Origin of the sequence: Aeromicrobium sp. 50.2.37 (assembly GCF_024655735.1) — a bacterium.
Lineage (GTDB): Bacteria > Actinomycetota > Actinomycetes > Propionibacteriales > Nocardioidaceae > Aeromicrobium.
On the sequence record NZ_JANLGG010000026.1, the window covers coordinates 1 to 44,520 of the forward strand.

At 73.5% G+C, this 44,520-nt stretch carries 44 protein-coding genes and 3 riboswitches; of the genes, 23 read left to right on the forward strand and 21 right to left on the reverse strand.

Annotated features, from left to right (window positions below):
- The 5 genes from NUV38_RS13625 to NUV38_RS13645 all read right to left on the reverse strand — a co-directional run.
- On the reverse strand, positions 1-457 hold a 457-nt coding region (locus NUV38_RS13625; protein ID WP_257729642.1), incomplete at its 3' end, for a hypothetical protein.
- Entirely contained in the window at positions 454-1,413 is a 960-nt protein-coding gene (locus NUV38_RS13630) for an NADPH:quinone oxidoreductase family protein (protein ID WP_257729643.1), read from the reverse strand. The genes NUV38_RS13630 and NUV38_RS13625, both read right to left, overlap by 4 nt.
- 80 nt (positions 1,414-1,493) lie before the next feature.
- On the reverse strand, positions 1,494-2,738 hold the full coding sequence (locus NUV38_RS13635) for an NADH:flavin oxidoreductase/NADH oxidase family protein (protein ID WP_257729644.1): 1,245 nt from the start codon (positions 2,736-2,738) through the stop codon (positions 1,494-1,496).
- Positions 2,735-4,060, reverse strand: a complete 1,326-nt coding sequence (locus NUV38_RS13640; RefSeq protein ID WP_257729645.1) for a cytochrome P450 — start codon at positions 4,058-4,060, stop codon at positions 2,735-2,737. The genes NUV38_RS13635 and NUV38_RS13640 overlap by 4 nt, the downstream gene beginning before the upstream one ends.
- 1 nt (position 4,061) lies before the next feature.
- On the reverse strand, positions 4,062-5,528 hold the full coding sequence (locus NUV38_RS13645; RefSeq protein ID WP_257729646.1) for an NAD(P)/FAD-dependent oxidoreductase: 1,467 nt from the start codon (positions 5,526-5,528) through the stop codon (positions 4,062-4,064).
- A gap of 67 nt (positions 5,529-5,595) precedes the next feature.
- Between NUV38_RS13645 and NUV38_RS13650 the strand changes: the two genes are divergently transcribed.
- A complete protein-coding gene (locus NUV38_RS13650) occupies positions 5,596-6,210 on the forward strand; it encodes a TetR/AcrR family transcriptional regulator (protein WP_055961153.1) in 615 nt (204 codons plus the stop codon).
- 426 nt (positions 6,211-6,636) lie between these two features.
- On the opposite strand, the gene NUV38_RS13655 is transcribed toward NUV38_RS13650, so the two are convergent.
- Complete coding sequence (locus NUV38_RS13655; protein WP_257729647.1) at positions 6,637-7,128, reverse strand: inorganic diphosphatase; 492 nt, start codon at positions 7,126-7,128, stop codon at positions 6,637-6,639.
- 97 nt (positions 7,129-7,225) lie between these two features.
- Here NUV38_RS13655 and dacB point away from each other — a divergent pair, with 97 nt between their 5' ends.
- The 6 genes from dacB (at position 7,226) to NUV38_RS13685 (ending at position 13,103) form a co-directional block, all read left to right on the forward strand.
- Positions 7,226-8,659 carry a D-alanyl-D-alanine carboxypeptidase/D-alanyl-D-alanine-endopeptidase gene (gene dacB, locus NUV38_RS13660; protein ID WP_257729648.1) on the forward strand — a complete coding sequence of 478 codons (1,434 nt, stop codon included), beginning with the start codon at positions 7,226-7,228 and terminating at the stop codon, positions 8,657-8,659.
- Positions 8,660-8,793: 134 nt separating this feature from the next.
- On the forward strand, positions 8,794-9,945 hold the full coding sequence (locus NUV38_RS13665; RefSeq protein WP_257729649.1) for a peptidoglycan-binding protein: 1,152 nt from the start codon (positions 8,794-8,796) through the stop codon (positions 9,943-9,945).
- Positions 9,946-10,012: 67 nt separating this feature from the next.
- The gene (locus NUV38_RS13670; protein WP_257729650.1) at positions 10,013-10,687 is read left to right on the forward strand and encodes a hypothetical protein; all 675 of its coding nucleotides are present in this window, start codon (positions 10,013-10,015) and stop codon (positions 10,685-10,687) included.
- A gap of 79 nt (positions 10,688-10,766) precedes the next feature.
- Positions 10,767-10,940, forward strand: a complete 174-nt coding sequence (locus tag NUV38_RS13675; RefSeq protein ID WP_257729651.1) for a hypothetical protein — start codon at positions 10,767-10,769, stop codon at positions 10,938-10,940.
- Between the two features lie 3 nt (positions 10,941-10,943).
- Positions 10,944-12,167 carry a cupin domain-containing protein gene (locus NUV38_RS13680; RefSeq protein WP_257729652.1) on the forward strand — a complete coding sequence of 408 codons (1,224 nt, stop codon included), beginning with the start codon at positions 10,944-10,946 and terminating at the stop codon, positions 12,165-12,167.
- A 27-nt stretch (positions 12,168-12,194) separates the two neighbouring features.
- Complete coding sequence (locus NUV38_RS13685) at positions 12,195-13,103, forward strand: sucrase ferredoxin (RefSeq protein WP_257729653.1); 909 nt, start codon at positions 12,195-12,197, stop codon at positions 13,101-13,103.
- Positions 13,104-13,119: 16 nt separating this feature from the next.
- Here NUV38_RS13685 and NUV38_RS13690 read toward each other — a convergent pair whose 3' ends face one another.
- Positions 13,120-13,998 carry an SDR family oxidoreductase gene (locus NUV38_RS13690; protein ID WP_257729654.1) on the reverse strand — a complete coding sequence of 293 codons (879 nt, stop codon included), beginning with the start codon at positions 13,996-13,998 and terminating at the stop codon, positions 13,120-13,122.
- Between the two features lie 603 nt (positions 13,999-14,601).
- On the opposite strand from NUV38_RS13690, the gene NUV38_RS13695 reads away from it, so the two are divergent.
- The gene (locus tag NUV38_RS13695; RefSeq protein ID WP_257729655.1) at positions 14,602-15,417 is read left to right on the forward strand and encodes an exonuclease domain-containing protein; all 816 of its coding nucleotides are present in this window, start codon (positions 14,602-14,604) and stop codon (positions 15,415-15,417) included.
- Between the two features lie 7 nt (positions 15,418-15,424).
- Here the strand turns inward: NUV38_RS13695 and NUV38_RS13700 are convergent, their stop codons facing one another.
- Genes NUV38_RS13700 through NUV38_RS13715 form a run of 4 tightly spaced genes read right to left on the reverse strand, consistent with a single transcriptional unit; the run spans position 15,425 to position 18,790 of the window.
- Entirely contained in the window at positions 15,425-16,276 is an 852-nt protein-coding gene (locus NUV38_RS13700; RefSeq protein ID WP_257729656.1) for an alpha/beta fold hydrolase, read from the reverse strand.
- Between the two features lie 32 nt (positions 16,277-16,308).
- On the reverse strand, positions 16,309-17,058 hold the full coding sequence (locus NUV38_RS13705; RefSeq protein ID WP_257729657.1) for a 1-acyl-sn-glycerol-3-phosphate acyltransferase: 750 nt from the start codon (positions 17,056-17,058) through the stop codon (positions 16,309-16,311).
- Between the two features lie 52 nt (positions 17,059-17,110).
- Positions 17,111-17,824 (reverse strand): lysoplasmalogenase, encoded by a 714-nt coding sequence (locus NUV38_RS13710; protein ID WP_257729658.1) that lies wholly within the window; start codon positions 17,822-17,824, stop codon positions 17,111-17,113.
- A gap of 9 nt (positions 17,825-17,833) precedes the next feature.
- Complete coding sequence (locus tag NUV38_RS13715) at positions 17,834-18,790, reverse strand: GGDEF domain-containing protein (protein ID WP_257729659.1); 957 nt, start codon at positions 18,788-18,790, stop codon at positions 17,834-17,836.
- Positions 18,791-18,916: 126 nt separating this feature from the next.
- Here NUV38_RS13715 and NUV38_RS13720 point away from each other — a divergent pair, with 126 nt between their 5' ends.
- From NUV38_RS13720 to NUV38_RS13730, 3 genes are read left to right on the forward strand one after another with little or no spacing between them, the layout of a single operon-like run.
- On the forward strand, positions 18,917-20,056 hold the full coding sequence (locus NUV38_RS13720; RefSeq protein WP_257729660.1) for an acyl-CoA dehydrogenase family protein: 1,140 nt from the start codon (positions 18,917-18,919) through the stop codon (positions 20,054-20,056).
- Between the two features lie 13 nt (positions 20,057-20,069).
- Positions 20,070-20,831 (forward strand): SDR family NAD(P)-dependent oxidoreductase, encoded by a 762-nt coding sequence (locus tag NUV38_RS13725; protein WP_257729661.1) that lies wholly within the window; start codon positions 20,070-20,072, stop codon positions 20,829-20,831.
- 8 nt (positions 20,832-20,839) lie between these two features.
- The gene (locus tag NUV38_RS13730; RefSeq protein ID WP_257729662.1) at positions 20,840-21,610 is read left to right on the forward strand and encodes an enoyl-CoA hydratase/isomerase family protein; all 771 of its coding nucleotides are present in this window, start codon (positions 20,840-20,842) and stop codon (positions 21,608-21,610) included.
- On the opposite strand, the gene NUV38_RS13735 is transcribed toward NUV38_RS13730, so the two are convergent.
- Positions 21,582-22,244, reverse strand: coding sequence for a TetR/AcrR family transcriptional regulator (locus NUV38_RS13735; protein ID WP_257729663.1), 663 nt, complete (start codon positions 22,242-22,244; stop codon positions 21,582-21,584). The genes NUV38_RS13730 and NUV38_RS13735 overlap by 29 nt on opposite strands.
- 76 nt (positions 22,245-22,320) lie before the next feature.
- Between NUV38_RS13735 and NUV38_RS13740 the strand changes: the two genes are divergently transcribed.
- Positions 22,321-22,959: a hypothetical protein gene (locus NUV38_RS13740; protein WP_257729664.1), complete on the forward strand. Its 639-nt coding sequence runs from the start codon at positions 22,321-22,323 to the stop codon at positions 22,957-22,959.
- Here the strand turns inward: NUV38_RS13740 and NUV38_RS13745 are convergent.
- On the reverse strand, positions 22,949-23,536 hold the full coding sequence (locus NUV38_RS13745) for a TetR/AcrR family transcriptional regulator (protein WP_257729665.1): 588 nt from the start codon (positions 23,534-23,536) through the stop codon (positions 22,949-22,951). The genes NUV38_RS13740 and NUV38_RS13745 overlap by 11 nt on opposite strands.
- Positions 23,537-23,600: 64 nt before the next feature.
- Entirely contained in the window at positions 23,601-24,440 is an 840-nt protein-coding gene (locus NUV38_RS13750) for an NAD(P)H-binding protein (protein ID WP_257729666.1), read from the reverse strand.
- A gap of 81 nt (positions 24,441-24,521) precedes the next feature.
- Here NUV38_RS13750 and NUV38_RS13755 point away from each other — a divergent pair, with 81 nt between their 5' ends.
- Entirely contained in the window at positions 24,522-24,953 is a 432-nt protein-coding gene (locus tag NUV38_RS13755; protein WP_257729667.1) for an Rrf2 family transcriptional regulator, read from the forward strand.
- On the opposite strand, the gene NUV38_RS13760 is transcribed toward NUV38_RS13755, so the two are convergent.
- The gene (locus NUV38_RS13760) at positions 24,950-25,660 is read right to left on the reverse strand and encodes a TetR/AcrR family transcriptional regulator (RefSeq protein WP_257729668.1); all 711 of its coding nucleotides are present in this window, start codon (positions 25,658-25,660) and stop codon (positions 24,950-24,952) included. The two genes, NUV38_RS13755 and NUV38_RS13760, sit on opposite strands and share 4 nt — an antisense overlap.
- A 101-nt stretch (positions 25,661-25,761) precedes the next feature.
- Here NUV38_RS13760 and NUV38_RS13765 point away from each other — a divergent pair, with 101 nt between their 5' ends.
- A complete protein-coding gene (locus tag NUV38_RS13765; RefSeq protein ID WP_257729669.1) occupies positions 25,762-27,225 on the forward strand; it encodes an MFS transporter in 1,464 nt (487 codons plus the stop codon).
- A gap of 46 nt (positions 27,226-27,271) precedes the next feature.
- Here NUV38_RS13765 and cobF read toward each other — a convergent pair whose 3' ends face one another.
- The 4 genes from cobF to NUV38_RS13785 form a co-directional block, all read right to left on the reverse strand.
- Positions 27,272-27,994, reverse strand: coding sequence for a precorrin-6A synthase (deacetylating) (gene cobF, locus NUV38_RS13770; RefSeq protein ID WP_257729670.1), 723 nt, complete (start codon positions 27,992-27,994; stop codon positions 27,272-27,274).
- 56 nt (positions 27,995-28,050) lie between these two features.
- Entirely contained in the window at positions 28,051-31,674 is a 3,624-nt protein-coding gene (locus NUV38_RS13775) for a cobaltochelatase subunit CobN (protein ID WP_257729671.1), read from the reverse strand.
- Positions 31,675-31,724: 50 nt separating this feature from the next.
- A riboswitch (cobalamin riboswitch) is annotated at positions 31,725-31,793 on the reverse strand.
- A 27-nt stretch (positions 31,794-31,820) separates the two neighbouring features.
- Positions 31,821-32,459 (reverse strand): (2Fe-2S)-binding protein, encoded by a 639-nt coding sequence (locus NUV38_RS13780; RefSeq protein WP_257729672.1) that lies wholly within the window; start codon positions 32,457-32,459, stop codon positions 31,821-31,823.
- Between the two features lie 16 nt (positions 32,460-32,475).
- Positions 32,476-33,006: an SRPBCC family protein gene (locus tag NUV38_RS13785; RefSeq protein ID WP_257729673.1), complete on the reverse strand. Its 531-nt coding sequence runs from the start codon at positions 33,004-33,006 to the stop codon at positions 32,476-32,478.
- Positions 33,007-33,052: 46 nt separating this feature from the next.
- Here NUV38_RS13785 and NUV38_RS13790 point away from each other — a divergent pair, with 46 nt between their 5' ends.
- From NUV38_RS13790 to NUV38_RS13825, 8 genes are all read left to right on the forward strand, one after another.
- Positions 33,053-33,550 (forward strand): hypothetical protein, encoded by a 498-nt coding sequence (locus NUV38_RS13790; protein ID WP_257729674.1) that lies wholly within the window; start codon positions 33,053-33,055, stop codon positions 33,548-33,550.
- A gap of 33 nt (positions 33,551-33,583) precedes the next feature.
- Positions 33,584-34,633 carry a nicotinate-nucleotide--dimethylbenzimidazole phosphoribosyltransferase gene (gene cobT, locus NUV38_RS13795; protein WP_257729675.1) on the forward strand — a complete coding sequence of 350 codons (1,050 nt, stop codon included), beginning with the start codon at positions 33,584-33,586 and terminating at the stop codon, positions 34,631-34,633.
- A 165-nt stretch (positions 34,634-34,798) separates the two neighbouring features.
- A riboswitch (cobalamin riboswitch) is annotated at positions 34,799-34,864 on the forward strand.
- Between the two features lie 74 nt (positions 34,865-34,938).
- Positions 34,939-35,976, forward strand: a complete 1,038-nt coding sequence (locus NUV38_RS13800; RefSeq protein WP_257729676.1) for an ABC transporter substrate-binding protein — start codon at positions 34,939-34,941, stop codon at positions 35,974-35,976.
- On the forward strand, positions 35,973-37,058 hold the full coding sequence (locus NUV38_RS13805) for an iron ABC transporter permease (protein WP_257729677.1): 1,086 nt from the start codon (positions 35,973-35,975) through the stop codon (positions 37,056-37,058). The genes NUV38_RS13800 and NUV38_RS13805 overlap by 4 nt, the downstream gene beginning before the upstream one ends.
- Before the next feature lie 10 nt (positions 37,059-37,068).
- The gene (locus tag NUV38_RS13810) at positions 37,069-37,836 is read left to right on the forward strand and encodes an ABC transporter ATP-binding protein (protein WP_257729678.1); all 768 of its coding nucleotides are present in this window, start codon (positions 37,069-37,071) and stop codon (positions 37,834-37,836) included.
- A 235-nt stretch (positions 37,837-38,071) separates the two neighbouring features.
- Positions 38,072-38,959 (forward strand): nitrite reductase, encoded by an 888-nt coding sequence (locus NUV38_RS13815; protein ID WP_257729679.1) that lies wholly within the window; start codon positions 38,072-38,074, stop codon positions 38,957-38,959.
- Complete coding sequence (locus tag NUV38_RS13820) at positions 38,956-39,612, forward strand: precorrin-8X methylmutase (RefSeq protein ID WP_257729680.1); 657 nt, start codon at positions 38,956-38,958, stop codon at positions 39,610-39,612. Before NUV38_RS13815 ends, NUV38_RS13820 begins: the two co-directional genes overlap by 4 nt.
- A 2-nt stretch (positions 39,613-39,614) precedes the next feature.
- Entirely contained in the window at positions 39,615-41,120 is a 1,506-nt protein-coding gene (locus NUV38_RS13825; RefSeq protein ID WP_257729681.1) for a precorrin-2 C(20)-methyltransferase, read from the forward strand.
- Positions 41,121-41,200: 80 nt separating this feature from the next.
- Here NUV38_RS13825 and NUV38_RS13830 read toward each other — a convergent pair whose 3' ends face one another.
- Together NUV38_RS13830 and cbiE are read right to left on the reverse strand one after the other, a co-directional pair.
- Positions 41,201-41,953: a cobalt-precorrin-4/precorrin-4 C(11)-methyltransferase gene (locus NUV38_RS13830; RefSeq protein ID WP_257729682.1), complete on the reverse strand. Its 753-nt coding sequence runs from the start codon at positions 41,951-41,953 to the stop codon at positions 41,201-41,203.
- The gene (gene cbiE / locus NUV38_RS13835; protein ID WP_257729683.1) at positions 41,950-43,173 is read right to left on the reverse strand and encodes a precorrin-6y C5,15-methyltransferase (decarboxylating) subunit CbiE; all 1,224 of its coding nucleotides are present in this window, start codon (positions 43,171-43,173) and stop codon (positions 41,950-41,952) included. Before cbiE ends, NUV38_RS13830 begins: the two co-directional genes overlap by 4 nt.
- Before the next feature lie 61 nt (positions 43,174-43,234).
- Positions 43,235-43,367, forward strand: a riboswitch (cobalamin riboswitch).
- Positions 43,368-43,388: 21 nt separating this feature from the next.
- Between cbiE and NUV38_RS13840 the strand changes: the two genes are divergently transcribed.
- Positions 43,389-44,520: ATP-binding protein (locus tag NUV38_RS13840; RefSeq protein ID WP_257729684.1), on the forward strand; the 1,132-nt coding region annotated here is incomplete at its 3' end.

Sequence of the window (44,520 nt, forward strand, 5' to 3'; positions counted from 1 at the left end):
CGGGGCCGTTCGCCGCCCACGGCCCGGCACCCCCGCCGGGGCCGTCCGCCGCCCTGTACCTCGCCCGCAGGCCGACGTGCTGTGCGGGCCGTACGTCGCCGCGGCCGTTGCGCCAGCCGTAGGCGGGGGTGTCGTAGTAGGAGACGACCCGACGCCGGCCGTCGGCCTCGAGCCGCCAGAGCTCGGTGCTCGACGGCGTGCGCGTCTCGGTGAGCACGCCGTCGCGCACCTCGACCCCCGGCAGCTCCGGGAGCACGAGGAAGTCGACGAACCGACCCGCGCCCGGGGCGGGCTCGGGGTGGCCGAACGCGGCCCGCGCCGCGTCGGCGTCGGCGTAGGTGGCCTCCTCGATCGGCACCACCGGTCCGCCGACGACGTCGAGCCCCTCGAGCATGATCCCGGTGGTCTGCGCCGGGGTGAGCAGCGCGAACCAGCGGCGTCGGTCGGAGGGCGTCACGGGGTGAGCAGCACCTTGCCGGTGGCGCGTCGCTCGTCGATGGTGGCGAGCGCCTGCGTGGCCTCGTCGAGGCCGAACGTGGCGCCGATCGGCGGCGTGAGCGCACCGGACTCCAGGTGCGGGGCGATGGCCGCCCACTCCTGGGCGACGTGCCCGGGGCGGGCGAGCGCGTAGGCACCCCAGCCGACGCCCACGACGCTGAGGTTGTTGAGCAGCAGCCGGTTGACCTTCACCTCGGGGATGTCGCCGGCGGTGAAGCCGATGACGAGCAGCCGGCCGTCCTCGCGCAGGCTGCGCAGGGAGTCGGTGAAGCGGTCGCCGCCCACCGGGTCGACGACGAGGTCGACCTTGCCGGAGGCCTTGACCGCGTCGAGGAAGCCGTCGGCCAGCACGAACTCGTCGGCGCCGGCGTCGATGGCCACGGCGCCCTTCTCGGCGGTCGACGTGACGGCGATGACGTGGCCGGCGCCGAACGCCTTGGCCACCTGGATGGACGCCGTGCCGACGCCGCCGGCGGCACCGTGCACGAGCACACGCTCACCGGGTGCGATCCGCCCGCGCTCGACGAGGGCGAAGTAGGCCGTGAGGTAGTTGAGCGGCACCGACGCGCCCTGCTCGAAGGAGACGGCGTCGGGAAGGTGGAACGTCATGTCGGGCTGGGTGACGGCGTACTCGGCGAACCCGCCGAGCATGCAGAACCCGGCCACTCGGTCGCCGGGGGAGAAGCCGGACCCCTCGGGGGCGGTGACGACCTCGCCCGCGACCTCCGAGCCGGGCACAAACGGCAGCTCCGGCTTGAGCTGGTACAGCCCGCGGGTCTGCAGCACCTCGGGGAACGAGACGCCGGCCGCGCGCACCCGCACGAGCACCTGCCCCTCGCCGGCGGTGGGGTCGGGGAGCTCGGTGACCTCGACGGCCGAAGGCCCGTCGAGCGTCGTGATCTGTACGGCGCGCATGGCCCGACCCTAGGGCCGTGGAGCACCGCTAAGCAAGCGCTTAGTGAGAGTTCGTGGCGTCGTGCCGGAATCGCTCGGGCTCAGTGACCACGACGAAGACGGATGCTGTCGCGGCCGTTCGTCGCGAGGTACCGCGTGACGTTGAACAGTGCGTGCCGGTCGGGCGCGGGCTCCTTGCCGTCGGCCATCCGCCACATCTGCACGGTGTAGTAGGTGAGCTCGGTGAGGTTGTCGAGCATGCGGATGCCGCTGCGCCGGGGTCGGACGGTGCTCGCGTCGGCCCGGCCGTCGAGCAGTCGACCGGGGACGTCGGGCTCCACGGTGAGCGGGCGGCCGAGTCCCACGAGGTCGATGCCGCCGTCGCCGAGGGCGTCGGCCATGCCCTCGACGGTGCGGAACCCACCGGTGACCATGAGCGGGAGGTCGGGGAGCTCGGCGCGGACCTGCTCGGCGAACGCGAGGAAGTAGGCCTCGCGTCGTCGGGTGGAGTCCTTGAGGCTGGGGTCGACGCCGAGCATCGCGGCCGACGCGTAGGTGCCTCCGGAGACCTCGAGCAGGTCGATGCCCTCCGCGGCGAGCGCGTGGACGACGGCGAGCGACTCGGCCTCGTCGAAGCCGCCCTTCTGGAAGTCGGCGGAGTTGAGCTTGACCGAGACCGGGACGTCGGGACCGACGGCGGCGCGGACGGCGCGGACGACCTCCAGCAGGAAGCGACGGCGCTTCTCGGGCGTCCCGCCCCACGCGTCGGTGCGGCGGTTCGACAGCGGCGACAGGAACTGGCTGACGAGGTAGCCGTGCGCGCCGTGGATCTGCACGCCGTCGAACCCGGCCTGCGTGACGACGCGGGCAGCGGTGGCGAACCGGGCGACGACGTCCTCGATCTCGGCGCTCGTCAGCGCGCGGGGCTCGGCGAAGACGCCGGCCGTGCCGGGCACCGCGACGTCCGACGGGGCGACCGGGTGCGCGGACAGCGAGCGCGGGACCTGGCGGCCGGGGTGGTTGAGCTGCACCCAGGCCGCGCTGCCGCCGGACGTGATGACCTGCGCCCACGCGGCGAGGTCGGCGGCGTCGCGGTCGTCCTCGACGACGACGTTGCCGGGCTCGCCGATGGCGCGACGGTCGACCATGACGTTGCCGGTGATCGTGAGGCCCGTGCCGCTGTGGGCCCAGCGGGCGTAGAGGCGACGCAGCCGGCTGCCCGGCGAGTGGTCGCGGCCGGCGAGCCCCTCGCTCAGGGCGGCCTTCGCCAGCCGGTTGGGCAGGGTCGAGCCGTTGGGCAGCGTGAGCGGGGCGGTGAGCACCGACCGGTCGACGGTCGTGCTCATCGCGCGCGGAGCACGACGGGTGCCTTGTCGTCCGGCACGTTGGTGATGTTGCGCAGGCGTGGTCCGGTGGGCTTCTCGGTGTGCACCTCGAAGCGCTGCAGCACCTCCCGCAGCACCACCGTGCCCTCCATGAGCGAGAAGGCGGCGCCGATGCAGCGCCGCACGCCACCGCCGAAGGGGATCCAGGTGCCGGCCGAGACCTCGCCGTCGAGGAACCGGTCGGGCCGGTACAGGTGGGCGTCGGCGAACGACGACTCACGGCTGTGCGACAGCATGATCGAGGGCGCGACGGTGGTGCCGCGCGGCAGGCGTCGGCCCGCGACGACCTGGTCGCTCTGCAGGGACCGCGCCACGAAGTCGATGATCGGGTGCAGGCGCATGGCCTCCTTCAGGCACGCCTCCAGGAACTCCTCGTCGCCCTGGTCGGCCGCCGAGACGGCGCGCGCCAGGAGGTCGGGGTGCTTCCCGAGCTCGTGCAGCGTCCACGACAGCGCCGACGCCGTCGTCTCGTGGCCGGCCAGCAGCAGCGTGACGAGCTGGTCGCGCAGCTCGGCGTCGGCCAAGGCCTCGGCCTCACCCTCCCCGGCCAGGAGGAGTCGCGAGAGGACGTCGTCGCGACCTTCCAGCCCATCGCGCACGTGCTCGGCTCGGCGCTCACGGATCTCCGCGTACAGCAGCTCGTCGACCTCGCGCAGGTTCGTGAAGAAGCCGCGCCACGGCGGGACCTTGCGCAGCCGCGGGAAGATCCACGACAGCAGGATGCCCGCGTCGATGTCGACGATCCGCGTGACCTTGGGCCGCAGCACCGCGAGCCGCTCCTCGTCGGTCACGCCGAAGACGACCTGGAGGATGACCTCGAGGGTGATCGCGTTCATCGCGTCGAGCGTGACCAGCCGCTGCCCGTCGTGCCAGCCCTGGACGGCCTCCTTGGCCAGACCCTCCACGAGCGGTCGGTAGCTGCGCATCGCCGGCCCCGTGAACGCCGGCATCAGCAGCTTGCGTCCGCGCTGGTGCTCGGCGTCGTCGGTGAGCAGGAGCGAGTGCTCACCCATCACCGGCTTGAGGATCGCGTTGCCCTCGCCGGCGTGGAACTGCGCCGGGTCGGCCGCGAAGATCTCCTTCACGTCGGCCGGGTCGGAGTGGATCACGAGGGTGCGCGGTCCGGGCAGGATCTGCACCGAGAACGTGTCGCCGTACGTGGCGTGGGCGTCGCGGATCAGCGGCCCCCGCTTGCGCATGAACCGCATCGTCATGAGCAGCGGGTTGCCCCGCGGGCCGGGCGGAACCTGGTACTGGTCGTCGTGCTGGGCCCGCGTGTCCACGTCAGGCCGCCTTCTCCCACGCGAAGTCCTGGGCCTCGACCTTGCGGGTCACCCACCAGTAGCGGAAGGTGAAGCCCGGCCAGATGGTGCGGTTCTTGCCCTGGCTGTCGAGGTACCAGCTGGTGCAGCCGCCCTGACTCCACACGCCCTTGCTGACCTTCGCCTGCAGGGCGTCGTTGAACTCGCGCTGGGCCTGCGGGGTCGGCTCGACGGCCTGCGCGCCGCGCTCGTCCATCTCGTCGAGCATCGAGAGGATCCACTTCGTCTGCTGCTCGATCATGAACACGACCGAGTTGTGGCCGAGGGCCGTGTTGGGGCCGAGCAGGAAGAAGAAGTTCGGGAAGTCGGTGACCGAGATGCCCAGGTAGGTCTCGATCCCCTTCTCCTTGAACGTCTTCGACAGATCGCGGCCACCCTTGCCGGTGACGTGCACCCACTCGAACGCGTCAGTCACGTGGAAGCCGGTGCCGTAGATGATGACGTCGGCCTCGCGGAAGGTGCCGTCCTTCGCGCGGATGCCGTCGGCGGTGATCTCCTCGATGCCGTCCGTGACGAGCTCGACGTTCTCGCGGTTGTAGACCGGGATGTAGTTGTCGGTCTTCAGCACGCGCTTGCAGCCGAGGCGGTAGTCGGGGATGAGCTTCTCGGCCACCGCGGGGTCGTCGACCGTCCTGCGGATGTAGCCGGAGACCTTCTTCTCCATGACGCTGGTGATGTTCTGCAGCGGTCCGGTGAAGCCGAGCTGCTGCGCCTCGTTGAGCCAGTACATGGCGTTGCGGTACGCGCGGGTGCCGCCGGGCAGCTTCTCGATGAAGGCCTTCTTGCGGCCCTCGATGTCGTGGTTGTGCTTGGGGACCACCCAGGGCGCGGTGCGCTGGTAGACGTCGAGCTGGGCGACGTCGCCGACGATCTGCGGGATGAACTGGATGGCGCTGGCGCCGGTGCCGATCACGGCGACCTTCTTGCCGGTCAGGTCGACGTCGTGCTGCCACTGGGCGGAGTGGAACCGCGGACCCGTGAAGCTCTCGGCGCCCGGGAGGTCGGGGATGTTCGGGATGTGCAGGCCGCCGATGCCCGAGACCACCACGCGGGCGTCGTAGGTCTCCTTGGAGGTGCTGACGGTCCAGCGCAGGCGGTCCTCGTCCCACTCGGCGCCGGTGACCTCGGTGCCGAAGTGGATGACGTCGTAGAGGTCGTGCTTCGTCGCGACGCCGCGCATGTACTCCCAGATCTCCTGCTGCCCGGAGTACTCACGGCTCCAGCCGGGATTGAGCTCGTAGGAGAAGGAGTACATGTGGGACTGGATGTCGCACTCGGCGCCGGGGTAGGTGTTGTCGCGCCAGGTGCCGCCGACGTCGTCGGCCTTCTCGATGACGACGAAGTCGTCGCGGCCGGCCTCGCGCAGCTTCATGGCCATGCCCATGCCGCTGAAGCCGGTGCCGATGACCAGGATGTCCGTGGAGATCATGTTTCGGATACTATCGGTATCTGAGACCCGTGGCCAGGTGTCCCGGGACACGTCGAGGGAGGCAGCGATGACCGTCGAGAGCGAGCGCACCGTCACGCGGGCGCAGCGTCAGGCGCAGACCCGCGAGCGCCTCGTCGAGGTCGCCCGCGAGCTGTTCCTCGCCGACGGCTACAACGCCACGTCGCTCGACAAGGTGGCCGTGGCGGCCGGCTTCTCCAAGGGTGCGGTGTACTCCAACTTCTCCGGCAAGGAGGAGCTCTGCATGGCCGTGCTCGACACGATCCACGAGGAGCAGATCTCCGGGGTCGTCGCCGCCTTCACCGTCGACGCCGACCTCGACGGCCGCATCGACGCGTTCGCGTCGTGGGCCCGCGAGAAGCTGGGGCACCCGCGCTGGACCGCGCTCGAGGTGGAGTTCGCCGCCGTCGCGCGGCAGAGCCCCTGGGTCGCCACCGAGCTGGTCAAGCGGCACCGCATGCTCGTGGCCGCCAGCGCCGACCTCATCGAGCGGGTCATGGCCGACGCCGGTCTCGCCCTCGGCATGGAGGCCCGCAAGGCCGCCACCGCCCTGCTCAGCCTCGGCATCGGTCTCGGCGCCATGCGCTCGCTCGACGGCGAGCTCGACGTCGACGTCTTCGCCGAGACCATGCGCGCCCTGCTGCGCGGCTCCACGTCGGCCTGACGCGACCAGGTCCAGTCCCTCCGTTTCGGACAGTTCCGGGGCGGTTCGGAGGTCCGAAGGGCCCCGGAACTGTCCGAAACGTGTGCCCTGCGGCTGAGCCGCCTCGGCTGGGTCTGGGAGTGGTCTCCGAGAGGGCCTCGACGGGGCAGGGGGCACCGGCTCGGCCGAGCTTCCCGGCCCCCAGGCGCGTTGTGAAGGGTTACGGACATTGCCCGTGGTCGGGATCGTCGATATGCCATCGAAACGGCTGATTCGGACAGTTTCGGGGGAGTTCAAGCCCCCTGAGTGCCCCGGACGTGTCCGAAACGTGAGCCGCTGCCCGGGAGCCCGGCCGGCGCGCTGGTGCCGCTCCGGTCGAGGCCCTTTCGGAGGCCGCCCCGAGACGGACCTCAGCCGACGCAGCCGCGGGGCCGCGCCGGGGGAGGCTCAGTAGCCGCCGTTGTCCTTGAAGCGCTCGAAGCTGCGGTTGACCTCGGCCTCGGCCTCGACGCGGCCGGTCCAGGTGGAGCCCTCGACGGACTTGCCGGGCTCGAGGTCCTTGTAGACCGTGAAGAAGTGCTCGATCTCGAGGCGGTCGAACTCCGGCACGTGGTGGATGTCGCGCAGGTGCTCCTGGCGCGGGTCCGTGGCGGGCACGCACAGGACCTTGTCGTCGCCGCCCGCCTCGTCGGTCATGCGGAACATGCCGATGGCGCGGCACGTGATGACGCACCCGGGGAACGTGGGAGACGGCAGCAGGACCAGGGCGTCGAGCGGGTCGCCGTCGAGGCCGAGGGTGTCGTCGATGAAGCCGTAGTCGGCGGGGTACTGCGTGGCGGTGAACAGCGTGCGGTCGAGCCGGATGCGGTGGCTCTTGTGGTCGACCTCGTACTTGTTGCGCTCACCCTTGGGGATTTCCACGGTGACATCGAAGATCACGGGTCGGGCCTCTCGTCGCTGCTGGTTGCCTGAGCGCACCGGGCGACCCCGTCGGGCGGACCGCAGGGATGGGCGCTTCGTGCATAGTCTGGCCCATGTGACGCGACGAGATCGAGGCAGGGTCGCCCTGCCGTGGGCGCTGGGCGGGCTGTTCCTCGCCGTCGTCCTCGTCGCCGGAGTCGGCCTCGGCTGGACGTCGGGCCGGCTCAACCCCGTCGTGTGCGGTGGCCCCTGCGGGCCCGAGGCGGTCGCCCCGCCGGAGGCGCTCACCCTCGAGGCCGTCCCGCAGCGCGTCCAGCCCGATCCGGTCATGACCGGCGCCATCGACCCCGACGCCGTGCGCGCCGCGGTCCAGCCCCTCCTCGAGGACCCGGCCCGCCGCGCCGAGCTGGGCGACCGGCTCGGCGTCGCCGTGGTGGGGCTCGACGGCACCTCGGTGTTCGCTCGCGACGCCGACGAGGCGTTCGTCCCGGCCTCCACGACCAAGCTGCTCACGGCGTACGCCGCCCTCTCCCGGCTCGACCCGGGGTCGCGCTTCAGCACCTCGGCCGTGCTCGACGGCAACGAGCTCGTGCTCGTCGGCGGCGGTGACCCGTACCTGGCGTCGAGCCGACCCGAGCGGCCCACGCGCGTGGACCGGGCCGACCTGCGCACGCTGGCCGAGCGCACCGCCTCGGCGCTCGACGACGCCGGCATCGGGGAGGTGTCGCTCGGCTACGACGCCGGCCTGTTCACGGGCCCGTCGGCGAGTCCGGACTGGGAGGACTCCTACGTGCCCGGGCAGGTCGTCACGCCGGTGAGCGCCCTGTGGGCCGACCAGGGGGTGCGTGACGGGATCCGGTCCGGTGACCCGGCCCGCGCCGCGGCCGACCGGTTCGCCGGCTACCTGCAGGACGAGGGCATCGACGTCGACGGCGACCCGGCCCGCGCCGACGCTCCGCCGGACCCGCAGCGGGTGCTCGCCGCCGTGCAGAGCGCCACCGTCGCCCAGATCGTCGACGCCACGCTGGTCCGCAGCGACAACGAGGCCGCCGAGGTCCTCCTGCGCCACGTGGGGCTGGCGGCGGGAGGGGCGGGCAGCTTCGAGGGCGGCACCGACGCGGTGGCCGCCACGCTGACCGAGGCGGGCGTGCCCGTCCAGGGCCTGCGGCTCGACGACGGCAGCGGTCTGGCGCGATCGAACCGCATCGCCCCCGAGACGCTGGCCGGGGTGCTGCGCGTGGCGGCGTCGCGCGCCTCCACGTCGGAGCTGCTCGCCGACCTGCCCGTCGGCGGACTCACCGGCACCCTCGAGGACCGCTTCGACGAAGACTCCGCGGGCCGCGGCCTCGTGCGGGCGAAGACGGGCACGCTCACCGGCGTGCACTCGCTCGCCGGGTACGCCACCGACGCCAGGGGGGTGCCGATCGTCTTCGCGGTCATGGTCGACGACACCGAGGGCGTGAACCCGTTCGTCACGCAGGCCGCGATCGACGACGTGGCGGCGGCGCTGGCGGCCTGCACCTGCGGCCCCGACGCGACCCGGCCCTGACGCCGCCCGCGCCGACTTCTGCCGCACCGGAAGAACAGCCCTGTAGTTCGAGCGAAGTCGTGACACGTGTGACGGATGGGACGCACGATGGTCCTCCGCCGGGTGGGGAAGCCCGACGGACGAGGGAGATCATCATGCGCAGGCTCGGGCTCGCGTGCGCCGCCGCACTCATGTGCGCGGCCACGCTCACCGCCGTCGGTGGCACGTCGTCGGCGGCCCAAGCCGCGACCCAGACGACGCCCTTGCCGCTCCCCGCGAAGCCGAAGGGGCTCAAGGCCCCCGTGGCGCTGCCCGCGGCCGTCGACCCGCCGTCGGCGTACGTGCCGCAGGTCGCCTGCCAGCCCGGCACACCGGCCGGCGTCGCGAAGACCCGCGACCTCGTCATGAGGACCTACGGCGTCGGCGGGAAGGGCAACACGGCGCGAGGGTGCTCCGAGGGGGTGTCCGAGCACGCCGACGGTCGGGCCTGGGACTGGATGGTGGACGTGAAGGACGCCAAGGAGAAGAAGGCGGCCGCCGACTTCCTCGCCTGGCTGACGAAGGACGGCGGCACCAACGCCCGGCGTCTCGGCATCATGTACGTCATCTACAACGAGAGGATCTGGGCGGTCTACCGGTCCAAGGAGGGCTGGCGCAAGAGCTCGGGCCACCGCGACCACGTCCACCTGTCGTTCAGCTGGAACGGCGCCCGAGGGACCACCAGCTTCTGGACCGGGAAGGTCCACCCTGTCGACCACGGGCCGTGCTCCCGCTTCGCCGGGCAGCCGGCCGTCATGAACTCCAAGGCGCGCACGACCCGCTGCTACGCGGCCGTCCCCCTGGTCAAGCGGACGTCGTGGGCCACGATCGCGCTCGGGTCCCGCGCGGGCACCGTGAAGACCGCCCAGAAGGCGCTCGGCGTCAAGCAGACCGGGACCTTCGACGCTGCCACCCGCGAGGCCGTGAAGACGTACCAGAAGAAGCACGACCTGCCCTGGACCGGGACCCTCGACCAGCCGACGTGGGCCTCGCTCGTGCCCGCGAAGGTCACCTCCGACGTGGCGAAGGGCCTGTCGGCGGCCGAGGCCGCGGCCTACGGCGCGAAGCACTACTCCTCCTCGATGCCCGAGCGGACCACCGGCAAGGCCGTGCTGGTGCTGCAGGTCGCGCTCGGCATGAAGCGCGCGGACCGCAACGGGTACTACGGACCCCTCACGGTCGCGGCGGTCCGGGCCCGGCAGAAGGCGATGGGTCGCTCCCAGACCGGCACCTGGACGAAGGGCGACTGGGCGGCCCTCGCGCCCTGACGTCCTCGACCGCGGTCCCGCCGCCGTTGGAGTGGTGTCGCGCGGCGGGGCGCGGGATCATCGGGGCATGAGCGAAGACCAGGCACGTCAGCCAGGCGAGCGCGCCGACGAGCGCGATCGCACCCACGGCAAGGACGAGCGCCGGTACGTCCCGTCCGACGTCGACCCGCAGCGGTGGGTCAAGCGGCTCGTCTGGGCCCTCGTGCTCGTCGCGGTCGTGTACGCCGGGGCCCTGGTCGCGTCGGCGTTCTTCCCCCGGTGGTGGGCCCAGCGCATCGGCGACCAGGTGAACGGCGACCTCACGAGCGGCATCCTGTGGGGCCTCTTCTACGGGTTCGTCTTCACGATCGTCCCCCTGATGATCGTCGTGCAGCTTCGCCGTCGGTTCTTCAACTGGACGTGGCGAGGCATCCTGCTGGTCGTCGCGATCGTCCTGGCCGTGCCGAACTGGCTGACCCTCGCGGTCGTGCTGGGCACGGGCAACGCGGCCCACGCGGGCGAGCGCATCATGGACGTCGAGGCCCCCGGGTTCCGGATCGCGACGGCGATCGGTGCCGTGGGCGCAGCCGGACTGGTCCTGGTGCTGCTCGTGACCGGCGTCGTCGCGACCCACCGACGCAAGCAGGTGCGCACGCTGAAGGGCCGGCTCGACGAGCGCGAGAGCGGCCCGGTCGACGGTTCCCGCGGCGGCACCGGCGCCGGCCCGGGGGCTGGTACTGGGCGGCGCAGCGACCGGTCGTGACGCCGAGTTGCGAGCCGCGGCCACGGTGCCAATGTGGGAACCGCGGCATCCGCCGCGCAGTCGACTCCAGGAGGAACACATGAGCGAGCTCAACCCAGAAGGTCCCGCTGACGGTGGCGCCGAGGGCACCCCGGGTGTCCAGGACGGTGGCGCTGACGGTGGAGCCGAGGGTCCCGCCGACGGTGGCGCCGAGGGCACCCCGGGTGTCCAGGACGGTGGCGCCGACGGTGGCGCCGACGGTTCGGCCCAGTAGGTCGTGACCACCACCGAGCAGGGAGGGGTGGCCGGTCTGCGGACCGGTCACCCTGCCCTGCGTCGCCTCGTCGTCGACCCTGTCGCCTTCGCCGCCGACACGTGGGGCCAGGCGCCGCTGCTCACCCGCGCGGCCGACCTGCCTGCGCGGTTCGACGACCTGTTCGGCGAGTCCGCGGTCGACGAGCTCGTGTCGACGCACGGGCTGCGGACACCGTTCCTGCGCGTGGCCAAGGACGGCACGACGCTGGGCACCCGCGCGTTCACGTCGGGCGGTGGTGTGGGCGCCGGCATCGCCGACCAGGTCGACGACACCCGCCTCACGTCGCTGTTCGCCGACGGCGCCACGCTCGTGCTGCAGGCGCTGCACCGCACGTGGCCCGCCGTCGTCTCCTTCTCCCAGGCCCTGGTGGCCGACCTCGGGCACCCGGTCCAGGTCAACGCCTACGTCACGCCGCCGCAGTCCCGCGGGTTCGACGACCACTACGACGTGCACGACGTGTTCGTGCTGCAGATCTCCGGCGCCAAGCACTGGCGCATCCACGCCCCGGTGCACGAGGCGCCGCTGCGCGACCAGCCCTGGACCGACCGTCGCGACGCGGTCCGGGCCGAGGCGGAGCGTGAGCCGCTCATCGACGCGGTCCTCGAGCCCGGCGACGTGCTCTACCTGCCGCGCGGCACGCTGCACGCCGCCACCGCGCTGGGCGACGTGAGCACGCACCTGACCTTCGGCGTCCACACCTGGCACCGGCACCACGTGGCCGAGGAGCTGGTGGCGGCCGCGCTCGCGATGGTCGGTGACGACCCCGACGTCCGCACGTCGCTGCCCCTGGGCGTCGACGTCGCCGAGGCAGGCGAGCTCGAGGCGCACGCCGAGCTGGTGCGCGACCGGCTCCTGTCGGCACTGCGCTCCGTGCCCGTCGAGACCTTGGCGGCCGCTCTCGGGGCGCGCGACGACGCGTCCGGACGCGCTGAGCCGGTGGGCCCGCTGGCGCAGCTGCGCACGGCGCAGGGACTCGGCGACACCACGCCGCTGAGGCTGCGCGAGCAGCTGGCCGCACGCCTCGACGGCACCACGCTCACCGGCCGCGCCGGAGCGGTCGACGTGTCCGCGGTCGACCCCGGGGCGGTCGCCGCCCTGCTCGACGGCCAGGCCGTCCCGGCCGGGTCGCTGGGTCTCGACGCAGCCCGCCGGCTGGTGTCGGCCGGCGTCGTCGTGCCCGCGTGACCTGCCGCGCTGCGAGAGGATCGGTTCGTGGCCGACCTCGATGACCTGTGCGCGGCGCGGGCTCGTGAGCGGTCCGACCCGCTCACCGGCACGGCCCTGCACGTCCGTCGGTTCCTGCTCGTGGAGCACCAGGGACCGTGGCCCTTCCACGCGCTCGAGTCCGAGGGTCTCGACCCGGACGTCGTCGCCCGGCTGGTGGCCGCCACGCGCGACGTGGGCGCGCGCACGATCCTGATCCGTCGTCCGGGTCGACGGTCCGAGTCGTCGGACCGGCAGGCGTGGGCGGTGGCGGACGTGGAGAGCGGCCGCATCCGCTGGGGCGCGTGGACCGATGCCGCGGATCTCCTCGAGGCGTGCGCGGTGCTGCGCGAGGACTCGGGCGGGCCCGGCTGGGGCGACGAGGCCGCGGTGCTGGTGTGCGCGCACGGACGGCACGACACGTGCTGCGCGGTGCGCGGCCGCCCGGTGGCCGCGGCGCTGGCCGAGAGGCTCGGCGACCTCGTGTGGGAGTGCAGCCACGTTGGCGGCGACCGGTTCGCGGCCAACGTGGTGGTGGTGCCCGCCGGCACCTTCTACGGCGGTCTCGACGCCGACACCGCGGTCGGCGTCGTCGAGGAGCACCTGGCCGGGCGGGTCACGACCGGCTTCCTGCGGGGCAGCAGCGCCCTGCCGCCGGCCGCGCAGGCCGCGGCCGTCGCGGTGCACGAACGATGGGGCCCGGCGGGCCCGCGCGACGTCGGGTCGGCGCAGGTCGACGACCTCGGTGACGGACGCTGGAGGGTCCGGCTCGTCTGCTCCGGTCCGTTGCCGTCCGCCGTGGTCGCCGACGTCCGCGCGGTGCACCGCGACCCCGCCGTGCTCACCTGTCAGGCGCCCCGTGCGACGTCGGCCCGTGCCTTCGTCGTCGACGCCTTGAGCCCTGCGGCGTCGGTCTGAGTCGGGCCCGGTCGGCTCAGCGGGGGACGAGCCGCTCGTCGCGGGTGCGGCGCAGCAGCGTGGAGGCCTTGCGGTTGAGCAGCCGCATGGCGGTCGTGTAGCCGAACGGCGCGAAGCGCTGCGCCAGGTGCCCGACCTGGACGTCGCGCGAGGTGAAGACGAGGTAGCGCCCCTTCTCGATGCCGCGAAGCATGGCGTCGGCCGCCTCCTCGGGGGACACGGCATGCTTCTCGAACCGTCCGACGGCCTTGGCGACCCGGGGGTCGTCGCGGTCCACGCCGACGATGTCGACGGTGCCGACGAGCGGCGTCCGGACGGCGCCGGGGCAGACCAGGGTCACGCCGATCCCGTGCTGCTCGAGGTCGAAGCGCAGGACCTCGCTGACCCCCCGCAGGCCGAACTTGGCCGCGCTGTAGGGCGCGTGCAGGGGCAGTCCGAACAGGCCCGCCGCGGACGAGACGTTGGCGACGTGCCCGCCGCGACCGGCCTCGATCATGCGGGGCACGAAGGAGCTGAGCACGTGGATGGGACCCATGAGGTCGATCTCGACGGTGCGACGCCAGTGCTCGGGGCGCAGGTCCTCGATGCGTCCCCAGGTGGAGATGCCGGCGACGTTCAGCACCACGTCGACCGCGCCGACGTGACCGTGCACCGCGTCGGCGAACGCGCTCACGGCGTCGAGGTCGCTGATGTCGAACGCGGAGTGGTGCAGCACCGAGCCCCCGGCGGCGTGCACGAGTGCGACGGTCTCGTCGAGCCCGTCGGCGGCGACGTCGGTGAGCACGAGGCGCCCGCCCCGTGGGGCCAGGCGCAGCGCCGTGGCGCGACCGATGCCGCTGGCGGCACCGGTGATCACGACGGTCTTCCCCTCCAGGGAGGTGCGGGTGCGGGCCATGGTCGTTCCTCTCGACGAAAACCAGTGCGATCGTACCAGTTGACGTATCGCAGCGCGACGGCTTCACGCTCCGTCAGCGAGGTGGCCGGGACCACGTCCCTCGGGCCTCCACCTGCGGCTGCGTCGGCCGCGGTCGGCGTCGCGGCGGCCTCCGAGAGGGCCTCGACCGGATTGGGACCAGCGCCCCGCCCGAGCCCCCGGGCTGCGGCACCCGTTTCGGACACGTCCGGGGCACCTCTGCGGGCCAAGGTGCCCCGAATGTGTCCACATCGTCGCGGCTTCGGCGATTCGATGGGTCTTTGACGTCTTCCGCGCGGGAGATCGACCAGAACCCTTCGCAACGCGGGAGGGGGCCGGAGGGCTCGGGTGGGGTCGGTGCCCCTGCTCCGTCGAGGCCCTCTCGGAGGCCACCGCCGGACCGCGCCGCGCCGACGCAGCCGCAGGTCTACGTCTCGGACAGTTCCGGGGCACGTGCTGGGTCCGAAGTGCCCCGGAACTGTCCGAATCGGAGGGACGCGACGGGCCGCGCGTCGGTGCCGGAAAGCGTCCGCCGCGACCCCTAGCGTGATCCCCGAGGACGACGGAGAGGCAGGTGGTCGGGCGATGCGGACCAACCGGTTCGACGGCTTCTGCTCCGCGTGCGCCCAGCACGTCCACGCCGGGGCCGGGCACCTCACCGGCACGCCCGGGGCCTGGCGCACGTGGTGCGTCGCCTGCTCGCCCCGGCCTCCGCAGCGCGGCGACCACGACGGGTGGCACCGGCTGCCCCTGGCCTCGCTCGATCTCGAGACCACCGGCACCGACCCCCTCCGGGACCGGGTCGTCAGCTATGCCCTGCTCGACGAGCCCGGGTTCGAGATCACCGGGCTCGTGCGGCCCGGCGTCCCCGTGCCCGAGGCGGCGGCGCAGGTGCACGGCATCACCGACGCGATGCTGGCCGACGCGCCCACGCCCGCCGAGGCGCTGCCGGTCGTGCTCGACTGGGTGCAGACGCTCGTCGAGCGCCGGGTCGGTCTCGTGGTCTTCAACGCCTGCTACGACCTGTCCATGCTGCGCGCCGAGGCGCTGCGGCACGGGTTGACCCAGCCGGACTGGGACCGGCTGCTCGTCGTCGACCCCTACGTCGTCGACTGGGGCGTCGAGCGAGGCGGCCTCGGACGTCGACGGCTCGGCGACGTCGCCGCCTACTACGGGGTCACGCTCGACGGTGCGCACGACGCCACCTGCGACGCGGTCGCCGCGCGACAGGTCGCGGTCGAGCTGGCCGCCCGGCACGCGCACGTGGGCGGCCTCGACCTCGACACGCTCATGGCCAGCCAGCGATCGTGGTACGCCGAGCGGGCCGAGGACTGGAACGCCTACGCCCGCACGGCCGGCCGCGACCTCGACGATCCCGCCGGCTGGCCGCTCGTCGGTTGACGCGCGCCTACGGCTCGACGGTGCCGCGGACCCGGGCGAGGATCGCGGCGGCTGCGGCCGCCGGCTCCTCCTCGGGGATCCAGTGCGACGTCCCCTCGAGCACCGTGTAGCGGTAGTCGGCCGTCACGTGCCCGCCGCACGCGTCGGCACCGGACCGGCCGATCGCCAGGTCGTCGGTGCTCCACACGTAGGTGGTGGGCACCTCGACGGCGGGCAGGTCGCCCAGGTCGGACGTCATGGCGCGGTACCAGGCCAGCGCCGCGGTGAGCGCGCCCGGCTCCTGCAGCTGCGCGACGTAGGCGTCGACGAGCCGGTCCGGGACCGCGCCCTGGTACATCGCCCGCAGGCGTCGGGCGCCGTCCTCCAGCAGGAGGGTCTCGGCCTTGCCCTCCTGGCGCAGCAGCCCGATGTAGGAGGCCTTGTCCTTCGCCTCCTCGTCGCCGCGCAGGGCGGCGTTGTAGGCGGCCAGGTGGGGGACCGAGAACGCGGTGAGGGTCCGCAGCCGGTGTCCGTGGTGGGCGGCGACGTACCAGGCCACTGCCGCACCCCAGTCGTGGCCGACGAGGTGGAAGGTCTCGAGGCCGAGCGCGTCGGCGAGGTCGACCACGTCCTGGGCGAGCGCAGCGGTCGTGTAGGCCTCGACCGCCTCGGGCCGGGCCTGGGGGGAGTAGCCCCGCTGGTCCGGCGCGACGACGCGCAGGCCCGCCTCGGCGAGCACCGGCGCGACCTCCGACCACGTCAGGGACGTCGCGGGGAAGCCGTGCAGCAGGATCACGGGCTCACCGGAGTCGGGGCCGGTCGTGCGCACGTCGAACGTCAGGTCGTGGACGGGGACGGGCTCGGTCTCGTCGAACGTCATGCGCCCATCCTCGCCCACGGAGGGGCCGCCGGTCAGGAGGGCGGGGCGCCGATGCGTTCGAGTGCCGCCGCGTCGAGCGCGGCACCGGTGGCGACGTCGGGTGCGGTGCCGCCGCGGTCGGCGTGCACCCACCAGCGGTCGGCGTCCGAGGACGGCTCCTGCGGGTAGTGCGCGACGGCGTCGTCCAGCAGTGCCTCGAGCGCCGCGCGCAGACGCGCCGTCAGGGCGGCGACGGTCTCGCCCTCGACCGGCAGCAGGGGCTCACCGACCACCACGTCCACCACCACGCCCCGGCGCAGGGTGCGTCGGCCGTCGACGGTGAGCAGGCGGTGCCCGCCCCACACGACGCAGGGCACGAGCGGCACGGGGGCGCCCGTCACCCGTGCCCCGTGGAGGGCGAGCCCGGCCGCGCCCGGCTTGAGCGCCTTCACCCGGAACGAGCGGCTGATGGTGGCCTCCGGGAACACGCCCACCGCCTCGCCGTCGGCCACGAGGCGCCGGGCACGTCGGTAGGCGCTCGCCCCGGTCCAGCGCTCCACCGGGACGTGGCCCATGGCCCGCATGGCCCGACCGACCAGCGGCAGCTCGAACACCGAGGCCTTGCTCATGAAGCGGACCAGTCGTCCACGTTCGCGAGCAGCCCAGCCGACCAGCACGAAGTCGAGGAAGCCGGTGTGGTTGCTCGCCAGCACCACCGGGCCCGTCGTGGGGAGGTTCTCCAGGCCACGTCCGCGCAGCCGCACGCCCCACAGGCGCAGCACGACGGCGCCCAACCGGTTCACGACCCGGTAGGTGCGATCGGTGCGGCGGTGTCCGCCGGAGCCACGTCCCACGTCAGGGGTTCGGCGCGGACGGGGTCGTGGACGGGAAGCAGTCCGTGGCGCGTGCGACGTGCCCGGTCCGCAGGCCCCCGGCCGCGAGCAGCAGGATCGCCGCGCCGTAGAGGGCCATGATCGGCACCGACACCACGGCCGACCCCGGATCGACCCGATCGGCCTCGCCGAGGGCGATGATGCCGTCGGAGACCAGGAACAGCCCGCCACCGATCCCCGCCAGGCGGTCGACGGTCGAGGCGGTCACCGCCGTCGCCAGGAGAAGCGCGGCGTAGACGGGGATCACCGGGCGAAGGTCGGGGGCGAGTCCACCCCAGGCCCATGCGACGACCACGATGCCGGTCACGACGTACAGCGCGACCAGCGCGACGGACGGCCGGTGCACCCGCAGGGCCCCGGCACGCACGAAGAGCGTCACGAAGCACACGTGGGCCCCGGCGAACGAGGCCATCCCGGCGACGAACAGGTCGTCGAGCTCGAGGAGCAGGTCGCCCCCGAGGCAGAGCAGCAGCGCCAGCGCGAGCAGGCGCGGCCCGCGGGAGGTCAGCACCCAGGCGACGAGGACGGGTGCGAGCAGGCACTTGGTGACGCTGTCCCAGGGCGTCGCGTCGGCAGCCAGCAGCACGAGGTGCACGGCGAGCACCACCAGGAACGCGACGACGAACGACAGGTCCCTGCGGCGCTGGTCGGCGCGGCCGGAGTCGAGCAGGCTCATCGCGGCAGGCTACCGGGGAGTGGACGGACCGCGACGGGCCTGCTTGTCCTCGTACATCGCGGCGTCCGCCCGCCGGAACGCGGCGTCGGCCGGCTGGTCGCCGGGGTACACGAGCGACCAGCCGAGGGAGACCTCCACGTCGTGCGCCCGGAAGGAGTCGCGGTAGCGGCGCATGGTCTCCCCGAGCGACCGAGGTGACACGTCCTCGACCAGCACGGCGAACTCGTCACCGCCGTAGCGTGCGACGGTCTCGCCGTCGCGCCGGGCGGCGACGAGGGCACGGGCGACGTGCTGCAGGACCGTGTCGCCCTCGGCGTGGCCCAGGTCGTCGTTGACCCGCTTGAGGCCGTCGACGTCGGCGACGAGCACGGCCGCGAGATCGCCGTAGGCGCTGGTGCGCACGGCGGCGTCGGCCAGGAGGGCGTCCCAGCCGCGCCGGTTGACCAGCCCGGTGAGAGCGTCGGTCTGCGCCATCGCCTCCGCGGAGCGACGCGCCCGGTCTCCGCTCTCCATCCGGCGGGCCAGGGACACGTGGGCGCCCAGCATGCCGGTCAGCAGGTCCAGCAGGTCCAGGTCGACGTCGGCGGCGCTGTGCAGGGGTGCCGTGCCGAGCCCGCAGAGCATCCCGAACATGTCGCCGTCGGCGTCGAGGATGGGCTGGCTCGCGTAGCTGCGGCTGCCCGGGATGGTCAGGTCGCGGTAGTCGGGGTGGGTCGTCACGTCCGGGACGACCGGGTCGGCGCCGAGGTCGACCACGCGACGGCAGAAGCTGTCGGCCCAGTCGCGGCGGTCGCCGACGGAGATGAGCCCGTCCCCCTCGACGTGCAGGTGGATCTGCTCGCCCCCGACCACGCGATTGACGGACCAGTCGCTGATCGGCGTGTGGGCGCGCAGGTAGGCGACCACGCGATCGGCGACCGCACTGAAGGTGTCGGCGCCCTCGGCGGCGAGGCTGAGCGTGGTCATCGCACCATCCTGCCCGTTCGCGGCGGCGGGCGTGGAGTCGCACTCCAGAACAGCGGTACCAGAACGGGAGCGACGGTACTCGCGCTGGTACGCTCGGCGGACCAGACCATGGAGGGGAAGGCCGTCATGCCCGTCGAACGCCTGATGCCGACCGAGGAGTCGGCCGACCTCGTCGCCCTGACCCGCGAGCTCGTCGACGACAAGCTCCGGCCGCGGGTGGCCGAGGCGGAGGCCACCGCGACGTTCCCGCGCGACGTGTTCGCCACCCTCGGTCGCGCCGGCCTGCTCGGGCTCCCGTACCCCGAGGAGCTGGGCGGAGGCGGTCAGCCGTACGAGGTCTACCTGCAGGTCGTCGAGGAGATCGCCTCCGCCTGGGCCAGCGTCGGCGTCGGCGTCAGCGTGCACGCCCTCTCGTGCTTCGGGCTGTTCGAGGCCGGCACGGACGAGCAGAAGCAGCGGTGGCTGCCCGACATGCTCGGCGGTGAGCTGCTCGGCGCCTACTGCCTGTCGGAGGCCCACGCCGGCTCCGACCCCGCCGCCATGCGCACGAAGGCCGTGCGCGAGGGCGACGACTACGTCATCAGCGGCGCCAAGGCCTGGACCACCCACGGCGGGCAGGCCGACTTCTACAAGGTCATGGCCCGCACCTCCGAGGACGGCGCGAGGGGCATCTCCTGCTTCCTCGTCCCGGCCGACGCCGAGGGCCTCACGGCCGACGTCCCCGAGCAGAAGATGGGCCTGATGGGCTCGACCACCGCCACGATGCTGTTCGACGGGGTGCGCGTGCCGGCCGAGCGACGCCTCGGGGCGGAGGGGCAGGGCCTGTCCATCGCGCTGGCCGGGCTCGACGCCGGACGTCTCGGCATCGCGGCCGTGGCGGTCGGCGTGGCCCAGGGTGCCCTCGACGCCGCCGTCGCGTACGCCAAGGAGCGCGAGGCCTTCGGCAAGGCGATCATCGACCACCAGGGCCTCGGGTTCCTGCTGGCCGACATGGCGGCGGCCGTCGACTCGGCCCGCGCCACCTACCTGCACGCCGCCCGTCTCAAGGACGCCGGACGTCCCTACGGTCGCGCGGCGTCCGTGGCCAAGCTCGTGGCCACCGACAACGCCATGAAGGTCACCACCGACGCCGTCCAGGTGCTCGGCGGCGCCGGCTACACCAAGGACTTCCCGGTCGAGCGCTACATGCGCGAGACCAAGGTCATGCAGATCTTCGAGGGCACCAACCAGATCCAGCGGCTCGTCATCAGCCGCCACCTGAAGTAGAAGGAGACACCCCATGCAGCTCACCGGAACGTCCGCGATCGTCACGGGCGGGGCCTCGGGCCTCGGCGCCGCCACCGCCGCCGAGCTCGCGGCCTCGGGCGCGACCGTCGTCGCCGTCGACCTCGCCCGCTCCATCGAGAACGCGCCCGACGTCGACGGCGTCGTCTACGTCGAGGCCGACGTGACCGACGAGGGCCAGGTGCGCAACGCCGTGGCCGCCGCCGGTGAGCACGGTCCGCTGCGGGTGGCCGTCAGCTGTGCCGGCATCGGCACCGCCGGGCGCGTGCTCGGCAAGGGCGGTCAGGGCATCCACGACCTCGCCGCGTTCGCACGCACGATCAACGTCAACCTCGTCGGGTCCTTCACCGTCCTGGCCGTGGCCGCCGAGGCGATGGCCGCCACCGAGCCCCTCGAGCACGGCCAGCGTGGCGTGGTCGTGAACACCGCCTCGATCGCGGCCTTCGACGGCCAGATCGGGCAGGCCGCCTACTCCGCCAGCAAGGGCGGCGTCGTGGGCATGACCCTGCCGGTCGCGCGCGACCTCGCGCAGTACGGGATCCGCGTCAACACCATCGCCCCGGGCATCATCGACACCCCCATGCTCGCCTCGGTGGGCGACGACATCCGCGCCGCGCTGGCCACGGGCGTCCCCTTCCCGCAGCGACTCGGTCGTCCCGAGGAGTACGCCCAGCTGGTGCGCATGATCGTGGAGCACGACTACCTCAACGGCGAGACCATCCGCATGGACGGCTCGTTGCGGATGGCGCCGCGATGAGTGGCGACGTGGACCATGGGGCCCCCGTCCTGCTGAGCGTCGCCGATGGCGTGGCGCACGTCGAGCTGAACCGTCCCGACGCCTCGAACACCATCGACCTGCCGTGGACCGAGGCGTTCACGAGCGCGCTGCAGCAGGTGTGCGACGACGACACCGTCCGTGTCGTGCTGCTCACCGGCCGTGGCCGCATGTTCTGCGCCGGGGGCGACCTCGGCGCCATGGACGCGGCGCCCGACCGGTCGGCGTACCTGCAGGAGCTGGCCGACGCGCTGCACGTGGGGGTGCGTCTGCTCGACGGCCTCGAGACGCCGGTGGTCGTCGGGGTGCACGGTGCTGCAGCGGGTGCGGGCCTGTCGCTCGTGCTCGGCGGCGACCTGGTCGTGGCCGGCCGGTCGGCGTCCTTCGTCACCGCCTACACGTCGGTCGGCCTGACGCCCGACGGAGGGCAGTCCTGGCTGCTGCCCCGGGTGGTCGGGCTCCAGCGCGCGCTCGAGCTCACCCTCACGCCGCGCCGGCTCTCGGCCGAGGAGGCCCAGGAGTGGGGGATCGTCGCGCGGGTCGTGGAGGACGACGTGGTGGCCGACGAGGCGCACGCGCTCGCTCGACGTCTGGCCGACGGTCCGGCCGCGGCGTTCGGCCGGGCGCGACGTCTGCTGCGCAGCTCCTACGACACGGGGCTGTCGGACCGCCTCGACGTCGAGGCGCGCACCATCGCGGCCTCGGTGGCCGAGCCCGAGAGCGCTGCGCTGATCACGCGCTTCCTGTCGCCCCGCCGCTGACGGCGGCCCCGCCGAGCACGGGCTCGATGCACAGCTGGAGCACGTCGACCAGGGCGTCGACCAGGTCCTCCCGCGTGCGCGCTCCCGGATCGGCCAGCCAGCGCGACACGACCGCATCGGCCAGGCCCACGAGGCCGGTGGCGTAGACGTCGCGCAGGGGGAGGCGCTCGTGGGCGTCGGGGCCGAGGAGCTCGCCGGCGATGGACGCCACGACGGTGACGACCACGTCGGTGATGCGGTCGACCGGGCTGCCGGAACCGGGAGCCGACGGGAGCGCGCGGACGAAGTCGTAGAGCGGGCGGTGCTCGAGCACGAAGTCGAGGTAGGCGTCGAGCGTTCCTCTCAGGCCCGCCTCGATGCCGTGGTCCGCGGTCATGCGGGCGATCACGTGCTCGAGCAGCATCGACACCACGCGGTCGGCGATCGCCACGTCGAGGTCGTGCCGGTTCTCGAACTGGCGGTAGAGCACCTGCCGCGTCACGCCGCAGGCGCGGGCGATCGACTCCACGGGGGCGTCGGGACCCTCGCGGTCGAGCACCTCGATCGCGGTCCGGGTGATCTCGTCGCGTCGGCGCTCCCGGTGCCCGACCCAGCGGCTCGCGCGGCCGTCGGGCGGGCTCGGTGGCGTGGTCATGGACACACCCTATTCGCGATGCTGTGACAATGCGTAACTGTTACGTTCTGTAGCAGTCACTCTTCCGGAGGTCGTCGTGTCCCCTCTCGCCGCCATGCCCACCTGGGCCGCCCGCGTCATCGCCGTGCAGATCATCGCCGTGCTGACGATGATCGCGATCGGCCTGGTCGTCCTGCTGCCCTACCTCCCGCGGCTCGCGGCGGCCGGAGCGGCGCTGCCCCAGCTCACCGAGTCGGCCGAGCGGTCGCCGACGACCCTCGACCAGGTGGAGCGCATCGACGGCAACGTCGAGAAGGTGGTGCCGCCGGTGCTCGAGGCCGTGGCGGTGCTGCCGGAGGTCGGGGAGCAGCTCACCGAGCTGCTCGGGGTCGCGCGCTCCCTCGGGTCCGCCGCCGACGGCGTCGTCGCCGCGGCCGAGCCGCTCGCTGCGGTCGGCACCGACATCCGTGCTCTGCAGGAGCGGCTCGACGGCCTCGAGACGCAGCTCGGGAAGCTGGAGGCGCTCGGTGAGCCGCTCGACTCGCTCGCGGCGTCGGCCGAGCCCCTGCCGGGCCAGCTCGAGCAGCTCACCACGGCGGCGACGGCCATCGCGTCGCTCGTGGACGTCGTCGACCAGCTCGTCGCCTCGATCGGCCGCATCGAGCAGCACGCGGCCAACCTCGACCGCAAGACCGGCCCCGTCCTGCTCCCGGACCTCACCGGCGTCAGTCGCTAGCGTCGCCCCGCGTCGCGTGGTCGACCAGCACCGCCAGCTGGTGGAAGGCGGCGGCGTCGTCGAGGCCGGTGTCGGCCTCCACGGCACCGCGGTGGATCGCCTCCAGCACGAGCCCGGCGACCGCCCCCACGAAGCGGGGCTCGAGGCGTCGCCGACCCGAGGCCTCGACGAGCTCCTTGACCCGCTGTGCCGCGAGCCGCACGTTGGTGCGGTAGACGTCGCGGGCGGGCTCGTACGCGTCGAGGTCGGCGAAGTAGGTGGGACCCGCGGGGGCGAGCTCCTCGGCGATCGCGTCGAGGTAGACGCTGATGCGCCGGCCGGAGTCGGGCTCGGCGGCCACGCGACGCTCGACCGCCTCGGTGGAGCGGCGGAAGGACTCCCGCACGGTCGCCTGGATGATCTGCTCCTTGCTCGCGGCGACCACGTAGAGCGTGGACTTGGAGCAGCCGAGACGGCGGGCGAGGTCCTCGAGGCTGAAGGCCAGGAAGCCCTCGGCGTGGAACAGCGGGATGAGCTCGTTTAGCAGGGCCGCCCGGCGTGCGTCGTCGCGGGCGGCGACGCTCGTCGGACGGACCATGGATCGAGGATACCCGCTCCGGTACTGCAGGGGCGCTGACGGTACTCGCCCGCCGGGCGGGTCCTCAGGCCAGCGCGGTCGCCAGTGGCGTCGCGGGCCGTCCGCTGAGGTCCTCCACCGCCGAGGTCACCTCGGCGAGGCGACCCTCGCGGATCGCCGTGCCGAACGAGGCGAGGAGCTCGGCCACGAAGGTGGGCAGCCCGGCCTGCTCGAGCCCGGCGACGTAGGCGGCGTCATCGACCTGGACGACCTCCACGGGCTCGCCCCGGCGCTCGGCGGCGAGGGCGGCGATGTCGTCGGCGGTGACGGCCTGCGGTCCCGTGACGTCCAGGGCGGTGTCGTCGACGTCGGTGCTCAGGAGGGCGCCCACCGCGGCGGCCGCACAGTCGGCGCGGGTCACGTAGGCCGCCCCGGCCGTGCCGGTGTTGGTCACGTAGGTGCCGGACGCCGCGGCCTGCGCCACCGCGTCGGCCTGCATGTCGGCGTAGAGGTTGTTGCGCAGGAAGGTCCAGTGCAGGCCGCTGTCCCGCAGGGCCTGCTCGGTGCCGAGGTGGTCGGGCGCCACGAGCGCGGGGTTGTCCTCGCTCGGGTCGGGCACGGACGTGTAGAGCACGCGACGGACGCCGGCTTTCGCGGCGGCCTCCACGGCGGCGCGCTGGCCCTCCAGGCGGGAGCCGACGACGTCGGTGGAGACGAGGAGGAGCTCGTCGATGCCGGTGAACGCCTCGACGAGGCCCTCGGGGCTGTCGAAGTCGGCCGCGCGGGTGGCGGCGCCGGCGGCGGCGATCTTCTCGGGGGAGCGGCTGAGGAGGACGACGTCGGCGGGGTCGACCTGCTGGAGGAGGAGGTCCGCGGCGAGCGAGCCGAGCTGTCCGGTCGCGCCGGTGATGCCGTAGGTGGTCATGGGAGATCCTTACTGTCATCAGTCTGATTGCTGTTGGCGTCAACTATAACCACACTGATGGCGATATGGCATCATGGGGGCATGGCCAGCCCGCAGAGCACCCAGTTCGCCGTCGCGGTGCACGTGCTCACCTACCTCGCGGGCGCCGGTGCCGGACCGTCGTCACCCGAGCCCCGGACCGTGGGTGCGACGGAGCTCGCGGCCAGCACGCAGGTGACGCCCGTGCACGTGCGACGTGTGCTCGCCCCCCTCAGGGAGGCCGGCATCCTGGCCTCCACGCCGGGCGCCCGCGGCGGCTGGCGCCTGCTCGTGGAGCCCGAGCGGATCACGCTCGACACCGTGTGGCGCCTCGTCCGAGGCGACGAGCCGGTGCTGGCGATCCACCTGCCGAGCCCGAGGTGCCCCGTCGGGCGCAGTGTCCAGGACGGCCTGCTCGACGTCGACGCGGCGGTCGCGCGCGCCACCGAGGAGACCCTGGCGCGGACGACCGTCGCCGACCTCGTCCCGGCCTAGTCGCCCGCCTGTAGGCGCAGGCCTGCGAGCAGGAGGTCGAGGCCCGCGACGAACTGGGCGTGGTCGTCGTGGTCGGCGAACACGTCGAGGATCGTGTGCAGGAAGGGCCATTCCTCGGGGTCGAGGTCGCGCCACTCGGCGATCGTGCGGCCCATGTACTCCGCGCGGGTGGTGCTGCCGTCGACGACCTCCTCCGGCGGCTGCTGGCCCAGGTCGGCGGCGATCCCGACGACGTAGCCGACGACGGCCGACGCCGCGTTGAAGGTCTCGAGCGGTCCCAGTCCTAGTCGCAGGACCTGCTGGCCCACGCGCTCGTAGTAGCGGAGCGAGTTGGGCTGGGACCCGGTGTTGCGCATGAAGTAGGCGCCGAGCCATGGCCGGTCCGCCACGGCCTCGAAGAGCGCGATGGCCGTGCTGCGCAGGTCGTCGATCGGGTCGCCGTCCACGAAGCCCTCGGTGGCCTCGAGCACGCCCTCCAGGACGAAGTCGGCGGCCCGCTCGAGCAGCTCGTCCTTGCTCGAGACGTACCAGTAGATGCTGCCCACGCCACCGCCCATCCGTGCGGCGAGGGCGCGGAACGTGAGAGCGGAGTCGCCGGCCTCGTCGAGCAGTCGCACGGCCTCCGTCATGACCGACTCCATGGAGTGCGATGCGCGGCGGCGCTGCTTCAGGCGGTCGTCGGGGCCTCGGGTGCGCGGCGGCGTCACGATCGGCGTCTCCTCATGCCTTGCATCGTACCGAACGATGTTCTATCGTATCGAACGGCGTTCGAGAACCGAACGTCGTTCGATACTTCCGGAGGCACGCCATGAGCCACGACACCGCGTCCCCGACGACCCGCACCTACACCTCGCTGCGCGCCGCCTGGATCCCCCTGACCGCCCTCTGTCTCGCCTTCTTCGTCGAGATGGTCGACAACACGCTGCTGTCGATCGCGCTGCCCACGATCGGCCGCGACCTGCACGGCACCACCACGTCCCTGCAGTGGGTCACCGGCGCCTACGCGCTCACCTTCGGCGGGCTCATGCTCACCGCGGGCTCGGTGGCCGACCGCTTCGGCCGACGCCGCGTGCTGCTGGTCGGCCTCGTCGCCTTCGGTGCCGTCAGCCTCGGCGCCCTGCTCGTCGAGTCGACGGCCGAGCTGATCGCCCTGCGTGCCGCGCTCGGCCTGTGCGCCGCCGCGATGGCGCCGATCACCAACTCGCTCGTGTTCCGGCTGTTCGACGACGAGGACCTTCGGCGGCGCGCGTTCCCGCTCATGATGATGGTGGGCATGGCCGGGTTCGTCCTCGGACCGGTGCTGGGCGGCACGGCGCTCGAGCACGTCGGGTGGGAGTGGCTGCTGGCCGTCAACGCCCCCATCGCCCTCGTCGCCTGGGTCGGCGTGCGGGTCGGAGTCTCGGCCGACCACCCCGACGACCTCACGCGCGACCCCCTCGACCTGCCCGGCGCGTTCCTGAGCGTGATGACCATCGGCCTCGGGGCCTACGCCCTGACGAGCGGGGTGGAGCGCGGCTGGCTCTCGGCCGTCACCCTCGCCTGCGTCCTGGGCTCGCTCGCCGCCGCGGCCACCTTCGTCCGGCACGAACGCCGTACCGCGGCACCGATGCTCGACCTGCGGATCTTCTCGCGCGGCACGGTGCGGGGCGCGGCGATCGCCCAGGTGGGCACGTCGGTCGCGATGACGGGCGTCCTGTTCTCTCTCGTGCTGCACTTCCAGTACGCGTACGGCTGGAGCCCGGTGCGAGCCGGTCTGGCGAACCTGCCGATGATCGCCACCATGCTCGCCTCAAACCCGCTCACCGAGGCGATGGTCCGACGGCTCGGCCACCGCGTCGCCTGCCTCATGGGTGCCGGCCTGCTCGCCGCCGGCCTGGCGTGGATGGCCTTCGCGGTGGAGCACGGCTACCTGGCGATCGTCGTCGGCATGGTCGTGATGTTCGTCGGCCTGCGCACGGTGATGATGACCTGCGCGGTCGCGCTCATCGGGGCCATGCCCGGCAACCGCACCTCGCTCGGCGCCGCGCTGAACGACACCGCGCAGGAGGTCGGCACCAGTCTCGGCACGGCCCTCGTCGGCACGCTGCTCGCCACCCTGGTGGTGCAGGTCCTGCCGACCGGGGCGTGGAGCGCCGAGCTCGTGCAGTCGTTCTTCGACGGGGAGCGGGTCGTCTTCCTGGTCCTCGCCGTGCTGGCCGGTGGGATCGCGGCCTACGGAGCGAGCACGCTGACGGACTCCCGAGCCACCGAGGAGGAGCCGGCGACCGCATGACCCGGGTCGCCGCACCGGCGGACGGGGACCACCCAGCACCGACGAATCAGAGGTGGCGGAGCAGGAAGAGGTCCATCACCCAACCGGCCTCGGCCCTCGCCGAGGCGCGCGCCGCGGTGATCTCGGCCGCGACGTCCTTGACGGCACCGGCGACGAGGCGTTCGGACGGTGATCCGAGGTTGGCGCCCCACCAGACGTGCCAGTCGTCGAGGCCGCTCAGGTCGGTGCCCGAGGTCAGGAAGACGACGACGTTGTCCTGCCCCTGCTCGACGGCCTCGCGGAGACGTCGCTCGGTGGTCACGTGGATCGGCTGCCCGACCTCGTGCAGCACGATCCGGTGCCGCGCGGCGAGCAGCTGCAGCGCGGAGATGCCGGGCAGCACGTCCCAGTCGAACGTCAGGTTCCCGCGCGCCAGCACCCGCTCGATCACGCGGATCGTCGAGTCGTAGAAGGCGGGGTCGCCCCACACGAGCAGGACGGCGTCGCCGGGATGAGCCAGCAGGGCGGACTCCCAGGCCGCGGCTCGTGCCTCGTGCCAGTCGCCGACCGCGGACTCGTAGTCGAGGGCCGTCCTGTCCCGCGGTGGGTCGGCGACCTCGACCACGTGGAGGCCTGGGGCGTGGTGGGCCAGCAGCTCCCGGCGCGCGGCGGCGAGCGGGTCACCGGCCCGCTTCACCGTCACCAGCGCGACCGACGCCGACCGCAGCGCCGCGACCGCCTCGACGGTCAGGTGGTCGGGGTGGCCGAGACCGATCCCGACCAGAGTCACTCGCCGCCCCCCGGAATCATCCAGTCCCGGCACCCCTGCCGGGGCCACTCGGCGCCTCACGCGTGGCGGTCCTCGAGGTCTCCCTCGAGGTCGAGGTAGACCTGCTGCATCGCTGCGACGACCTCGGGGTCGGGCTCTTCCCACAGACCGCGCTCGGCCGCCTCGCCCAGTCGTTCGACGATGCCGCGCAGCGCCCAGGGGTTGGACGTCCGCATGAAGTCCTGGTTGGTCTCGTCGAGGACGTACTCCTTGGCGAGCGACTCGTACATCCAGTCGTGGACCACGCCGGCGGTGGCGTCGAAGCCGAACAGGTAGTCCACCGTCGCGGCCAGCTCGAACGCACCCTTGTAGCCGTGGCGCTGCATCGCGCCGATCCAGCGCGGGTTCACCACGCGGGCGCGGAACACCCGGTTGGTCTCCTCCTGCAGCGTGCGCGTGCGCACCGCGTCGGGCGACGTCGAGTCGCCGACGTACGCCTTCGGCTCCGCGCCGGTCAGCGCGCGGACCGTCGCGATCATGCCGCCGTGGTACTGGAAGTAGTCGTCGGAGTCGGCGATGTCGTGCTCGCGGGTGTCGATGTTCTTCGCCGCCACGGCGATCCGGCGGTAGTTGGCGCGCATGTCCTCGGCCGCCGGGGCGCCGTCGAGGTCGCGACCGTAGGCGAAGCCGCCCCACGCCGTGTAGACCTCGGCGAGGTCGTCGTCGGTCTTCCAGTTGCCGGCCTCGATGACCTGCAGGATCCCGGCCCCGTAGGAGCCCGGCTTCGAGCCGTAGATGCGCGTCGTGGCCCGGCGCTCGTCGCCGTGCTCGGCGAGGTCGGCCTGGGCGTGGGCACGCACGAAGTTCTGCTCGAGCGGCTCGTCGAGCTCGGCCACCTGGCGGATGGCGTCGTCGAGGATGCCGATGACGTGCGGGAACGCGTCGCGGAAGAAGCCGGAGATGCGGACCGTGACGTCGATGCGCGGACGACCGAGCTCCTCCAGCGGGACGACGCGCAGGCCGTTGACCCGGCGCGAGGCCGGGTCCCACTCCGGCTCGACGCCGATGAGGGCCAGCACCTCGGCGATGTCGTCGCCCGACGTGCGCATGGCCGACGTGCCCCAGACCGACAGGCCCACGGAGCGCGGGTACTCGTCGGTGTCGGCGAGGTGCCGCTCCACGAGCGACTCGGCCATCGAGCGGCCGGTCTCCCAGGCCAGGCGCGACGGGACGGCCTTCGGGTCGACGGTGTAGAAGTTGCGACCGGTCGGCAGCACGTTGACGAGTCCGCGCAGCGGGGAGCCGGACGGACCGGCGGGGATGAAGCCGCCGTCGAGCGCGTGCAGCACGTGGTCGAGCTCGTCGGTGGTCTGCGCGAGGCGCGGGACCACCTGCGCGGCGGCGAAGTGCAGGACGTCGCGGACGACCGGGTCGTCGTGCAGGCCGTCGACGGCGGCAGGGTCCCAGCCGGCGTCCTCCATGCCCTGCACGAGCGAGCGGGCCTGCTCCTCGATCTCGTCGATCGCGCGCAGGGCGTCCTCGCCCTCCTTCAGCCCGAGGGCCGACCGCAGGCCGGGGACGGCTCCGGTCTCGCCGCCCCAGATCTGGCTCGCGCGCAGGATCGACAGCACGAGGTTCACGCGCGCCTCACCCGCCGGAGCCTGGCCGAGCACGTGCAGGCCGTCGCGGATCTGGGCGTCCTTGATCTCGCAGAGCCAGCCGTCGACGTTGAAGATGAAGTCGTCGAAGTCGTCCTCGTCCGGGATGTCGTCCAGGCCGAGGTCGCGGTGCATCTCGGCGGCCCGCATGTGCGTCCAGATCTGCGAGCGGATCGCCGGCAGCTTGGCCGGGTCCATGGCGGCGATGTTGGCGTACTCGTCGAGCAGCTGCTCGAGCTTCGCGATGTCGCCGTAGCTCTCGGCCCGCGCCATGGGCGGGATGAGGTGGTCGACGATCGTGGCGTGGGCGCGCCGCTTGGCCTGCGCCCCCTCGCCCGGGTCGTTGACGAGGAACGGGTAGATCAGCGGCAGGTTGCCGATGGCGGCGTCCGTGCCGCACGACGCGGACAGCGCGGCGTTCTTGCCGGGCAGCCACTCCATCGAGCCGTGCTTGCCGAGGTGCACGACGGCGTGCGCGCCGAACCCCCCACCCGACGGCGGAGTCTCGACCCAGCGGTACGCGGCGAGGTAGTGGTGCGAGGGCGCCATGTCGGGGTCGTGGTAGATCGCGACCGGGTTCTCGCCGTACCCGCGGGGCGGCTGGATCATCAGCACGACGTTCCCGGCGCGGATCGTCGCGAGCACGATCTCTGCGTCGCCCCCCTCTCGTGATTCCGCGACGAACAGCTTGCCGGGGGCGGGGCCCCACGCCTCGAGCATCCCGTCGCGCAGGTCGGGGTGGAAGCCGTCGAACCACTCGGCGTACCGGGCGGCGGGGATGCGCACGTGGCTCTCGGTGAGCTGCGTGTGCGTCAGCCACTCCTCGTCCTGGCCACCGGCGTCGATGAGGGCGTGGATGAGGGCGTCGCCGGCCTCGGTGAGGTCGTCCAGCTCGAGGCCCGGGATCTGTCCGGGCTCGCCGAGGTCGTAGCCCGCGTCGCGCATCTCCCGCAGCAGGCGGATGGTGGAGACGGGAGTGTCCAGGCCGACGGCGTTGCCCACGCGGCTGTGCTTGGTCGGGTACGCCGACAGCATGAGCACGACCTTGCGCTCGGCCGGCGGCGTGTGGCGCAGCCGCGCGTGCGCGGCCGCGATGCCGGCCACGCGGGCGCTGCGCTCGGGGTCGGCCACGTAGCGGGGGAGCCCGTCCTCGTCGATCTCCTTGAACGAGAACGGCGCGGTGATGAGGCGGCCGTCGAACTCCGGGATCGCGATCTGGTTGGCCGAGTCGAGCGGGGAGACGCCATCGTCCGAGGCCTCCCACTCGGCGCGGCTCGACGTGAGGCTGAGGCCCTGCAGGATCGGGATGTCGAGGGCCTTGAGGCGGGCGACGTCCCACGACTCGTCGTCGCCGCCGGCGCTGACCGTGCCCGGCTTCGTGCCACCGGCGGCCAGGACGGTGACGATCAGGGCGTCGAGGTTCGCCATCTCCTCGAACAGGGCGTCGGGCGCGGCGCGCAGCGAGGAGCTGAAGATCGGCACGCCCACGGCGTCTCCGGTGGCGTCGATCGCGTCGGCCAGGGCGTGGGCGAAGCCGGCGTTCCCGCTCGCCTCGTGGGCGCGGTAGTAGAGGACGCCGATCCTGGCCTTGCCGGTCTCGTCGCCGCCCTGCGGGCGAGGGGCCAGCCCCCATTCGGGGAGGACCTTCGGCGGCTCGAAGCCCTCGCCGGTCAGCAGCACGGTGTCGGAGAGAAAGGCGTGCAGCTGGGCGAGGTTCTCGGGGCCGCCTTCGGCGAGGTACACGTGGGCGTCGGCGCAGACGCCGATCGGCACGGTCGACTGCTCCATCAGCTCGGCGCTGGGCGACTGCTCGCCACCGAGCACCACCATCGGCTTGCCCGTGGCGCGGATGCGCGCGAAGCCCGAGCAGAGGTCCTGCGGCGAGCCGAGGATGCGCGCGACCACGAGGTCGGCGGCCTCGATCGCGGCGGCCATGTCGGTGTGACCGGGCTTCGCCGGGTTGGCGTAGACGTAGTCGGCGCCGCTCGCGCGGGCCGAGAGCAGGTCGGTGTCGGACGTCGAGAGCAGCGCGATACGCGTCATCAGGGTTCCTCCTCGGGGTTCTCGCCCCGTGCGGTGGGAGTCGCCGCGGGAGGTGTCTGGCTGGCCTGCAGGCAGGCGTCACAGTGGCGGAACCGCGCCGGACTCGCACCGGCTTCCCTGATCCGCGGCGACGGATCGCGGTCAGCCTAGCGGGGGCGCGCGGGGATGACGCAGTCGCCGCAGTACCCACCGCCGGGGATCCGGTAGTAGAGGCAGCACGAGTGGCGCACGTACGGCGGCCCCGCGTCGCCGGTGCCCACGAGGTACGGGTGGGTGAGCGCCTCGGCGCCGACGTCGAGCGCCGCGTCGCGCAGGTCGGGGCGGGCGAGCGTGGCCATCTTCAGCGCGCCGAACGCCGCGGACGACGCGTTGCCCGCCAGCACCTGCTCCGACAGGCCGTGCGCGGCGTGCAGGCGACCGGCGAGGGGCTCGACCACGTCGGACAGGACGGCGTGCAGGTCGGGCGGACCCCAGGCGCCGGCCGCGAGCGGGAACGTCCCGGTGGGCTGCTCACGCCAGTGGAGCTCGGCCGGGGCGTCGACGTCGAGCAGCAGGGCCCCGATCGTCGGCGACAGCAGTCGCGCGAAGAGACCGAGCGACGCGATCGAGGCGGCCACACGGGGTTCCACCTCGGCGTTCGAGCGGGACCGGAGGACCAGGTGCGCCGCGACGACGCGGTGGTCCGGGAACGGGCCGTCGAGCAGCTCCGTGAGCGGGCGCCAGCCCTCGCCCGCGACGTCGGGCTCGACGGCGAAGAACTCGCCGAGCCGGTCGAGCTCGGTCACCGTGGTCGACCCGACCTCATGACTCCTCGTCCTGCTGCTCGCGCTCCCGGTCCGCCTCCAGCTCGCGCTTGAGCCGGTCGAGCGTGCGCCGGATGTTGCCGCGCTGGAACGTGGCGAAGGAGTCGCGCCCGGTGGCCACGCGGTCGAACACCGAGGCCGTCCAGTCGGGCCAGCCCTTGCGGCCGTCGACCCAGGTCTCCGTGACGAGCGTGCCTCCCACGGCCGGCTCGAACGCGTACTCCCACGTGGCGACGCGCACCGGCAGCAGCCGCTCACCCAGGCCCCACGCACGCACGTCGAAGGCGAACCGTCGCCCCGGCTCGGCGATGGTGACGACGCACCGGGTCCTCCACCGACCGCGACCGCGCTTGTTGTCGCCGACGAACACCGTGCCCTTGACCACGGGAGCGTCGGGATCCGCGAGAGTCGCGCCGGTGTTCTCGGGGCTCCACCGCCCCATCTGCCGCACGTCGCTGACCGCGGCGTAGGCGGTCTCCGGGTCGACGCCGACGACCACGGTGTCGCTGACGGTGAGGGCTCGGGACATGCAGGGGAGGCTACCGGGGGACGGCGCGCGTGCCAGCATGACCGCCATGGACCTGCGCGAGGTGACCGACCGCACCAGCTGGCGCGACCCGGCCCCGCCGCGCCTGCCCGCCGTCGAGGTGCCGACGTGCACCTACCCGCCGGACGCCGAGATCGGCGCGGGCCGGGTGGACCTGTTTGGCACCGACCACGACGACGTCGCCCGGTTCCACCGCACGAGTCGAGGTCTCACCCACGCCTACACGGCCGGCCGCCCGCACGACGGGGCTGTCCTGAAGCACGTCCCGATGGGCTACACCCAGCTCTACGACCACGAGAAGGTCGCCGTGGTCCTCGACGGACGGGTGCTGCGGCTCTGGGCCGCTCGCGGCACCGTCCAGGCCTTCGACCTCGTGGTGCCGCCGGCGTCGGGGCAGGACCTGCTGGTGCTGGGAGCGTCGCACCCCGTGCGGTACGCGGTGGGGGAGGCCGTGAACCTCTCGGCGCGGCTGCCCGGTGTCCCGGTGATGGTCGCGCGACGTCTCGCCGAGCACGGCTGGCACTGACCGGGTCCGCCGAGCACTCGGTACGGTTCCCCCGTGCCTGACCTGACGTCCCCCACCTCCGTGCGCCCGCCCGACGCCGCGGCCCACGCCGCTGCCGCCGCCCGCCTGGCCGACCTCGCCACACCACCCGGGGCGCTCGGGCGTCTCGGCGACCTGGCCTGCTGGATCGCCGCCACGCAGGGCGAGGTGCCGCCGCGTCCGGTCGAGAACGTCCGGGCCGTCGTGCTCGCCGGTGACCACGGCGTGGTCGGCTCGGGCGTCTCCGCGTTCCCGAGCGCCGTCACCCCCGCCATGGTCCGGACCTTCGCGTCCGGCCGGGCCGGCGTGAGCGTGCTCGCCGCCCAGCACGGCGTGAGCCTGCGCGTGCTGGACCTCGGTGTCGACGACGACCTCGACGGCCTGCCCGACGAGGTCCGCGCCTTCAAGGTGCGGCGCGGCTGTGGCTCCATCGACGTCGAGGACGCGCTGACGCCGGAGGAGACGACTCGGGCGATCGAGCACGGCCGCACGATCGCGGCGCAGGAGATCGCCTCGGGTGCGCAGCTGCTGGTCGCCGGTGACATGGGCATCGGCAACACGACCCCGTCGGCCGCCCTCGTGGCCGCGTCGCTCGGCCTCCCCGGCGCCGAGGTCGTCGGCCGTGGGACCGGCATCGACGACGCCGGCCTCGCCCGCAAGGCCGAGGTCGTCCAGACCGCGCTGGACCGTGCGGGCGAGCGCGTGGCCGACCCGGTCGACCGCCTGACTGCCCTGGGCAGTGCCGACCTCGCCGCGACCGTCGGCTTCCTCGTCGCCGCGGCCGAGGCGGGCGTCCCCGTGCTGCTCGACGGCCTCATCTCCGTGGCCTGCGCCCTGACCGCCGACGACCTCGCACCCGGTGCGGCCGCCTGGTTCGCCGCCGGCCACCGCTCCACCGAGCCGGCGCAGGGCTTCGCCCTCGAGAAGCTCGGCCTCGAGCCGCTGCTCGACGTCGGCATGCGGCTCGGCGAGGGCAGCGGTGCCGTCGCCGCCGTGCCGCTGGTGCGCTCCGCGGCGCTGCTCCTGCGCGACGTCGCGCTGCTGTCGGAGGTCCTGGGCGGCTGAGGGGCGGCCCCCCGACCCGGACCCGCGCCCCCCATCGGTGGATCCTCAACCGCAGCGGACGTGCTGCGGTTGAGGATCCACCGATGCACGTCCTGATGTTGAGGATCCACCGATGACGGGGGAGGTGGCGGGGGCGGGGGGTGCTACGGTGCGGCTGCCACGCGAGGGAACCCGGTGAGAGTCCGGGACTGACGCGCAACGGTATGGGCGGCGACGCCTGAGTCCGACACCCGCTGGCGACCCGCGGCACTCGCCGTGGGGCTCCACCGGGTCTCGCGCAACGGACCCCCGAGCGAAGGATCGCGATGCGACCACGCTTCCGTCACCTGCCCCTCTCCGCCGCCCTGCTGGCGGTCCCGCTCCTCGCCGCGTGCGGCTCGTCGACCGAATCCGGGTCCTCGACGTCGGCCGCGTCCACGAGCGGCTTCCCGGTCACGGTCGAACGCTGCGACCGTGACGTCACCGTCGAGAGCCTGCCGCAGCGCATCGTGTCCCTGAACCAGGGCACCACCGAGATCCTGCTGAGCCTCGGCGTGGCCGACCGCATGGCGGGAGCCGCGGGCTGGACCGACCCGATCCTGCCGTCGCTGGCCGACGAGAACGCGACGGTCGAGCGGCTCGCGGACCAGGCTCCGTCGTACGAGGACCTGCTCGCGACCGAGCCCGACCTCGTGACCGCGTCGTTCGCGAACACCCTCAGCGAGGGCGGCGTGACCACGCCCGAGAAGCTGGCCGGCCTGGGCGTCCCCGCCTACCTGTCGGCCGTCGAGTGCGAGAAGTCCGACTTCGGCTCCGGCGACGGCACCCGCGACGAGCCGCTCGAGATGGAGTCGATCTACACGGAGGTCCGCGACCTCGCCGCGCTCGTGGGCGACGAGCAGGCCGGCGAGGATCTCGTCGCCTCCCTCGAGGAGCGCATGGCCGACGCCGCCACCGCCGACTTCACCGGCACGTCGGTCTTCTACTGGTTCGCGAACTCCGAGGCGCCCTACGCCGCGGGCTGCTGCGGGGGGCCGGGCATCATCACGCGGGCGCTGGGCCTGGACAACGTGTTCGAGGGCGAGCAGGACGAGTGGCCGCAGATCGGGTGGGAGTCGATCGCCGCGACCGACCCGGACGTCCTGGTCATCGGCGACCTGACCCGCAGGAGCCAGACGGCGGAGAGCGGCAAGGCCAAGATCGCGTTCCTGGAGTCCAACCCGGTCACGCGGGAGATGACCGCGGTCAAGGAGAAGCGCTACGTTCTGCTGGCCGGCGCCGAGCTCAACCCGTCGATCCGCACGGTCGACGCCGTCGAGAAGGTCGCCGCGGGCCTGCGCGACCTGGGGATCTCACCGTCGTGACCTCCCTGCTGGTCGACGAGCGCCAGGCCCCGGGCGACGTCGAGGCACCGACCGGGCGGGGATCGCGAGGCTCCCGACGCGGTCTCGTGCTGGGCGTGGTGACCCTCGCCGCGCTCGCGGTGTCGATCGCGGTCGCCACCACGATCGGGCCGTCGGACCTCGGCCCGCGCGACGCCGTGGCGGTCGCCCTGTCCAAGGTCGGGCTCGGGTCGTCGGGCCTCACCGGGATCCAGGAGGCGATCGTGTGGGACCTGCGCCTCCCGCGGGCGGTGCTGGCCGCAGCCTGCGGGGCCGGGCTGGCCCTGTGCGGCGTGGTGCTTCAGTCGCTGCTGCGCAACCCGCTGGCCGACCCGTTCGTGCTCGGCATCTCCTCGGGCGCGTCCACCGGTGCCGTGGCCATCGTGGTGCTGGGCGTCGGAGCAGGCTCGGCCACGTTGGCCTCCGGGGCGTTCGTCGGGGCGCTGCTGGCCTTCGGGCTGGTGCTCGTGCTGGGCATGGCCTCCGGCGGGACGACCGACCGGATGATCCTCGCGGGCGTCGCGGCCACCCAGCTGTTCGCCGCGCTCACCTCGTTCATCGTGTTCACCGCCGCCGACGCCGAGCAGACCCGGGGCGTGCTGTTCTGGCTGCTCGGCTCGCTCGGCACCGCGTCGTGGCGCGACGTCCTGGTGTGCGGTGGGCTGGTGCTGGCGGGCCTCGTCGTCTGCTGGCTCGCGGCCGGGGCGCTCGACGCGTTCACGTTCGGCGAGGACGCGGCGGCCGCGCTCGGGGTGTCCGTGCTGCGCATCCGTCTGCTGCTGCTCGTGGTCACCGCCCTCATGACCGCCGTCATCGTGTCGACGTCCGGCGCCATCGGGTTCGTCGGGCTCGTGCTGCCGCACGCCGCGCGAGCCGTGGTGGGGGCTCGGCACCGGGTGCTCGTGCCCGTCTCCGCCGTGCTGGGCGCGATCTTCCTGGTGTGGGTCGACGTCGGCGCGCGCACGGTCATCGCACCGCAGGAGCTGCCCGTGGGCGTGGCCACGGCGCTCGTGGGCGTGCCGGCCTTCGTCGTGATCCTCCTGCGGCGGAGGCAGCGCTCGTGAGGTGGGGCTCATGAGCATCAGCGCTCGCACCGTCTCGTGGGGGGTGCGCGACCGGTTGATCGTCGACGGTGTGGACCTCGACGTGCGGCCCGGCAGCACCGTCGGCCTGCTCGGCCCCAACGGGTCCGGCAAGTCGTCGCTGCTGCGACTCCTCGCCGGCCTGCGACCGGCGTCCTCGGGGGTCGTGCGGCTGGGTGAGGACGACGTGACGCAGCTGAGCCGCCGCCAGGTGGCGCGGCGCCTCGCCGTGGTCGACCAGGACGTCACCACCGACACCCAGCCGACCGTGCGCGACGTCATCGGTCTCGGTCGGCTGCCGCACCGCTCCACCTGGGCCCCCACGTCCGCCGCCGACCGGGCCGTCGTCGAGCGCGCCGCCCGCACCACGCGCACGGCGCACGTGCTCGACCGTGCCTACTCGACGCTCTCCGGCGGCGAGCGCCAGCGGGTGCAGATCGCCAGGGCGCTGGCCCAGGAGCCGACCGAGCTGCTGCTCGACGAGCCCACCAACCACCTCGACGTCCGCCACCAGCTCGAGCTCCTGGAGCTGATACGGGCGGCACGCACCACCACCGTGATGGCGCTGCACGACCTCAACCTGGCGGCCACGTACTGCGACACCCTCGTCGTGCTGGCCGACGGTCGGGTCCGGGTCGCGGGGCCACCCGCAGAGGTGCTCACCGCCGAGCTGGTGGCCGACGTCTACGACGTGCAGGCGGTCGTGACGCTCGTGGGCGAGGTGCCGCACGTGAGGTTCACCGGGGTGACCAGCGCATGACGCCGTGGGAGCTCCCCTGTGGGGCCGGGTCGTACCGCCCTGGGAGAAGGCGTCGACCCGGCCCACCCGGCACGCGGCGTTGGGAGTGGTGCACGCGCGCCGTCACCCCGTACAACGTCGTTGAACGCGAAACGACACCGCTCGCCTGGGGTGATCCACGTCGCGGTCGTCGCGACCCGTCCATCCACGGACCGGCGACGAACGATCGCCCCGGCCACCGACGGAGGGTGGAGCCATGAGCGCCGCTCGCGACCGCGCCGACCGCTGCCCCGGCGTGCTGCGTCCCTGGATCGCCGACGACGGCGCGCTCGTCCGGCTCAGGCTCGTCGGTGGGCGGCTGCCGTCGCGCGCGCTCGCGCGGCTCGTCGACGTGGCCGAGCGGCACGGCGACGGGACGGTCACGCTGACCCGCCGGGCGAACCTCCAGGTGCGCGGACTCGCCGCCCACGACGGCCGCGTCCCCCCGGCCGTGGTGGACGACCTCGAGTCCACCGGCCTCCTTCCGAGCCGCACCCACGAGCTGGTGCGCAACGTCATGGTGTCCCCGCTGTCGGGTCGCAGCGGCGGACTCGCCGACCTTCGCCCCGTCGCCGAGCGGTACGACGCGCTGCTGCGCGGTGACGACGCCCTCGCCGAGCTGTCCGCGCGGTTCCTCGTCGTCCTCGACGACGGCCGCGGCGACCTCGTCGACCGGACCCTCGACCTCGGAGCCGTGGCGGTCGACGCGGGCCACGCGCAGGTCCGGGCCGGACGGCACTGGGGCGAGGTCGTGCCGCTCGACGTCCTGCCGGACGTGCTCATGGCACTGGCTCACCGCTTCCGTCGGGTCCGTCCTGGTGTCGGCACGTGGCACGTCGACGACCTGCCGGAGCACGGCGCCGCGGTCATGGGAGACCTGCACGCCCGCGACCTGCGCACCCAGGTGCGCGCCCTGCCGCTGCCCGAGGGCGTCGGCCGCCAGGACGACGGTCTCGCCTACGAGCACGTGACCGTGCCCGACGGGGTGCTGCGCCGCCCTGACGTCGACGCGCTGCTCGCCCGCGCCGGCGCCGAGCTGGTGGTCACGCCCTGGCGCAGCGTCGTCCTGCCCGATCTGCCCGCACGACCTCCGGAGACCGCATGAGAGCCCCCACCCGACGCTTCGACTACGAGGGCAGCGGTGCTGCGATCTACGTCGACTCCTTCGCGACGATCCGCCATGAGACCGACCTGTCGCGCATCCCGGCCGACGCCGAGAAGGTGGCGGTGCGGATGATCCACGGCACCGGGCAGACCGACCTGGTCGACGACCTCGTCGTGCACCCGCGGCTGGTGTCGTCGGCCCGCGCGGCGCTGCGGTCGGGCGCGCCGATCCTGTGCGACGCGACCATGGTGGCCTCCGGTGTCACCCGGGCGCGTCTCCCGCAGGACAACGACGTGCTGTGCCTGCTGCGCGACGAGCGGGTGCCCGACCTGGCGCGGGAGTGGGGGACCACCCGGTCGGCGGCGGCGCTCTCGTTGTGGGGCGACCGGCTCGACGGTGCGGTCGTGGCGATCGGCAACGCGCCGACGGCGCTGTTCCACCTGCTGGAGCTCCTGGCCGACGGCGCGCCGAGGCCGGCGGCCGTCGTGGGGGTCCCGGTGGGCTTCATCGGCGCCGCCGAGTCGAAGGACGCGCTCGCGTCGTTCGCCGACACGCACGGCATCGATGTGCCGTTCGTGACCGTGCGCGGGCGTCGTGGCGGCTCGGCCATGGCGGCGTCGGCCCTCAACGCGCTGGCGCAGGAGGAGGAGTAGTCATGCCCGGTTCCCTGTACGGCGTCGGCGTCGGTCCCGGCGACCCCGAGCTGGTCACGCTCAAGACCGCCCGGCTCATCCGATCGGCCGACGTCGTGGCGTACCACCAGGGCGTGGGCAAGCGCTCGAACGCCCGGCGGATCGTCGACGACCTGGTGCCCGAAGGCGCCGTCGAGGAGGTGCTGCAGTACCCGGTCACCACGGGCGAGGTGCAGCACCCGGGCGGCTACGCGGGCGCGATGGCCGACTTCTACGAGGAGTGCGCCGAGCGCCTGCGTGCCCACCTGGCCGCGGGCCGCGACGTGGTGGTGCTCGCCGAGGGCGACCCGATGTTCTACGGCTCGTTCATGTACCTGCACGACCGGCTGTCCGGCGACTTCGAGACCGAGGTGGTGGCCGGGGTGCCCGCGTTCGCCGCCGCGACGGCCCTGGCCGCGACCCCGTTGGTGCGCCAGACCGACGTGCTCACCGTGCTTCCCGGGACGCTCCCGGAGGCCGAGCTGGCCCGACGGCTCGCCGACACCGACGGCGCGATCATCATGAAGCTCGGCCGCACGTTCCCGGCCGTCCGTTCCGCGCTGGAGCAGGCCGGGCGGCTCGAGGGCGCGCTCTACGTGGAACGCGCGTCGATGCCCGAGCAGCGCTGGCTCCCCGTCGCCGATGTCGACCCGTCGTCGGTGCCGTACTTCTCGCTCGTCGTGGTCCCGGGTGACGGCCACGGCCGGCGCTACGACGCCCCGGAGCCGTCCGCGGGTGCGGCCGAGGCCGCCCAGGGCGAGGTCGTCGTGGTCGGGCTGGGACCCGGGCCCGACGGCTGGCTCACGCCGGAGGCGTCCGACGAGCTGTCGCGCGTGGGTCACGTGGTCGGGTACGCGCCGTACGTGGCGCGAGTGCCGCAGCGGGTCGGGCTCGTCCGGCACGCGTCGGGGAACACGGTCGAGATCGACCGCGCCACCCACGCGCTGGAGCTCGCTCGTGCGGGGGAGCGGGTGGCCGTCGTGTCGGGCGGCGACGCGGGCGTGTTCGGCATGGCCACCGCGGTGCTGGAGGCGCAGGAGGCGCGCTCGGACCTGCACGACGTCGCGGTCCGCGTGGTGCCGGGCGTCTCCGCCGTCCAGGCCGTGGCGGCGCGGGCGGGGGCACCGATCGGCGGTGACTTCGCGGTGATGAGCCTGTCGGACCGGCTGAAGCCGTGGTCCGTCGTCGAGAGGCGGCTGCGTGCCGTGGCCGACGCCGACCTCGTGCTGGCCGTCTACAACCCGAGGTCGCGGTCGCGCACCACCCAGGTCGCGGACATGCGGCGCATCCTGCTCGAGCACCGCGACCCCGGCACCGTGGTGGTCGTGGGCCGTGACGTCGGCCGCGCCGAGGAGTCCCTCGTCGTGACCACCCTGCATGATCTCGACCCGGAGTCGATCGACATGAAGTGCCTCCTGGTCGTCGGCTCCTCGACCACCCGCGTCAGCCCCACCGGCGCCGTCTGGACCCCCCGCTCCGTCGAGCCCTGACCGACCAGTCCCCACGTTTCGGACAGTTCCGGGGCACTCGGGACGGCTCCAGTGCCCCGGAACTGTCCGAAACGGAGTGTTCAGCGGCGCTTGGTGGACCGGTCTCGGGTGGGGGAGTAGAGGTAGGACTCCGCGCCCTCCGGTCGCGACACCGCGGGACCGACGAGGATGACGGCGGCCTGGCGCAGGCCTGCGGCCTCCACCTGGTCCGCCACGTCGGCGAGGGTGCCGCGCAGCACCACCTCCGACTGCTGCGACGCGTTCGCGACGACCGCCACGGGCGTCTCGGCACCGAGCACGGCGGCGAGCCGGTCGGCCAGGTCGCGGGTGCGGGTGATGGCCAGGTGAAGGCATAACGTGGCGCCCGTCGCCGCGAACGTCTCCAGCTCCTCGCTCGACGGCATGGCCGTGGACCGGGCCTGGGTACGGGTGAGGACCACCGACTGCACCACCTCGGGCACGGTCAGCTCGACGCCCAGCCGGGCCGCGGCCGCCGCGTACGCCGGCACGCCCGGGGTGACGTTCCAGGGCACGCCGGCGGCGTCGAGCCGACGCGTCAGCTCGTGCAGCGCCGAGTACACCGACGGGTCGCCCGAGGACAGCCGCACCACCTCCAGCCCCGCCGCGTGCGCGTCGACGCACGTGGCCGTGATCGCGTCGAGGTCGAGGTCCTGGGTGTCGACGAGACGCGCGTCGGGTCGGCAGTGCTCGAGCACCGCGTCCACGTAGGTGCCGGCGTACAGCACGACGTCGGCGCGCTCGAGCAGCCGGGCGGCCCGCACCGTCAGGAGGTCCGCGGCACCCGGTCCGGCGCCCACCACGTGGACGGTCATGCGCGTCCCTCCTTCACGACCGACCACTGCGTCACCGCACGGGCCGGGGTCCACGACGTGAACGACCCGAGGGGTGCGGCCGTCTCGACGAGCAGTCGCATCAGCTCGCCGCCGTGCTCGGCGCGCCACGCGACGAGCAGCTGCTCGGTCTCGAGCGTGACGCCGTGCACCACCAGTCGCCCACCCGGGCGCAGCGCCCCCCAGCAGGCGTCGAGCACACCGTCGACCGTCGCGCCGCCACCGACGAACACCGCGTCGGGTGCGGCAAGGTCGGCCAGCGCGTCGGGCGCCGCGCCCGTGACCACCTGCACCTCGGGCACGCCGAGGGTGCGGGTGTTGCGGACGATCCGCTCGGCACGCTCGGCGTCCCGCTCGATGGCGACGGCCCGGCAGGTGGGGTGCGTCCGCGCCCACTCCACGGCCACCGATCCGGCGCCGGCGCCGACGTCCCACAGCAGCGCGCCGGGCGTCGGGGCGAGACGGGCGAGGGCGCTGGCCCGCACGTCGCGCTTCGTGACCTGGCCGTCGTGCTCGAAGGCGTCGTCGGGGAGGCCGGGCACGAGCGGCAGCACGCGTGCACCTGCGTCGCGGACCTCGACGGCCAGCACGGTCAGCGCGCCGACGTCGTGCGCCCAGGTCGTCGCGACGCCCTCGGTCCGGGACTCGGTCTCGGCACCCAGGTCGGTGAGCGCGGTCAGCGTGCTCGCGCCGTAGCCGTGCGACGCGAGCAGCGCGGCCACGGCCGCGGGCGTCGACGCGTCCGAGCACAGCACCAGCAGGCGTGCCCCCGGGGCGAAGGCGGTCACGAGTCGGTGCACGTCGCGGCCGACCACGGTCACGACGTCCGACGACTCCGCCGACCAGCGCATCCGGGCCCGCGCCAGGGCGACGGACGAGACGCCCGGCAGCACCTCGACGGCGTCGGCGCCGAGCAGGCCGACGAGCGTGGTGCCGATGCCGGAGACCAGCGGGTCGCCCGACGCGAGCGCCACCACCCGGCGTCCCTCGAGCCCGGCGACCAGGCCCGGAAGTCCCTCGCGCAGGGGCGACGGCCACGGCACGCGCTCGGCCGGGACGTCCGCGGGGACCATCGCCAGGTGCCGCTCGCCGCCCAGGAGGACGTCGGCCGACTCGACCGCGGTCCGGCGCGCGGCATCGAGCCCGGGCCAGCCGTCGGCGCCGATGCCGACGACCAGGAGGGGGGTGCGAGCGGAGGTCATGTCTCGCGAGGCTAGTGGGTTGCCGCGCCGCGGCAGCGCCCCGGTAGCCTGGCGCCCGACCAAACTTCACATGACGCGAGGTGCCCCAGAACCTGGGGAGAATCGGGAAGCCGGTGCAAGTCCGGCACAGGGTCCGCTGCGGTGACCACCTGAGGGTGGAAGTCCGAAGACCGGCCTCGCGCTCAACCAGCCATGGCGATCGAGCGGGAGCCCTCATGCCACAGCACTACCCCTTCACGGCCGTCGTCGGAGCCGAGCCCGAGCAGCTCGACGACATGGCCCTCGCCCTCGTCCTCACGACGATCTCGCCCGCCATCGGCGGGGTGCTCGTGCGAGGGGAGAAGGGCACGGCCAAGTCGACCCTCGTGCGTGCCCTCGCGGCCGTGCTGCCGCCGATCGAGGTGGTGGCGGGCGACCGGTTCTCCAGCGACCCTGCCGACTCCGCCCTGTCGCCCGACGGTCCGTTCGGGCCGGACGCACCGGTCGAGTCGCGCCCCGTGCGGCTCGTCGAGCTGCCCGTCGGCGCCACCGAGGACCGCGTGCTCGGCTCCCTCGACCTCGAGCAGGCCCTCGGCAGCGGCGTCACCCGCTACGAGCCCGGCCTGCTGGCTCGCGCGCACCGCGGCGTGCTCTACGTCGACGAGGTCAACCTGCTGCACGACCACCTGGTCGACCTCCTGCTCGACGCGGCCGCCATGGGCCGCTCCACGGTGGAGCGCGACGGCGTGTCCGTGGAGCACGCCGCCCGGTTTGTCCTCATCGGCACGATGAACCCCGAGGAGGGCGAGCTGCGACCCCAGCTGCTGGACCGCTTCGGCCTGGCCGTGGAGGTGGCCGCGCCGCGCGACCCGGCCACCCGCGCCGAGGTCGTGCGTCGCCGGCTGGCCTTCGACGCCGACCCGACCGGCTTCGCGGAGCGCTTCGCCGACGCCGAGGCCGCGCTCACCGCGCGGATCGGTGTCGCGCAGGACCTCGTGACCAAGGTGCCGCTCGACGACGCGACCCTGGTCTCCATCGCGGAGCTGTGCTCGGCGTTCGGGGTCGACGGCCTGCGCGCCGACATCGTGACCGCCCGCACCGCGGCCGCCCACGCGGCGTGGCACGGTCGCACCACCATCACCCGCGACGACGTGCGCGCGGCGGCCCGCCTCGCGCTGCCGCACCGACGTCGGCGCAACCCCTTCGACGAGACCGGGCTCGACGAGTCCGAGCTCGACGACCTGCTCGGCCCCGACGAGCCGCCCGCGGGCGGCCCCGACGACGGGGGGCCCGACGGTCCTGACGACGACGGTCCTGACGACGGGGGGCCGGAGGGCGGTGGCCCCGGCGGCGGCAGCGACACCTCGG

Excerpts from the sequence above, each read along its gene's own strand:
- NUV38_RS13825 (WP_257729681.1), top strand. The coding sequence starts at position 39,615 with ATGCCCGGTTCCCTGTACGGCGTCGGCGTCGGTCCCGGCGACCCCGAG.
- NUV38_RS13735 (WP_257729663.1), bottom strand. The coding sequence starts at position 22,244 with ATGACCACGCCACCGAGCCCGCCCGACGGCCGCGCGAGCCGCTGGGTC.
- NUV38_RS13810 (WP_257729678.1), top strand. The coding sequence starts at position 37,069 with ATGAGCATCAGCGCTCGCACCGTCTCGTGGGGGGTGCGCGACCGGTTG.
- cbiE (WP_257729683.1), bottom strand. The coding sequence starts at position 43,173 with ATGACCTCCGCTCGCACCCCCCTCCTGGTCGTCGGCATCGGCGCCGAC.
- NUV38_RS13720 (WP_257729660.1), top strand. The coding sequence starts at position 18,917 with ATGCCCGTCGAACGCCTGATGCCGACCGAGGAGTCGGCCGACCTCGTC.
- NUV38_RS13725 (WP_257729661.1), top strand. The coding sequence starts at position 20,070 with ATGCAGCTCACCGGAACGTCCGCGATCGTCACGGGCGGGGCCTCGGGC.
- NUV38_RS13690 (WP_257729654.1), bottom strand. The coding sequence starts at position 13,998 with ATGGCCCGCACCCGCACCTCCCTGGAGGGGAAGACCGTCGTGATCACC.
- NUV38_RS13800 (WP_257729676.1), top strand. The coding sequence starts at position 34,939 with ATGCGACCACGCTTCCGTCACCTGCCCCTCTCCGCCGCCCTGCTGGCG.
- NUV38_RS13695 (WP_257729655.1), top strand. The coding sequence starts at position 14,602 with ATGCGGACCAACCGGTTCGACGGCTTCTGCTCCGCGTGCGCCCAGCAC.
- NUV38_RS13815 (WP_257729679.1), top strand. The coding sequence starts at position 38,072 with ATGAGCGCCGCTCGCGACCGCGCCGACCGCTGCCCCGGCGTGCTGCGT.
- NUV38_RS13710 (WP_257729658.1), bottom strand. The coding sequence starts at position 17,824 with ATGAGCCTGCTCGACTCCGGCCGCGCCGACCAGCGCCGCAGGGACCTG.
- NUV38_RS13715 (WP_257729659.1), bottom strand. The coding sequence starts at position 18,790 with ATGACCACGCTCAGCCTCGCCGCCGAGGGCGCCGACACCTTCAGTGCG.
- NUV38_RS13665 (WP_257729649.1), top strand. The coding sequence starts at position 8,794 with ATGCGCAGGCTCGGGCTCGCGTGCGCCGCCGCACTCATGTGCGCGGCC.
- NUV38_RS13790 (WP_257729674.1), top strand. The coding sequence starts at position 33,053 with ATGGACCTGCGCGAGGTGACCGACCGCACCAGCTGGCGCGACCCGGCC.
- NUV38_RS13700 (WP_257729656.1), bottom strand. The coding sequence starts at position 16,276 with ATGACGTTCGACGAGACCGAGCCCGTCCCCGTCCACGACCTGACGTTC.
- NUV38_RS13650 (WP_055961153.1), top strand. The coding sequence starts at position 5,596 with ATGACCGTCGAGAGCGAGCGCACCGTCACGCGGGCGCAGCGTCAGGCG.
- NUV38_RS13765 (WP_257729669.1), top strand. The coding sequence starts at position 25,762 with ATGAGCCACGACACCGCGTCCCCGACGACCCGCACCTACACCTCGCTG.
- NUV38_RS13630 (WP_257729643.1), bottom strand. The coding sequence starts at position 1,413 with ATGCGCGCCGTACAGATCACGACGCTCGACGGGCCTTCGGCCGTCGAG.
- NUV38_RS13755 (WP_257729667.1), top strand. The coding sequence starts at position 24,522 with ATGGCCAGCCCGCAGAGCACCCAGTTCGCCGTCGCGGTGCACGTGCTC.
- NUV38_RS13670 (WP_257729650.1), top strand. The coding sequence starts at position 10,013 with ATGAGCGAAGACCAGGCACGTCAGCCAGGCGAGCGCGCCGACGAGCGC.
- NUV38_RS13830 (WP_257729682.1), bottom strand. The coding sequence starts at position 41,953 with ATGACCGTCCACGTGGTGGGCGCCGGACCGGGTGCCGCGGACCTCCTG.
- NUV38_RS13785 (WP_257729673.1), bottom strand. The coding sequence starts at position 33,006 with ATGTCCCGAGCCCTCACCGTCAGCGACACCGTGGTCGTCGGCGTCGAC.
- NUV38_RS13750 (WP_257729666.1), bottom strand. The coding sequence starts at position 24,440 with ATGACCACCTACGGCATCACCGGCGCGACCGGACAGCTCGGCTCGCTC.
- NUV38_RS13645 (WP_257729646.1), bottom strand. The coding sequence starts at position 5,528 with ATGATCTCCACGGACATCCTGGTCATCGGCACCGGCTTCAGCGGCATG.
- NUV38_RS13635 (WP_257729644.1), bottom strand. The coding sequence starts at position 2,738 with ATGAGCACGACCGTCGACCGGTCGGTGCTCACCGCCCCGCTCACGCTG.
- NUV38_RS13775 (WP_257729671.1), bottom strand. The coding sequence starts at position 31,674 with ATGACGCGTATCGCGCTGCTCTCGACGTCCGACACCGACCTGCTCTCG.
- NUV38_RS13745 (WP_257729665.1), bottom strand. The coding sequence starts at position 23,536 with ATGGTCCGTCCGACGAGCGTCGCCGCCCGCGACGACGCACGCCGGGCG.
- NUV38_RS13675 (WP_257729651.1), top strand. The coding sequence starts at position 10,767 with ATGAGCGAGCTCAACCCAGAAGGTCCCGCTGACGGTGGCGCCGAGGGC.
- NUV38_RS13820 (WP_257729680.1), top strand. The coding sequence starts at position 38,956 with ATGAGAGCCCCCACCCGACGCTTCGACTACGAGGGCAGCGGTGCTGCG.